General features: G+C 63.8%; 51 protein-coding genes and 3 pseudogenes (1 of these 54 only partly in view). 23 read left to right on the top strand and 31 right to left on the bottom strand.

The window, feature by feature from the left end; all coding sequences use genetic code 11:
* The coding region (locus tag QCE48_RS19195) for a transposase domain-containing protein (protein WP_309794305.1) at nucleotides 1-126 on the top strand (126 nt) is incomplete at its 5' end.
* A 44-nt stretch (nucleotides 127-170) separates the two neighbouring features.
* A pseudogene (gene tnpC / locus QCE48_RS19190) lies at nucleotides 171-1,001 on the top strand (IS66 family transposase); the annotation flags it as partial.
* Nucleotides 1,002-1,012: 11 nt separating this feature from the next.
* On the opposite strand, the gene QCE48_RS19185 reads toward tnpC, so the two are convergent.
* From QCE48_RS19185 to QCE48_RS19140, 10 genes are all read right to left on the bottom strand, one after another.
* Nucleotides 1,013-1,360, bottom strand: coding sequence for a hypothetical protein (locus tag QCE48_RS19185; RefSeq protein ID WP_309784501.1), 348 nt, complete (start codon nucleotides 1,358-1,360; stop codon nucleotides 1,013-1,015).
* Nucleotides 1,361-1,487: 127 nt separating this feature from the next.
* Nucleotides 1,488-2,615, bottom strand: a complete 1,128-nt coding sequence (locus tag QCE48_RS19180; RefSeq protein ID WP_309784500.1) for an aminotransferase class V-fold PLP-dependent enzyme — start codon at nucleotides 2,613-2,615, stop codon at nucleotides 1,488-1,490.
* 231 nt (nucleotides 2,616-2,846) lie between these two features.
* On the bottom strand, nucleotides 2,847-3,581 hold the full coding sequence (locus tag QCE48_RS19175) for a Crp/Fnr family transcriptional regulator (protein WP_309784499.1): 735 nt from the start codon (nucleotides 3,579-3,581) through the stop codon (nucleotides 2,847-2,849).
* A 219-nt stretch (nucleotides 3,582-3,800) separates the two neighbouring features.
* A complete protein-coding gene (locus QCE48_RS19170) occupies nucleotides 3,801-3,938 on the bottom strand; it encodes a hypothetical protein (protein WP_309784497.1) in 138 nt (45 codons plus the stop codon).
* 406 nt (nucleotides 3,939-4,344) lie between these two features.
* On the bottom strand, nucleotides 4,345-4,815 hold the full coding sequence (locus QCE48_RS19165; RefSeq protein ID WP_309784496.1) for a ribonuclease domain-containing protein: 471 nt from the start codon (nucleotides 4,813-4,815) through the stop codon (nucleotides 4,345-4,347).
* Between the two features lie 132 nt (nucleotides 4,816-4,947).
* Nucleotides 4,948-5,799 carry a carbohydrate ABC transporter permease gene (locus tag QCE48_RS19160; protein WP_309784495.1) on the bottom strand — a complete coding sequence of 284 codons (852 nt, stop codon included), beginning with the start codon at nucleotides 5,797-5,799 and terminating at the stop codon, nucleotides 4,948-4,950.
* A 10-nt stretch (nucleotides 5,800-5,809) separates the two neighbouring features.
* Nucleotides 5,810-6,706 (bottom strand): sugar ABC transporter permease, encoded by an 897-nt coding sequence (locus tag QCE48_RS19155; protein WP_309785066.1) that lies wholly within the window; start codon nucleotides 6,704-6,706, stop codon nucleotides 5,810-5,812.
* A 77-nt stretch (nucleotides 6,707-6,783) separates the two neighbouring features.
* Nucleotides 6,784-8,022 carry an extracellular solute-binding protein gene (locus QCE48_RS19150; protein ID WP_309784494.1) on the bottom strand — a complete coding sequence of 413 codons (1,239 nt, stop codon included), beginning with the start codon at nucleotides 8,020-8,022 and terminating at the stop codon, nucleotides 6,784-6,786.
* Nucleotides 8,023-8,055: 33 nt separating this feature from the next.
* Nucleotides 8,056-9,987 (bottom strand): beta-galactosidase, encoded by a 1,932-nt coding sequence (locus tag QCE48_RS19145; protein ID WP_309784493.1) that lies wholly within the window; start codon nucleotides 9,985-9,987, stop codon nucleotides 8,056-8,058.
* A gap of 8 nt (nucleotides 9,988-9,995) precedes the next feature.
* Nucleotides 9,996-11,135 carry a sn-glycerol-3-phosphate ABC transporter ATP-binding protein UgpC gene (locus tag QCE48_RS19140; protein WP_309784492.1) on the bottom strand — a complete coding sequence of 380 codons (1,140 nt, stop codon included), beginning with the start codon at nucleotides 11,133-11,135 and terminating at the stop codon, nucleotides 9,996-9,998.
* Nucleotides 11,136-11,410: 275 nt separating this feature from the next.
* Between QCE48_RS19140 and QCE48_RS19135 the strand changes: the two genes are divergently transcribed.
* Nucleotides 11,411-12,433 (top strand): LacI family DNA-binding transcriptional regulator, encoded by a 1,023-nt coding sequence (locus QCE48_RS19135; protein WP_309784490.1) that lies wholly within the window; start codon nucleotides 11,411-11,413, stop codon nucleotides 12,431-12,433.
* A gap of 254 nt (nucleotides 12,434-12,687) precedes the next feature.
* On the opposite strand, the gene QCE48_RS19130 is transcribed toward QCE48_RS19135, so the two are convergent.
* Nucleotides 12,688-13,182 carry a response regulator gene (locus QCE48_RS19130; RefSeq protein ID WP_309784489.1) on the bottom strand — a complete coding sequence of 165 codons (495 nt, stop codon included), beginning with the start codon at nucleotides 13,180-13,182 and terminating at the stop codon, nucleotides 12,688-12,690.
* A gap of 212 nt (nucleotides 13,183-13,394) precedes the next feature.
* On the opposite strand from QCE48_RS19130, the gene QCE48_RS19125 reads away from it, so the two are divergent.
* Nucleotides 13,395-13,931: a DsbC family protein gene (locus QCE48_RS19125; RefSeq protein ID WP_309784488.1), complete on the top strand. Its 537-nt coding sequence runs from the start codon at nucleotides 13,395-13,397 to the stop codon at nucleotides 13,929-13,931.
* A gap of 31 nt (nucleotides 13,932-13,962) precedes the next feature.
* Here the strand turns inward: QCE48_RS19125 and QCE48_RS19120 are convergent, their stop codons facing one another.
* The 10 genes from QCE48_RS19120 to QCE48_RS19075 all read right to left on the bottom strand — a co-directional run bounded on the left by QCE48_RS19120 (nucleotide 13,963) and on the right by QCE48_RS19075 (nucleotide 22,637).
* The gene (locus QCE48_RS19120) at nucleotides 13,963-14,229 is read right to left on the bottom strand and encodes a DUF1488 domain-containing protein (protein ID WP_309784487.1); all 267 of its coding nucleotides are present in this window, start codon (nucleotides 14,227-14,229) and stop codon (nucleotides 13,963-13,965) included.
* The gene (locus tag QCE48_RS19115) at nucleotides 14,226-14,414 is read right to left on the bottom strand and encodes a hypothetical protein (RefSeq protein ID WP_309784486.1); all 189 of its coding nucleotides are present in this window, start codon (nucleotides 14,412-14,414) and stop codon (nucleotides 14,226-14,228) included. Before QCE48_RS19115 ends, QCE48_RS19120 begins: the two co-directional genes overlap by 4 nt.
* A 457-nt stretch (nucleotides 14,415-14,871) precedes the next feature.
* Nucleotides 14,872-15,255, bottom strand: coding sequence for a hypothetical protein (locus QCE48_RS19110; protein WP_309785065.1), 384 nt, complete (start codon nucleotides 15,253-15,255; stop codon nucleotides 14,872-14,874).
* Nucleotides 15,256-15,265: 10 nt separating this feature from the next.
* Nucleotides 15,266-16,744 (bottom strand): M81 family metallopeptidase, encoded by a 1,479-nt coding sequence (locus tag QCE48_RS19105; RefSeq protein WP_309784485.1) that lies wholly within the window; start codon nucleotides 16,742-16,744, stop codon nucleotides 15,266-15,268.
* Nucleotides 16,741-18,000 carry a Zn-dependent hydrolase gene (locus tag QCE48_RS19100; RefSeq protein WP_309784484.1) on the bottom strand — a complete coding sequence of 420 codons (1,260 nt, stop codon included), beginning with the start codon at nucleotides 17,998-18,000 and terminating at the stop codon, nucleotides 16,741-16,743. The genes QCE48_RS19105 and QCE48_RS19100 overlap by 4 nt, the downstream gene beginning before the upstream one ends.
* A gap of 37 nt (nucleotides 18,001-18,037) precedes the next feature.
* The gene (locus QCE48_RS19095) at nucleotides 18,038-18,739 is read right to left on the bottom strand and encodes an ABC transporter ATP-binding protein (protein ID WP_309784482.1); all 702 of its coding nucleotides are present in this window, start codon (nucleotides 18,737-18,739) and stop codon (nucleotides 18,038-18,040) included.
* Nucleotides 18,736-19,503, bottom strand: coding sequence for an ABC transporter ATP-binding protein (locus QCE48_RS19090; RefSeq protein WP_309784480.1), 768 nt, complete (start codon nucleotides 19,501-19,503; stop codon nucleotides 18,736-18,738). Before QCE48_RS19090 ends, QCE48_RS19095 begins: the two co-directional genes overlap by 4 nt.
* Nucleotides 19,500-20,507 carry a branched-chain amino acid ABC transporter permease gene (locus QCE48_RS19085; protein ID WP_309784479.1) on the bottom strand — a complete coding sequence of 336 codons (1,008 nt, stop codon included), beginning with the start codon at nucleotides 20,505-20,507 and terminating at the stop codon, nucleotides 19,500-19,502. The genes QCE48_RS19090 and QCE48_RS19085 overlap by 4 nt, the downstream gene beginning before the upstream one ends.
* Nucleotides 20,504-21,364 carry a branched-chain amino acid ABC transporter permease gene (locus QCE48_RS19080; protein ID WP_309784478.1) on the bottom strand — a complete coding sequence of 287 codons (861 nt, stop codon included), beginning with the start codon at nucleotides 21,362-21,364 and terminating at the stop codon, nucleotides 20,504-20,506. Before QCE48_RS19080 ends, QCE48_RS19085 begins: the two co-directional genes overlap by 4 nt.
* 64 nt (nucleotides 21,365-21,428) lie before the next feature.
* Complete coding sequence (locus tag QCE48_RS19075) at nucleotides 21,429-22,637, bottom strand: ABC transporter substrate-binding protein (RefSeq protein ID WP_309784474.1); 1,209 nt, start codon at nucleotides 22,635-22,637, stop codon at nucleotides 21,429-21,431.
* A gap of 257 nt (nucleotides 22,638-22,894) precedes the next feature.
* Between QCE48_RS19075 and QCE48_RS19070 the strand changes: the two genes are divergently transcribed.
* The 5 genes from QCE48_RS19070 (at nucleotide 22,895) to QCE48_RS19050 (ending at nucleotide 28,992) form a co-directional block, all read left to right on the top strand.
* The gene (locus QCE48_RS19070; RefSeq protein ID WP_309784472.1) at nucleotides 22,895-23,722 is read left to right on the top strand and encodes an FCD domain-containing protein; all 828 of its coding nucleotides are present in this window, start codon (nucleotides 22,895-22,897) and stop codon (nucleotides 23,720-23,722) included.
* Nucleotides 23,723-23,920: 198 nt separating this feature from the next.
* On the top strand, nucleotides 23,921-25,519 hold the full coding sequence (locus tag QCE48_RS19065) for a sugar ABC transporter ATP-binding protein (protein WP_309784470.1): 1,599 nt from the start codon (nucleotides 23,921-23,923) through the stop codon (nucleotides 25,517-25,519).
* Entirely contained in the window at nucleotides 25,516-26,514 is a 999-nt protein-coding gene (locus tag QCE48_RS19060) for an ABC transporter permease (protein ID WP_309784468.1), read from the top strand. Before QCE48_RS19065 ends, QCE48_RS19060 begins: the two co-directional genes overlap by 4 nt.
* Nucleotides 26,515-26,591: 77 nt before the next feature.
* Nucleotides 26,592-27,734, top strand: coding sequence for a substrate-binding domain-containing protein (locus QCE48_RS19055; protein ID WP_309784467.1), 1,143 nt, complete (start codon nucleotides 26,592-26,594; stop codon nucleotides 27,732-27,734).
* A 145-nt stretch (nucleotides 27,735-27,879) separates the two neighbouring features.
* Nucleotides 27,880-28,992 (top strand): nucleoside hydrolase, encoded by a 1,113-nt coding sequence (locus tag QCE48_RS19050; protein WP_309784465.1) that lies wholly within the window; start codon nucleotides 27,880-27,882, stop codon nucleotides 28,990-28,992.
* 33 nt (nucleotides 28,993-29,025) lie between these two features.
* Here QCE48_RS19050 and QCE48_RS19045 read toward each other — a convergent pair whose 3' ends face one another.
* On the bottom strand, nucleotides 29,026-29,670 hold the full coding sequence (locus tag QCE48_RS19045; protein ID WP_309784464.1) for a hypothetical protein: 645 nt from the start codon (nucleotides 29,668-29,670) through the stop codon (nucleotides 29,026-29,028).
* A gap of 210 nt (nucleotides 29,671-29,880) precedes the next feature.
* Between QCE48_RS19045 and ltaE the strand changes: the two genes are divergently transcribed.
* Nucleotides 29,881-30,885: a low-specificity L-threonine aldolase gene (ltaE, locus tag QCE48_RS19040; RefSeq protein WP_309785064.1), complete on the top strand. Its 1,005-nt coding sequence runs from the start codon at nucleotides 29,881-29,883 to the stop codon at nucleotides 30,883-30,885.
* Between the two features lie 46 nt (nucleotides 30,886-30,931).
* Here the strand turns inward: ltaE and QCE48_RS19035 are convergent, their stop codons facing one another.
* Nucleotides 30,932-31,387: a lipoprotein gene (locus QCE48_RS19035; protein WP_309784463.1), complete on the bottom strand. Its 456-nt coding sequence runs from the start codon at nucleotides 31,385-31,387 to the stop codon at nucleotides 30,932-30,934.
* 193 nt (nucleotides 31,388-31,580) lie between these two features.
* On the opposite strand from QCE48_RS19035, the pseudogene QCE48_RS19030 reads away from it, so the two are divergent.
* The 7 genes and pseudogenes from QCE48_RS19030 to QCE48_RS19000 all read left to right on the top strand — a co-directional run bounded on the left by QCE48_RS19030 (nucleotide 31,581) and on the right by QCE48_RS19000 (nucleotide 39,853).
* Nucleotides 31,581-33,106: pseudogene (locus tag QCE48_RS19030) on the top strand (amidase).
* Nucleotides 33,107-33,496: 390 nt separating this feature from the next.
* The gene (locus QCE48_RS19025) at nucleotides 33,497-34,333 is read left to right on the top strand and encodes a DNA-binding response regulator (RefSeq protein ID WP_309784461.1); all 837 of its coding nucleotides are present in this window, start codon (nucleotides 33,497-33,499) and stop codon (nucleotides 34,331-34,333) included.
* A 186-nt stretch (nucleotides 34,334-34,519) separates the two neighbouring features.
* On the top strand, nucleotides 34,520-35,290 hold the full coding sequence (locus QCE48_RS19020; RefSeq protein WP_309784460.1) for a peptidoglycan-binding domain-containing protein: 771 nt from the start codon (nucleotides 34,520-34,522) through the stop codon (nucleotides 35,288-35,290).
* 114 nt (nucleotides 35,291-35,404) lie between these two features.
* Nucleotides 35,405-37,225 carry a hypothetical protein gene (locus tag QCE48_RS19015; protein WP_309784458.1) on the top strand — a complete coding sequence of 607 codons (1,821 nt, stop codon included), beginning with the start codon at nucleotides 35,405-35,407 and terminating at the stop codon, nucleotides 37,223-37,225.
* Entirely contained in the window at nucleotides 37,222-37,920 is a 699-nt protein-coding gene (locus QCE48_RS19010) for a hypothetical protein (protein ID WP_309784456.1), read from the top strand. Before QCE48_RS19015 ends, QCE48_RS19010 begins: the two co-directional genes overlap by 4 nt.
* Entirely contained in the window at nucleotides 37,917-38,870 is a 954-nt protein-coding gene (locus QCE48_RS19005; RefSeq protein ID WP_309784454.1) for a transglycosylase SLT domain-containing protein, read from the top strand. Before QCE48_RS19010 ends, QCE48_RS19005 begins: the two co-directional genes overlap by 4 nt.
* A 5-nt stretch (nucleotides 38,871-38,875) precedes the next feature.
* On the top strand, nucleotides 38,876-39,853 hold the full coding sequence (locus QCE48_RS19000; RefSeq protein WP_309784451.1) for a DUF4231 domain-containing protein: 978 nt from the start codon (nucleotides 38,876-38,878) through the stop codon (nucleotides 39,851-39,853).
* A gap of 31 nt (nucleotides 39,854-39,884) precedes the next feature.
* Here the strand turns inward: QCE48_RS19000 and QCE48_RS18995 are convergent, their stop codons facing one another.
* On the bottom strand, nucleotides 39,885-40,811 hold the full coding sequence (locus tag QCE48_RS18995) for a LysR family transcriptional regulator (protein ID WP_309784449.1): 927 nt from the start codon (nucleotides 40,809-40,811) through the stop codon (nucleotides 39,885-39,887).
* Nucleotides 40,812-40,926: 115 nt separating this feature from the next.
* Between QCE48_RS18995 and QCE48_RS18990 the strand changes: the two genes are divergently transcribed.
* Nucleotides 40,927-42,093, top strand: a complete 1,167-nt coding sequence (locus tag QCE48_RS18990; protein ID WP_309784447.1) for a mandelate racemase/muconate lactonizing enzyme family protein — start codon at nucleotides 40,927-40,929, stop codon at nucleotides 42,091-42,093.
* A gap of 12 nt (nucleotides 42,094-42,105) precedes the next feature.
* Here the strand turns inward: QCE48_RS18990 and QCE48_RS18985 are convergent, their stop codons facing one another.
* Nucleotides 42,106-43,254 carry a DSD1 family PLP-dependent enzyme gene (locus QCE48_RS18985; RefSeq protein ID WP_309784444.1) on the bottom strand — a complete coding sequence of 383 codons (1,149 nt, stop codon included), beginning with the start codon at nucleotides 43,252-43,254 and terminating at the stop codon, nucleotides 42,106-42,108.
* A gap of 203 nt (nucleotides 43,255-43,457) precedes the next feature.
* On the opposite strand from QCE48_RS18985, the gene QCE48_RS18980 reads away from it, so the two are divergent.
* Nucleotides 43,458-44,153: a mobilization protein gene (locus tag QCE48_RS18980; protein WP_309784442.1), complete on the top strand. Its 696-nt coding sequence runs from the start codon at nucleotides 43,458-43,460 to the stop codon at nucleotides 44,151-44,153.
* A gap of 96 nt (nucleotides 44,154-44,249) precedes the next feature.
* Here QCE48_RS18980 and katG read toward each other — a convergent pair whose 3' ends face one another.
* The 5 genes and pseudogenes from katG to QCE48_RS18955 form a co-directional block, all read right to left on the bottom strand.
* Complete coding sequence (gene katG, locus QCE48_RS18975) at nucleotides 44,250-46,505, bottom strand: catalase/peroxidase HPI (RefSeq protein WP_309784441.1); 2,256 nt, start codon at nucleotides 46,503-46,505, stop codon at nucleotides 44,250-44,252.
* A 246-nt stretch (nucleotides 46,506-46,751) separates the two neighbouring features.
* Nucleotides 46,752-47,145, bottom strand: a pseudogene (locus QCE48_RS18970) (DUF1801 domain-containing protein).
* A 66-nt stretch (nucleotides 47,146-47,211) separates the two neighbouring features.
* Nucleotides 47,212-48,732: a DUF2252 domain-containing protein gene (locus tag QCE48_RS18965; RefSeq protein WP_309784440.1), complete on the bottom strand. Its 1,521-nt coding sequence runs from the start codon at nucleotides 48,730-48,732 to the stop codon at nucleotides 47,212-47,214.
* Nucleotides 48,733-48,834: 102 nt separating this feature from the next.
* Complete coding sequence (locus QCE48_RS18960) at nucleotides 48,835-49,707, bottom strand: CBS domain-containing protein (RefSeq protein WP_309784439.1); 873 nt, start codon at nucleotides 49,705-49,707, stop codon at nucleotides 48,835-48,837.
* 78 nt (nucleotides 49,708-49,785) lie between these two features.
* Nucleotides 49,786-50,067: a hypothetical protein gene (locus tag QCE48_RS18955; RefSeq protein ID WP_309784438.1), complete on the bottom strand. Its 282-nt coding sequence runs from the start codon at nucleotides 50,065-50,067 to the stop codon at nucleotides 49,786-49,788.
* Between the two features lie 225 nt (nucleotides 50,068-50,292).
* Between QCE48_RS18955 and cynR the strand changes: the two genes are divergently transcribed.
* The 4 genes from cynR (at nucleotide 50,293) to QCE48_RS18935 (ending at nucleotide 54,300) form a co-directional block, all read left to right on the top strand.
* On the top strand, nucleotides 50,293-51,225 hold the full coding sequence (gene cynR / locus QCE48_RS18950) for a transcriptional regulator CynR (protein WP_309784436.1): 933 nt from the start codon (nucleotides 50,293-50,295) through the stop codon (nucleotides 51,223-51,225).
* A gap of 237 nt (nucleotides 51,226-51,462) precedes the next feature.
* Nucleotides 51,463-51,840 (top strand): hypothetical protein, encoded by a 378-nt coding sequence (locus tag QCE48_RS18945; protein WP_309784433.1) that lies wholly within the window; start codon nucleotides 51,463-51,465, stop codon nucleotides 51,838-51,840.
* 76 nt (nucleotides 51,841-51,916) lie between these two features.
* Entirely contained in the window at nucleotides 51,917-52,897 is a 981-nt protein-coding gene (locus tag QCE48_RS18940; protein ID WP_309785063.1) for a Dyp-type peroxidase, read from the top strand.
* A gap of 179 nt (nucleotides 52,898-53,076) precedes the next feature.
* Complete coding sequence (locus tag QCE48_RS18935; protein WP_309784430.1) at nucleotides 53,077-54,300, top strand: PepSY-associated TM helix domain-containing protein; 1,224 nt, start codon at nucleotides 53,077-53,079, stop codon at nucleotides 54,298-54,300.
* A gap of 20 nt (nucleotides 54,301-54,320) precedes the next feature.
* On the opposite strand, the gene QCE48_RS18930 is transcribed toward QCE48_RS18935, so the two are convergent.
* Nucleotides 54,321-55,085: the 3' portion of a LysR substrate-binding domain-containing protein gene (locus tag QCE48_RS18930; RefSeq protein WP_309784428.1), read on the bottom strand. Its footprint extends 162 nt past the window's final position; only the last 765 of its 927 coding nucleotides appear in the window; its start codon lies beyond the right edge, outside the window — the gene reads right to left on this strand; its stop codon occupies nucleotides 54,321-54,323.

Below are 55,085 nucleotides of genomic sequence, written 5' to 3'. Positions count from 1 at the left end.
GTCAAGCTTAATGGGCACGATCCCTATGCCTATCTGAAAGACATCATGACGCGGCTCCCTACACAGCCCGCCAGCCGGCTTGACGAGTTGCTGCCGCACCTCTGGCAGCCTCAGCTCCAACAGTAGGCTGACGTCGGCTGCCGAACCCCTGGGATCACCGGGCGCTTACCCTTCATCGAGAGATCTTGCAGCAAGGCGTGTTGCACGCAGATGAAACCCCGGTGCAAATGCTCAGTCCCGGCAAAGGGAAAACACATCGGGCTTATCTATGGGCGTATACACCCACGCAATCCAGCAACCTTCGCGCGGTGGTGTACGACTTCGCCGGCAGCCGAGCTGGAGAGCATGCCCGTACGTTCTTAGAGGGCTGGCACGGCAAGCTGGTGCGTGATGACTACGGCGATTACAAGGCCTCATTCCTTCAGGGCATCACCGAAATCGGATGCGCAGCGCACGCGAGGCGCACGTTCTTCGAACTGCACGCCAATCACAGTAGCCAGCTCGTTGAGCAGGCGCTGCCGTTCTTCGCTGAGCTCTACAACATCGAGCGCGATGCCACCACTTTGAATGTCGACGCCCGACACCGGCTTCGACAGAGCCGGGCCAAGCCAGTATGCGATGCCCTTTACGAGTGGCTAGTTACACAGCGCAAGCTCGTTTCCGACAGCTCCGCCATTGCCAAGGCCCTGGACTACAGCCTGAAGCGCTGGGAAGCGCTGACGCGTTATCTCGACGACGCGAACGTACCCATCGACAATAACTGGGTAGAAAACCAGATACGCCCGTGGGCAATTGGCCGCTCCAATTGGCTCTTCGCCGGGTCGCTGCGCGCGGGTCAACGTGCGGCTGCGATCATGAGCCTCATCCGCTCAGCGCAAATCAACGGCCACGAACCCCGTTCGTATCTGAAAGACATCCTGACACGCCTGCCGACCCACAGGGCAAACGACATTGCAGCATTGCCGCCTCACAACTGGCAGCCTCTCACATCTGTCGCCTAGCTCATCGGCCGTCAAGGCGGGTTTGCCGGCCCCTTACATTTGTAGTACCGGAGCTCCTGATCGTCGCCGTGGGCATTCGCTCTGGCGTTGGTTTCCCAGCGCGCGGCTATTTTCGCGGCCGCCACGATCCAGATCAGAAGCGAGAGAAAGAATGTCGCAGCGAAAAGCCAGAAGAGCACTCGCTTGTTAGGGTCGGCGTGCGTCAACAACTGGTATCCGATCATGGCAATCGGACTCGTAATCACCATGGCCACGGAAAACCGGACCCAGTTGGTCACCACCGCTTCGCTTTCCGTTTCAGCATGCATGGCAATGTCCACCGGAATGACCGAATCTGGACCAACCGATATGAAGGTCACGCTAAAAGTGGAATCCTTTCGACGTGACATTCAAGGTAGCGTTCTGGTGAGCCCGATAGAAGGTCAAACGTGCGCAAAACACCTGAGCGCGCCAATCGCACATGGGGCGGGCATTTGACGAAAAGGCCTAAACAATACTCTCCAACGCCTTGGCGAACCTGCCAACGGCGCCTTCGACGTCATGCAGTTTGTCCAGTCCGAATAACCCGATGCGGAAGGTCTTGAAATCTTCAGGCTCGTCACATTGCAGGGGAACGCCGGGCGCGATCTGCAAACCGGCGTCTGCGAACTTCTTCCCGGATCGTATGCCGTCATCGTCCGTGTAGCAAACCACGACGCCCGGAGCCTCAAAACCTTCGGCCGCCACGCTTTTGAAACCTGCGCCAGCCAAGAGCGAGCGAATGCGCTTGCCGAGTTCAAGCTGCTCCGCTCTCACTTTGTCGAAGCCGTATGACTCGGTTTCCTTTATGACGTCACGCAGCGTCGCGAGGCTGTCCGTGGGCATCGTGGCGTGGTATGCGAACCCGCCGTTCTCGTAAGCTTCTATGATTTGCAGCCATTTTCGAAGATCGCAGGAGAAACTGGTGCTAGTGGTCAGTTCGATCCTTTCGCGGGCGAGAGGACTGAGCATGACCAGCGCGCAGCAGGGTGACGCGCTCCATCCCTTTTGCGGCGCGCTGATGAGGACATCGACGCCGCTCGCCTGCATATCCACCCAGACCGTACCGGAGGCGATGCAATCCAGTACAAACATGCCACCGACGGCATGAACGGCGTCGGACACCGCGCGCAAATAGGCGTCAGGCAACATCATCCCGGATGCCGTTTCGACATGCGGCGCAAAGACCAGATCCGGCTTGTTTTCCTTAATCGCAGCGACCACTTCTTCGATCGGAGGCGGTGCATAAGCGGCCTGCCTGCCTTGTTCGACCGGTCGCGCCTTCAACACCGACGATTCAGACGGAATGCCGCCCATGTCGAAAATCTGTGACCAGCGGAAGCTGAACCAGCCATTGCGGATGACCAGACACTTCCTGTTCGTCGCGAACTGCCGGGCAACGGCTTCCATGCCGAAGGTCCCGCTGCCCGGGACGACGACCGCCGACTTCGCGTTATAGACTTTTTTCAGCGACGCGGAAATATCGCGCATGACGCCCTGAAAGAGCGCCGACATGTGATTGATCGATCGGTCGGTGTACACGACTGAGTATTCGAGGAGCCCCTCGCGGTCGACATGGGGAAGTAATCCTGGCACGGTCGTCTCCGGTGATAGACGAATAAATGAATCGAATACAGATTCTATCGAAAGCCACCGGCAACGGCACTCGGCCGAGAAAAAGGGGGTGTCAACCCCTTCTCGGCCGCCAGGAATTCGTCCTTCAACGTTGAGCTACTGCAATGAGCCCGTCGACGCGGAATTTGTCGAGAGACTGAAAACGCGCCGTACCCTCTCCCGCGCCGGCATAGCGCGGCCACTGTGGCAGACCTACGCAACGGCTTCGGCCTGACGCGTACGCGGCAGCATCCGTTCGAATTCACGCTTGACGATGCCGTAGCATTCACACGCGCGCGCCTCAAGCGCGGCGCGATCGAGCACCTTGATGCAGCCGCGGCTGTGCTGGATCAGCCCGGCGTCATGGAGCTTGCCCGCCGCTTCCGTGACGCCCTCGCGACGCACGCCCAGCATGTCGGCGATCATCTGCTGCGTCACGCGAAACTGGTCCGACGCAGTGCGATCTGCCTGGATCAGGAGCCAGCGGCACAACTGCTTGGCGAGCGCATGATGACGATTGCACGCGGCCGTCTGCGCCACTTGTGTCAGCAGCGCTTGCATATACAGAAGCATCACGCGACGCAGAAAATCGGAGCGGCCGAAGTGTTCGCGCAACGCACTTGCGCTCATCCGATAAGCGAAACCCGCGGCCTGAACCTGAACGCGAGTGGGCATCGTATCGCCGCCGGTCAGCACGGGGACGCCCGTCATTCCTTCGCGGCCCACTGCCGCCACTTCGACCGAACCGCCGTCTTCCATCGTGTGCAGAAGCGAGACGATGGCCGTGGTCGGAAAATACACGTGATGAATGCGCTGACCCGAATCGCACAGCAATTGCTCGGTGCGCAATTGAACGAGTTCGAGATGAGGTGCGATGGCTTGCCATTCATGCGCCGGAAGCGCGCCCAACAAATGATTGCCGTGCAGGTCGGACTGAAGGGTCAACATGATTTTCTTTCGCCTGGTCTGTGCGCGATGCGCTGTACTTTTTCCGGTCTGCCTCCGTTTCTTGAACGCATCCGCGGCGTTTATCGAAACTTGACATGACCAGCCCCGTAGCACTGTTATTGCCGCTCGTTCAAAGCGGGTTGGCGGCTGTTGTTGTGCTTTGTCGTACATAAGCGAGAGCCGTGCCAGCAACGCCGAATCGCCTACCAGTAAGCAGGCTCACGGAATGTCCCGCAGCGTACGGTCGGCGTTCCGGCGGATTTGATTCAGTTTTGAACAGACGAAACGAATAGGCCGGTCGTCGATGGCGGCTTCATGGCCGCTTTGGAAACGGGTGTAGCGTTTGCGCGCTTTCATGGACGGGATTCGTTGGACACGGCGCTCGAATCCAACGCTGACCCAAACACGTGCTTCAGAAATGTTGCAAAGCTGGTCGCCGCGATGTCAGGAAGCGTGCACCACGAAGACGCCCGCCACCTCGGCGCCCGCCGCAGCAGGCCATCGGTTCGTTCACGGTGTTCGCTTGAGCCGCTCGGGCGGACATCACGCAAGCCAAATGAAAACGTTGCATTTGCGAGAGTGGCGCAGACTGCGCTGGCGAGCCGACTTTCCGGATCACGTGCGCCAGCGCGCTCTTCCAGATTGAAATCGCGCGGCGTTACTCAACCTCGCCGGATTGCGCAGCTGTCAGGATGTCCGCCAGAACGTTCTGGAACGCAGTCCCACGTGAATAGGCGGCCCGCGCATGTCTCATCGGCTCACGTTATCCTGCGATGCGTTTGAAACTGACGTAGTAATCGTCGGTGTAATAGCAGTCGGTGGTCTGCTTGCGCGGTCCGCCACATACGATGCGACGCTGCCCGCGATCCGTCGAGCCAGGCGTGCGCACTGTATAGGCGTGGTAGTAGCCGCGCGGATGCTCCGGCAGCAATGCCGCGCTGTTGCGGAACAGGACACCGTCCTCGCCAAAGGGGAAAGGGCCGCCCGCTTTGATGAGACGCAGTGTGTCGGCTGCTTCCGCCGGCAACTGCGCCTTCGCGACGGAGGCCGGCGCGCTGCGCTCCTGCGCGCCCGATGCGCCGGGTGTGCCGCTCGCGGCCTGCCCAGGCTGAACCGGCGCCTGACTCGCGGATGCGCCTGATTCCTGAGCCGCGTTTTGCTTCGGATCCTTGCCGCATCCGCCAAGGATCGTGCTCAAGGCGAGAATGCAGGAGAACGCCCATGCTCGCTTCATGAATCGGTTGTCTCCGGGTTGACCAGCATTCGACGACCACGAACGATTTAAGGGTATCGCTAATGGTACAGCGAATCAACGTTGCGCCGGGGATGCCGATTTCTTAGCTCGATCGTTGCCGACGAAGCCCTCCTATCCTTTGGTCGCACCAAACGTCAACCCCGCCACGAAGTGACGCTGCATCGCGAAGAACATCATCACGGAAGGCAGCGCTGCGAGTATCGACCCTGCGGAGACAAGGTTCCAGGCCGTCACCCATTGTCCCTTCAATGCGGCAACGCCTACAGTGATTGGCGCGGCTTCGTCGCCTTGAGTGAGACACAGCGCCCAGAAGTAATCGTTCCACACGAACGTGAAGACGAGGATGGCGAGCGCGGCGAGTGCCGGACGAATCAGCGGCAGAATGATCCTGAAGAACACAGTCCACTCGTTCGCCCCTTCGATGCGCGCGGCTTCGATCAGTTCGAACGGCAACTGCTTGATGAAGTTGCGCAGAAAGAGCGCGCAGAATCCGGTCTGAAACGACACGTGAAAGAGAATCAGCGCGCCCACCGTGTTGAACAGACCGAGTTCCAGCGAGAGGTCGCGCACCGGGATCATCAGGATCTGAATCGGCACGAAGTTGCCCGCGACGAACGTCGCAAAGAGCACCGAGTTGCCACGAAAGCTGTAGACGGCCAGAGCAAAACCGGCCATTGCCGCAAGCACGATCGAACCGACGACAGCGGGCACCGTGATCAACACGCTGTTCCAGAAGTAATGAAGCATCGGCGACGCGGTCAGCGCCTCTCGATAGTTCGCGATTAGCGAGACATGCTCGGGCCAGCCCCAGTAATTGCCTTGCACGAGTTCGTCGGAGGACCGGATCGACGTCACCATTACGGCGATCAGCGGCAATAGCCAGATGATGAGTGCAAGCGGCAACGACAGCTTGTAGAGCACGCGATTCGCGGGCTTCCATTTGGCGATGGGGGTCGGAAACACGGCGCTCTCCTTACCGCTCGGCGCGCAGCATTCTGCGCAGGTGATAGACGATGTACACCATCATGATCGCAAACAGCACCACGGCAATGGCCGCCGAATAACCGATGCGGTAATACTTGATCGCCTGGTCGTACATGTAATAAGCGAGCACGGTCGAACTTTCGAATGGACCTCCGCCGCTCATCACGGCGATCAGATCGAAGCTGCGCAGCGCGCCGATGATCGTGACCACGATTGCCATGAAGGTCGTCGGTCGCAGTTGCGGAAGGATCACGTGCCAGAGCATCGTCCAGCCCTTTGCGCCCTCCATGCGCGCCGCCTCGATCTGCTCGGAGTTCAGCGACGTCAGCCCGGTCAGATACAGAATCATGCAGTAGGCCGTTTGCGGCCAGAGCGCCGCAAAGATAATCCCGAAGGTTACGTAGCGCGCATCGCCGAGCACGGGCACGCCGTGTCCGAGTATCAGCTTGAGCAAGCCGAACGTTGGGTCGTAGAACCAGCTGAACATCAGGCCGACCACCACGCCTGACAGCACGAAGGGCGCGAAGAACAGCGACTTGACCACGCGAATGCCGGCGACCGCCTGATTCAGATACAGCGCGACGGCAAGCCCCATCGGCGGCGCGAGCAGAAACAGCACGAGCCACAGGACATTGTTCTTCAACGCGGTGTAAAACGTCGGCGCCTGAAACAACTCGACGTAGTTCGCGAGACCGACAAACGACTTCTCCGACATCCCGTCCCAGTTATAGAAACTGAGCCCGATGCTGGCGAGGATCGGCCATATCACGTAGACGCCGACCATCACACACGCCGGCGCGAGAAAGAGGAATGCGGCGAGCCGCTGCTGGCGCGCCGTCGTCGAGCCGCGGCGACGGCGCTCGCGCTTCTTTGCAGGCAAAGCCATCGTGTCGGTAGGCTGCATGGTCGTGTTCCCTTGCAAGCGAAGCGTCGCGCCATCGACGCGCCGCTTCGCTGTGTCTCTCACTTCTTGTAGATGCGCTTGCGCGTCGCTTCGAGTTGCGCCAGGATCGAATCGAGCTTGCCCGGATCGGAGATGAACTGCTGCATCCCTTTCATGCCTTCGTCGGCCATTTCCTTCGTCATGTCGCGATCGTAAAACTGCGCGATGCCGCCCTTCGTGTTCGAAAGAATCTGGAAGCCGATTTTCGAAATCGGCTCATCCGGCTCCGGCGACTTGCTGTTCGCCGAGAGCGATCCCAGTCCCTTAGCCAGTTGCGCGCCGATCTCGGGCGTTTCCATATACGCGAGGAACGTATGCGCGTCAGCCTTGTTCTTCGCCTTGGTGGGAATGTGCATCGACTCGACCGGTCCGTCTTCGGCAGTCGGCACCTTGTCGTCGATGATAGGGAACTGGAAGTAACCCATCTCCGGCTTGATGTTCTGCGGGAAACCCGCCGCGATGAACGTGCCCATGAGCATCATCGCAGCCTTGCCCTGGAACAGGAACGGCTGAACCGAATCGAGATCGTAGGACAGCGAGTTGTCGATGAACACCTTGTCGTCGATCAGTTCCTTCCATGTCGTGTACACCTTCTTCACGCGCGGATCGGTGTAGGGCACCTCGCCTGACATGAGCTTCTGATGAAACGCGTTGCCGTTGATGCGCAAGTCGAGATAGTCGAACCAGCCGGCGAGCGTCCACGCATCGCGACCCGCCACCGCCACGGGCGCGATGCCTGCGGCCTTGAGCTTCTTGCACGCGTCGAGGAATTCAGGCCACGTCTTCGGCTCGCCCGCGATGCCCGCCTTCTGGAACAGGTCCTTGCGATAGAACATGCCCCACGAGTAATAGACCGTCGGCGCGGCATACTGCTTGCCGTTGTATGACGAAGCCTCCTTCGTCGATGCATACATCGAGTTCCAGTCGTTCTTGTTCCAGTCGTTCGTGAGATCCTCGAACAGGCCCCGCTTCGCGTAGTACGCCATGCGCTCGCCGTTGTGCCAGGTCACCACATCGGGCGACACGGTGGAGAGCCAGCCCGGCAACTGCACCTTGTAGGCTTCTTCATCGACGAAGGCCACCTTCAGGTCGATCTCGGGATGCGCCTTCTTGAACTGGTCGAAGATCTGTTGCCAGACCACGCGTTGCCCCGCTCCCTTGAACGCGACGTTCACCGCCAGCGTGCCCGCCTGCGCCGTGCCCGCGAGCGCCGCGGCGAGCGCAGCGCCCGTCAGTGCCTTGCGAATCGTGTTTCTCATGCGTGTCTCCTCAGTGATGAGTGTTTTCTGCTGTTATTGCGCGCGATAGATCGAAACGCCCTGCGGCGGCACGTCCTGCTGTCCCGCGACGAAGCGCGCGGCTTCGTCGATTCGATACGGCTCTCGGCCATAGTTGAAGACGTAAGTCAGCGAGCCGCGACGACTCACGCGAACGCCTTCGGGCAACCGGCGCGGCGCGAGCCCCGCTTGGCCCGCAATTCTTTCGAAGACCTGCTGCGTGTAGGCATCATCGAAGAGACTCGCGAGGTAGGTCATCGATCCGTGCGACACGATGGCCGGATGCCCGTCGGCGAACCGCGCGTCTACCTGCACGCCTTCGCCGCATTCGATGAAGTCACGCCAATGGCGCGACTCGCCGCCGCCGTCGACCGGTTCAATCACGTTCGGCCGCATCGACTCGACGCGCCACACGCGGATCGGCAGCACGTCGCCGGGAGGAAGGGTCTCGGGAATCGTGAGGCTCGACGTCTTCGATCCCGTGCGCGGGCCCAGCACGACCCGAGCCTTCGACGCCGCGAGCCGCGCCGCCAGCGTTGCCGGAAGCACCGGCAGCGGCGGCACGACAATCATGCTGTAGCCGTCGAGCGGCGCGTCAGCCGGTATCACATCGACATCGAGTCCGAGGCTGCGCAACGCGCTGTAGTACTCGAACGCGAAGCGCGGATAGTGGAAGTCCGCGCCCTGCGGGTGAATGTCGAAGAGCCACTTCGCCTCGTAGTCCCAGATCAGCGCGACTTTCGCGGCAACCTTCGATTCGCCCCCGGCCTTCAACACTTCCTCGATCTCGCGCGCGACGCTTTGCGCTTCCACGCCGCCCACGTCGAGCCGATTGTCGGGCGTGTTCAGCCCCGCGTGCATCTGCTCCTGCGCAAACGGCACCTGTCGCCAGCGGAAGTACGACACGCACCCCGCGCCATGCGCGAACGCCTCCCAGCTCCACAGACGCACCATGCCCGGCAGCGGTGCCGGATTCCACATTGCCCAGTTCACCGGGCCGGGTTGCTGCTCCATCACCCACAACGGCCCCTTCGACATGCCCCGATACACGTCGTGATTGAACGACGCAAAATCCGGGTGCCCGGTGCGCAGCCATTTCGCCTTGACCGTGGGATCGAACCACTGCTCTTCGAGCGCGCCGAGCGGATAGCTGTCCCAGGTGGCGATGTCGAGATCGGCGGCGACCTTGTAGTGATCGAACTCGGTGAACAACTGCATGAAGTTGTGCGCGACGGGCCGTCCGGGCGAATGCGCGCGGATGATGTCGACCTGCATGCGGTTATAGCGCACGACTTCGTCGGAAGCGAAGCGGCGGTAGTCCAGCCGGTGCGACGGATGCGCCTCGGTCACGGTCGCGACGGGCGGATCGATTTCATCGAAGCTGCGGTATTCCATGCTCCAGAACACGGTGCCCCACGCTGCATTGAGCGCGTCGATGTTCTCGTAGCGCGCCCGCAGCCACGCTCGAAAGCGCGTAGCGGCTGCATCCGAATAGCTGACCACGGTATGGTGGCAACCGAATTCGTTATCGGTCTGCCAGAAAGCGACAGCGGGATGCCGGCCATACCGTTGCGCGACCGCCGTGCAGATTTTCGACGATGCATCGAAATACGACGGCGACGAAAAATCGTAATGCCTCCGTGAACCGAAATTGCGCGCGCGGCCGTCGGCGCCCACGGGAAGGATGTCGGGATGAAGGTCGATCAGCCACTTCGGCGGTGTCGCGGTCGGCGTGCACATCACGACCTTCAGGCCCGCTTGCGCGAGCGTGTCGATCGCACGATCGAGCCAGTCCCAGTGATATTCACCCGGCGTGGGCTCGATCCGGCTCCATGCGAATTCGCCGATCCGCACACGGTCGATGCCGAGCGCTTTCATGCGCGCTGCGTCGTCCTTCCACATCGATTCGGGCCAGTGTTCGGGGTAATAGCAGACTCCAAGACGCATGTGCGCTCCTACGCAAATTGAGCTACGGCAGCCGAAGCGACGGCGAATCCGTCTTCGGTGAAGAGATGACACGAGGCGCGCGGCACGTTGAACGCGACCGAATCGCCCGGACACGGCGTGCAGTCGCCCGGCGCCTTCGCGATCAGCACGGCGCCGCCCGCCTGGTCGAGATGAAGATAGCTGTGCTCGCCCAGTTGCTCGACGAGCGACACCGTGCGCGTGATGTGTTGCGCACCCGGCGCGACGAGCGGATCGAGATGTTCGGGACGGATGCCCAGCGTGACGGGCTGGCCGGATTGCAGACCGGTGCCGTCGATGTCGGTGTCGATCGGCTCGCCGGTACTGTCGAGCGCGATGCGCACGCCGTCGCGGGCCGCCGACACCACGCGCGCGGGCATGAAGTTCATCCGCGGCGAGCCGATGAAGCCCGCGACGAAAAGACTTCTGGGCCGGTGGTACAACTCGAGCGGCGTGCCCACCTGCGCGATGCTGCCGTGCTTCGCGGTGTCCGCGCCTGAATGCAGGAGCACGATCTTGTCGGCGAGGGTCATCGCTTCGATCTGGTCGTGCGTCACATACACGACGCTCGCCTTCTCGAACTGCTTGTGCAACCTCGCGATTTCGACGCGCGTCTGGCCGCGCAAGGTGGCGTCGAGATTGGAAAGCGGTTCGTCGAAGAGAAAGACGCCCGGGCTGCGCACGATCGCGCGGCCGATCGCCACGCGCTGCCGCTGGCCGCCCGACAGCGCCTTGGGCCGCCGCTCAAGCAACGCTTCGAGTTGCAGCACGCGCGCGGCCTCGCGCACCTTGCGATCGATTTCGTCTTTTGGAGTCTTGGCGAGCGTCAGGCCAAAGGCCATGTTCTCGTAGACGGTCATGTGCGGAAAGAGCGCGTAGCTCTGGAAGACCATCGCGACACCGCGCCTGGCGGCGGGGATATCGTTCACGAGTGTCGCGCCGATATACAGATCGCCGTCGGTAATGTCCTCCAGGCCCGCGATCATGCGCAAGAGCGTCGACTTGCCACAACCGGATGGTCCGAGAAACACGCAAAACTCGTGTTCGCCAATGTCGAGATCGACATCGCGGATTACGGGCGCGTGATCGCCATAGGCCTTCTGGACCGAACGCAACGAGATGCTCGCCATGCCGTCGTCTCCGTGTTTACACGCGGAGACTGCCAAAGGTTAAGCGTTTAACCTTTTGCCCGTCAAAAAGCGATCTTGTTCAAGGATCGCTTGGGGCAAAGTCTCCGTCTGTATTTATAGAACTGCTTTGCCAGCGAATTTAGCGCCGTCGGCGCGCGGATGCAAATGTCGGGATGTCATCCCAAATCGTGACTTGCAGCTTAAAAGATGTACATGAATCTTTCGCAACGGCACAGTGCGCTCGATAACGACAAGCACGAGCCATCCCCCGACCGATGACCACTCTGACCGAAGTCGCCAAGCTCGCCGGCGTGACGGCGGCGACCGTCTCCAATGTGCTGCGCCATCGCGGCAAGGTCGGCGACGCGACGCGCCAGCGGGTGCTCGAAGCCGTCGATGCCCTCGGCTACCGCCCGCATCTGACGGCGCGCGCGCTCGCCGAAGGCAGCGCGCCCACCCTTGCGCTGATGGTGTCGAGCATCGCTAATCCGTTCTATCCTGAGTTCGCGCTGGCGGCCGAGCGCGCGGCGCGACAAAGCGGGCGCTTTCTGATCGTATGCAACACCAACGAAGATCCGGCAATCGGCCGCGCCTACCTAGAACAAATTGCGGGTACGTTGTCCGAAGGCGTGCTCGTGATGAATGCGAATCTCGATTTCGACGATCTTCGCAAGACGCAGGCGCGTGGCACGGCGGTGGTTCTATGCATGTGGGAGCGGCCCGGCGAGTCGCCGGGAATGCCATGTATCGCGGTGGACTTCTTCGCCGCAGGGACGCTCGCGGCGCGGCATCTCCTCAACCTGGGGCACGTGCGGATCGGCGCGATCATAGGCAGCCAGCGCGATGGCGTGCATGCGGCACGCTACGAGGGCTTTTGCGCGACATTGCGCGACGCAGGGATCACGCATGTTCCGGCCGAGGCCCGCTTCACGCGCGATTCCATACAAGGCGGCTACGAAGCTGCGACGGCGTTGCTAACGGCATCGTCTGACCTGACCGCGATTTTTGCGACCAACGATCTTCCCGCGCTCGGCGCGATGCATGCGGCAGCGGACCTCGGCTTGAACATACCGCGCGACGTCTCGGTGATCGGCATTACGGATATTCAACTCGCGCGCGAGTCGCGGCCCGCACTCTCGACGGTGGCAGTGCCCACGGAAGTCGCCGCAACGATGGCGGTGAAGCTGCTGCACGCATTGATCGACGGCTCGGCGGTGGGCGCGCTAATGCAGGTCGCACCGGCACCCGATCTGGTCGTGCGTGCCTCGACGGGTGCGGTGCGCAAGCGCTATCCGTGAAGCGCCTCAATACACGTAGCGCCTCAAGGGCGACGATGCACCCAGTCCTTCATTGGATGCGTGTCGAGCCACCGAAGCTGCCGGTTTCGGCGATGCTCCTGTCGGTAGTGCTCCATTACGAGGATTCCTGCAAGCGCAAGAACGACAAGCCCTAAGAGCACGACGGTCATCGACTCGGTCATGACAGACTCCTCAGGTTCACGAAGTGATTCGATTGTACTGCTAGCGGTGCCGCACGATGACAACGCGGACACTCAATCGCCAACGGGGCCGACGAAATAGCGAAGAAGCGGGCCTAGCTTCATCGCATCAGTCGGTTTTGCACAAAATGCGTCGAAGCCGGACTCCTTTGCGCGCGCCAGATCGGCCTCCGAAGCCAGTGCCGAATGCGCGATCAGCACCGTCTCCGACGTGCTCTCCGTCGCTCGAAGTCTCGCTGCCACTTCCAGGCCGGACATGTCCGGCATACAGATATCGAGCAACACGGCCTGCGGCTGCCAGCGCGCGGCGGCGTCGACCGCCGCGTTCCCGCGGTAGGCGACTTGCGCATCGAAACCGTCAAGTGCCAATACCATGCTGATCGCGTCAGCGGTGTCCGCGTAATCATCGACGACAAGCACGCGCGGAACGCGGCGCCCGCTTTGTTTGCGCGCAGTCCATATCGTGCACTTCAAGGGTATACCGGACTTGTCGGCGGTCATATCGGAATCCCAAGCGGTCTCGGAGTGATCGAACGCATCGAAGGTCATTCATCTGTCCAATGCCAGTATAGGCGCAGACGAATGCAGCGGCGTCGGAGAAAAAGCTTTGGAGACTCGGCGGTCAGCCGGGTTGATAGCGCCGCTCGCTTTCGGGCGCCCGGCCTTGGGTGTAGTCTGAATTGCCGCGCGACCCGCCGCGGTGACGACCCCTTGTGATGAACATGCGCTAAGGCGCGGCAGACTCGATGAAACCTTGGTCCATGATTGGCGTGCGCAATCTGCTTGCCGCATTCGTCATCGGTTCGACACTGGTGTTCCTAAGCCCGACCGCAACAGGCGAAGAAGAAGCGAGCGCGACGCAAATGCAAGGCAGGCGTATCGATTTCGCCAGCTTGCCGCTCGGCGATGCGATCAAGACGGTTCAAGGCAATGGAATGCGCAAGGTGGCGGTATTCGCCGACCCCTATTGCCCTTATTGCAGGACGCTTGAGCGAAGGCTAAGCGAGGTGCCCGACGTCACGATTTATACGTTTCTCTTTCCGATCCTCACACCCGATTCGAAGCGAATGGCCGCTGTCATCTGGTGCGCATCCGACCGCGAAGCAACTTGGCATGCGTGGATGCTCGACGGCCGCACTCCGGTCCGACGCGTGTGCCCCGGCGCGCCGCTTGAACGCAATCTCTCGCTGGCGAAAGGGTTGGGGGTAAAAATCACGCCCACGATCATCTTTGCAAACGGCGAGCTGGTCACGGGCGCCATTCCGCTCGACGACCTGAAGAGCTTGCTCGCGCCTTAGCCGTCTCATTCGCAAAGCTATCCGGAATCGCTCACGAGATCGTGTATCGGTTCTGCGAGCCGCCGGTGTAAAGGTTCTGGGCAAGTCCAAGAATGCGGTCGCGGTTGCGGTCGAATGCAGCCAGTAGCGCGGGTTCGCCAGTGCCGATATCCGGATTCATCTTCTTGAGCATCGCATCGTCGACGAGAAAGGAAATCTCGCGCGCGTTGTCGTAGCCCCAGAAGCACACACAGTGTCGTGCCGGGTCGTAGCTGCGGCTCGGATTGGGAAAGCTGAGCGCCACGGACTTTTCTCTCATTGTGTCGACGTGCTCACATAGCGCCACTTGCTCGCATTGACATCGATGCGCGCGTAATTGATGCGCCGCTGTTGAGCGCGGTCGGCGTCTGCGCGCTCCAGGGCCGAGGCGCGCGACTTCTGCGCGAGGGCGTGTTCGCTTTGCTTGGCCGGTATGGATGCGTTCGTTTTAATGGGCGATGACATGGCTGTTCCAATCAAGAGTGTGAAGTAGAGAGATTACGGTCCGGAAGATGCGTCCTCCAGGTGTAAGGCACGCAAGTCGTGCGTCACCGTTCACGCAGTGCCTTCGTGTCGGTGTCTGAACCAGTTCGGATAAGGCCTTAGCCTTCGAGAAAGGGGCCGTCGATGGAGAGAGATTGACCCGCTTTCGCGCGTGACTGCTATTTCTTCTTGGTGGGCGCGCTGGCTGCAGTGCTCTTGGAAGTCGTCGTCCAGGACACGGCTTCCGCGGGAGAAGCTAGCTTTTTCGGCTGTTTGGGCTTCTTTACCTCTCGATTACTACGTGCTTGACCCTTTGCCATCATGTTGCTCCCGCTTCGACGAGCGCGAAGGCGCTCGTCACGACTCACAGTGTGGGCGCATTCGATGAGATTGTCGCGATCTATTTGCAAACGGACGGCACGCAGGAACGCCCCATTCCTTACGACTCTGGCGGCGAAGCCTTCTTGCCGCGTCGGCGTGGCTTCGGCTCGACGCCCACGCGCCAGTCGCGCGCAAGCACGAGCGAGGTCATCCTTTGCGCGATGTCTTCAAACGCGGGATCGGCTTGCGGCACGAATAGCCATTTTCCCAGCACGGGATGCGGCCGCAAAGCGGGCATCTCCTCGATGAGAGCCGCGTGGCGCTCTTGCGACGTGCAAACCAGCAAGCCATTCCACGGCTCGTCGCGATCGGCTGCGACCAGACACAACAGGCCGTCGATATACGCGGCGTCGCAGCCGAACATCCGTTTGCGAATGTAGGTTGCATCGCGCTCGAATGCTTCGAAGATCCAGACGAGCGAATTGCGTATGGTCGACGGTATGGAGTGTCCCCTACCACGAAGCATCCACATCGAGCGGATACACCGGCCGTTTCAACTTCCTGAACTCGAACAGCCCGAAATCCGAACTCGTGACACCGCGGCTGTCGCATTCGACGAGACCCTGTGCGATCGGCACGAACACCGGCCGGCAATACATCCGCGACTTGAGGATCAGAAAGCGCGCGCCGCGCGGATCGATGCCGACGCTCTCGAACACGCCCAGATCCCACGGCTCGTGCGTGCGCTCGGTCACGAGGACGCGCGCCGAGCCCGTATCGAGCACCGCCGCGCGGCCCATATACGCGCGCTGTCCCGTGTAGGTCGGGCCGCTGATCACGTATTCGCCATCGGTCACCGCGCTCACGACGCCCGTCAGCGCGAGCGGCGGACGCGGCTTCGCCGCGTTGCCTGCAAGCTTGTTGCCGACTTCGAGCGTGACCGTCGCGCCGACGCCCGCCGCCGTCAGCGTCGCCACTGCTTGCAGATCGCACAACGGCCCGGTCACGATGCCGTCGAGGCCCTGCTTCAGCGCTTCCTCGAAGACGTCCATCGTGTCGCAGGTTCCGCCCGACATGCAGTTGTCGCCGTGATCGAGCAGCAGCACGGGCTTCCCGCCGTCGCGCCCGAGCGCCGCGCCCTCGGCCACCGATTCGGCCAGCGGCGCGCTGCGGTAGAAGAACTCATCGCGCGCGTCCCAGATCTGCCGCGCAATGCGCTCGGCGACGCGCGCCGCCGCCTCGCGATCCCCATCGCCGACGACGACCACGCTGATGCACGGCGCCTCGATATCCGCGAGCGAAAACCCCGACAGCACCGACACGGCGAGCATGCCCTCGCGTTCGGCGGCGCGGGCCGCCTCGACCGCGCGTTTCATCGCGCCCGCCGCCGTCGTGCTGCGCAGCGTGTGCGTGAGAAGCGGCGGCTGCGCCCACGCGATAGCCGGCTGCGCGCGGCCATGCACGCGATCGAACATGAGCCGCGCGGCATGCGCGCCGGACTCGTACATGTCGACGTGCGGATAGGTCTTGAAGCTGACGATCACGTCCGCGTTGTCGATCATCTTCTGCGTGACGTTGGCGTGCAGGTCGAGCGAGACGGCGATCGGCGCATCGGGCAGCATGGCGCGCACCCGTTCGAGCAGATCGCCCTCGCCGTCGTTCGAGTTTTCCGCGACCATCGCGCCGTGCAGATCGAGCATCACGGCATCGCAGCCGCGCGCGGCCTCGACGATGGCGTTGCAGATCGCGTTGTAGGCGGCGGCATGAACCGGCCCGCTCGGATTCGCCGACGCCGACGCCGGCGTGACGATCTGCGCGCCCTCGCGCTCGGCTGCGTCGATGAACGCGGCCATCGCGGTCTGCATGCCCTTGTTCTCGCGATACGCGTCCTCGCCATACGCCGGACCGTTGCGGCCGAACGCCGAAAGCGGCGTCGCGACCGGCGAGAACGTGTTGGTCTCGTGATTCATCCGTGCGATCAGGATTTTCATGCGGACTCCGTTTGCGTCGAACCGGCGGCGCGCAGCATCGCGTGCAGCAGCACGTTGCAGCCGGCTTCGAGATGATCGGCGCGCGCGTCTTCGATTTCGTTGTGGCTGATGCCGTCCTTGCACGGCACGAAGATCATCGCGGCGGGCGCGACGCGGGCGAGATACACGGCATCGTGACCGGCGCCGCTCACGACCTCCATCGACGAGAGACCGAGTGCGTTCGCGCCTTCGCGCACCGACTCGACCAGCGCGGCATCGAACGGCTGCGGCGCAAAGTATACGACCTCCTTCACGTCGACCGGCAGCGGCGCGTTCGCGCACAAGGCGCGCAATGCGGCGTCCATCGCGAGGAGCGAGGCGTCGTCGGCGGCGCGCAGGTCGACGGTCAGCGCGACGCGGCCCGGTATCACGTTGCGCGAATTCGGATGCACATCGGCGCAGCCGACCGTCCCGCGACCGTGCGGCGCGTGATCGAGCGCAATGCGGTTGACCGCGCGAATCAGGTCGGCGGCGACGAGCAGCGCATCGCGGCGCAGTTCCATCGGCGTGGGGCCGGCGTGCGCTTCCATGCCGTGGATCGTGAGGTCGTACCAGCGCTGGCCGAGCGCGCCCGTCACGACGCCGATGGTCTTGTCGTTGGCTTCGAGGACCGGTCCCTGTTCGATGTGTGCTTCGAAGTACGCGCCGACGGCATGCGGTGCGAGCGCCGCGCCGCCGTAACCGATGGCAGAAAGCGCGTCGCGCACCGAGACGCCTTCGCGGTCGCATTGCGCGAGCGCGTGGTCGAGTGTGAAAGCGCCTGCGAACACGCCGGAGCCCATCATGACCGGCACGAAGCGCGATCCTTCTTCGTTGGTCCACACCGCGACTTCGAGCGGCGCGTCCGTCTGCACGTTCGCATCCGCGAGCGTGCGCAGGACTTCAAGCCCGGCGAGCACGCCGTAGTTGCCATCGAACTTGCCGCCGGTCGGCTGGGTATCGATATGGCTGCCGGTGGTCACGGGCGGCAGGTTGTCGCGGCGTCCCGCGCGACGCGCGAAGATGTTACCGATCGCATCGACGCGCACCGTGCAGCCCGCTTCCTTCGCCCACTCGACGAAGCGATCGCGCGCGTCGCGGTCGAGTTCGGTCAGGGCGAGACGGCACACGCCGCCTTTCGCGGTCGCGCCGATCTGCGCGAGGTCCATCAGGCTTTTCCAGAGGCGCGCTCCGTCGACGCGCAAGCCGGCCAGCGCCGGCAAATCGTGAACCTGCATCGCGTTTCCTTGCAATTGATGAATGATGGGACGGGCCTCAGACCACGCCGACGCCGAGATAGCGATCCTTGATGGTGTCGTCGGCGGCGAACGCGGCGTTGCTGCCCTCGTAGACGATCCTTCCCTGCTCGATGATCGTGTGCCGGTCTGCCAGCTGCGTGCACACTTCGAGATTCTGCTCGACGAGCAGGATCGCGACGCCCGCCTGCTTGATGAGCTTCAGTTGCGCGACGATCTCCTCGACGATCACCGGCGCGAGTCCTTCGACCGGTTCGTCGAGCATCAGGAGACGCGGATGGTTCATCAGCGCGCGGCCGATCGCGAGCATCTGCTGCTCGCCGCCGGATAACTGGCCGCCGCCGTTCGCGCGGCGTTCCTTGAGGCGCGGGAAGATCCGGTAGATATCGGCGAGCTGCCATGGCGAATCCTTGCGCGCGCCGAGGCGCAGGTTCTCCTCGACGGTGAGCAGCCGGAAGATGCCGCGATGCTCCGGCACGAAGCACACGCCGCGCGCGGCGATCCGGTGCGCCGCGAGTTTCGCCGTCGGCTCGCCCTTGAAGACGATCGTGCCGCGCGTGGCAGGCACGACGCCCGCGATGCTCTTGAGCGTCGTCGACTTGCCCGCGCCGTTGCGCCCGAGCAGCGTGACGGTCTCGCCCTCGCCCACCGTCAGCGAGACGCCCTGAAGGATGTGGCTCTTGCCATAGAACGCGTGAATGTCCCGCACGTCGAGCATCATGCGCGGCCTCCGGTGATCATGTTGCCGAGATAGGCACTGCGCACGCGCTCGTCGCCGCGAATGTCGTCGGGACGGCCTTCGACCAGCACGCGTCCCTGCTGCATCACGGTGATCGTGTCCGAGATGTCCATCACGATCCCCATGTTGTGTTCGATCAGCACCACGGTGTAGTCGTCGCGCAGGCCGCGGATCAGGCGCTTCATGTCGTCGAGGTCGTCGATGCCCATGCCGGATGTCGGCTCGTCGAGAAAGATCGCCTTCGGCTTGGCGGCGAGCGCCATGCCCACTTCCAGCCGCCGCTGCTGGCCGTGCGACAGCACGCCCGCGGACGACGCCGCGAAGCGCTGCAACGCGAGGCGTTCGAGGATCGCGTCGACCGTTTCCGCGTGTTCGAGCGCGCCGCGCGGCGGCTTCCACGCGTTGAGCGCGCGTTTCGAATCGACGCCTTGCGCCGCGAGCCGCAGGTTCTCACGCACGCTGAGGTTCGCGAACAGGCTCGTCACCTGGAACGACCGCGCGATGCCGCGCTTCACGCGGCGGTGATCGGGTTCGTGCGTGACATCGTGGCCGTCGAAGACGATGTTGCCCGCCGTGATCGGCACGGTGCCGGTCAGCACGTGAAAGAGCGTCGTCTTGCCCGCGCCGTTCGGACCGATCACGGAGTGGACCGTGCGCGGCCTGATCCGCAAATCGACTTCTGCGAGCGCGGTGAACTTGCCGTAGCGCTTCACCACGTCCTTCGCCTGAAGTATTGCTTCGCTCATGCGGCCTCCCTGTTTCGGCGCACCGCCTGCCAGATTCGTTCGCCAAGACCCCAGAGGCCGCGCTGCATGAAGAGGCTGACCGCGATCAGCACGAGGCCGAGCAGCAGCAGCCAGCGCGGCCACAGCGTCGAGAGCCAGTCGGCGAAAAGCACATAGAACGCCGCGCCCAGCACCGATGAAAAGAGATTGCCCGTGCCGCCGATCACCGTCATCACGAGGATCATCTCGCTCGTGTGATAGTCGATGTTCGAGAGCGGCGCGATGCCGGTCATCATCGCGTGGAGCGCGCCCGCGAAACCCGTCACCGCGCCCGACACCACGAACGCCGCCAGCTTGAAGCGCTTCACGTCGTAACCGACGGCCGCCGCGCGCGCTTCGTTTTCGCGGATCGCGAGCAGCGTGCGACCAAAAACCGAATGCGAGACGCGCATCATCAGCCAGAACGCGATCAGGAACAGCACGGCCACGAACGCGTAGTACTGCCACGGCGATGCGATCGGAACGAGCGCGCGGCCGAAGAGCGAGAGCGCGGGACGCGGGATGTCGAGCAGGCCGTTGTCGCCGCCCGTGAGGTTGGGCGTCGTGTAAGCGAGGAAGTAGAACATCTGCCCGAACGCGAGCGTCAGCATCACGAAGTACGCGCCGCGCTGCCGGATCGAGAACCAGCCGACGAGCGCGGCGGCCGCCGCGCCGACGACGATCGCCGCCAGGAGCGCGGACGGCGCCTGCAAGCCCGTCTTCGTCAGCACGAGGCCCGCGCTGTAGCTGCCGAGCCCGAAGAAAATGCCCTGGCCGAACGACAGCAGGCCGGTATGCCCCAGCAGCAGATTGCACCCGAGCGCCGCGAGCGCGAACACCAGCACTTCGGTCGCGAGCGAGCCGGAGCGCAGCGTCATCGGCAGGATGCAGACGACCAGCACCGCGAGCAGCATGAACCGGTAGCGATAGAGCGTTGCCCTGAGCGAACGCGGCGGCGCGCCCGCATCGAGTGTCTTGGCGTTCATGCGGCTCTCCCGAGCAGTCCGTTGGGACGAAGCAGCAGCACGGCCGCCATCGCGACGTAAATCATGAGGCGCGCGCCTTCGGGCCAGAGCGTGCTCATGACGCTCTGCACAATGCCCACCAGCAGCCCGCCGACGAGCGCGCCGAGAAAGTTGCCCATCCCGCCGACCACGACGACGACAAATGCCACGCCCAGCGCCTCGATCCCCATGAACGGATCGACGCCGCGAATCGGCGCCGCCAGCACGCCCGCCAGCGCCGCCGTGCCCGCGCCGAGCGCGAACACGAGACTGAAGATGCGCGTCACGTTGATGCCGAGCAGCGACACCATCTCGCTCGACTCGCTGCCCGCGCGCACGGCGCTGCCGAGCCGCGTGCCTTCCAGGATCCACCATAGCAGCACCGCGAGCACCGCCGTGAAGCCGATCACGAAGAGACGGTACTTCGGGTAAATGAAGCTGCCCCTCATCACGACGCCGTTCAGCACGTCGGGCACCGGAACGTTGTCGCCGAGCGGCCCCCAGATCAGGATCGCGCATTCCTGCAGCACGAGTGCAAGACCCACGGTCGCGAGGATATGGAACTCGTGCTGTTGCGCGTAGACGTGCCGCAGGATCGCCTTTTCCACGACCCACGCGAGCGCGCCCGTCACGACTGGCACGACGGCGAGCGCGACCCAGAAGCTCATCGACCACTGCATCGCCTGATAGCAGAAGTAGGCGCCAAGCAGATAGAACGCGCCGTGCGCGAAGTTCACGAAGCGCAAGAGCCCGAAGACGATCGACAGCCCCACCGCGAGCAGGAAGTACAGCATCCCGACGCCGATGCCGTTCACGACCTGCAATAGATAAACGTTCATGAGCTTTCGTCCGAAGAGGATCGACGCAGACGGCCGCGCGGGGCGGCCGTCTGCCAGCAGGCGATCACGCCAGCTTGCATTGCGTCTGGTCGAGCGGCAGGAAGGACTGGCCCGAACTGACGATATCGGCGTAGTCGTCGGCGTTTTTCATCTTGCTCTTCGCCTTGCCCTTGAGCAGATAGTAGTTCTTCAGCACCTGATGGTCGCCCGCGCGGATTTCCTCGGCGCCGGTCAGCCCGTCGTACTTCATGCCCTGCAACGTCGCGATCACTTTCTTCGGATCGGCGCTGCCGGCCTTCTGAATGCCGTCGAGCAGGATCTTCGTGCAGATGTACGAGCCGGCGAGGCTGTAGTTCGGGTTCGACTTGTAGGCGGCGCTCACGCGCTTGACGAGATCCTTGTTGAGCGGCGAATCGATCGCGTGCCAGTACTGCGCGCCGAAGTACACGCCGTCGCACAGGTCCGCGCCCAGCGCCTCGAACTGCTCCAGTCCGGATGCCCACGCGAGCAGGATCGTGCAGTTGTTCTTCATGCCGAAGCTGACCGCCTGGCGCAGCGTGTCCGACGACTGCGAGCCGAAGTTGAGGATCAGCAGCACGTCCGGTTTCGCCGCCACCGCGTTGGTCAGATAGCCGCTGAATTCCTTTTCGTTGAGCGAGTGGTAGCTGTTGCCCACGTGCTCGATACCCTTCTCCTTGAAGATCGCTTTGGCGGCCGAGAGCAGCCCTTCACCGAACACGTATTGCGGCGTGATCGTGTACCAGCGCTTCGCCTTCGGCATCGACTGGATCAGCGGACGCACCGTCTGCTCGATCGCGCCAAAGGTCGGCACCGACCAGCGGAAGGTCGCGCTGTTGCAGTCTTTGCCGGTGATTTCATCGGCGCCCGCTGTCGTGATGAAAATGCCGCCGGCCTTCTCGACTTCCTTGCCCATCGCGAGCGATTCCGACGAAAGAATGCCGCCTGCGAAGAAGCGCGCGTTCTTCTGCTGCGCGAGTTCCTGCACGCGGCGTACCGCCGTGGCGGGCTTGCCTTCCGTATCGAGCACGGTATAGGCGAGCGGGTCGCCGAGCACCTTGCCATATTGTTCGATGGCGAGCTTCATGCCGAGATCGGCATACTTGCCGTTGGCCGCGAACGGTCCCGACATCGGCACCGGGCAGGCGAACTGGATTGGCGCGCCCTGCGCGAATGCGCTCTTCGAAAGCAGCATCTGGGCAGACCCGGGAACGGCCGACAACGCGGCCAGCTTCAACATGTTTCGGCGATTCAAATTGGTGCTCCTGGTAAGAAAACCGCTTGTGTCCGACTGCTGCATCGTTGGCTGAACCGCGTTTGCGACGCGACTATTTTGCCCGCTCGCCTCGCTCTATTTATCATGATAAATAGAATGAACCTGATGCTAGGTACATTAAATTCGACTGTCAATCAGGCAATATTCGCGGTCGCCGCTTGTCTCTACGTCTGTCACGCTGCATGACGCAACAGGTCGTTCACAGGCACGCGCGGGCGTCCATGAGGAGCATCGAGATGACGATGGATCGAACGAAGGCCGGCGCTTCGATCGAGATCAAGCAGCAGAAGCGGCCTGATCTCGTGGCAGAAGAAATCAAGCGGCTGATCACGGAAAAAGACTTGAAGCCCGGCGACCGGCTGCCGCGCGAAGTCGAGTTGCAGCAGATGTTCTCGGTAAGCAAGAGCACGATTCGCGAGGCGCTCAAGTCGCTGGAGGTGCAAGGCCTCATCAAGGTGACGACCGGGCCGAGCGGCGGCGGCACGATCGTCGAGGTGCCGCTCGATCGCACATTGCAACTGCTGCAAAACTATCTGTTCTTCAAGGACGTCACCATCGACGACATTTATACCGTGCGCCAGTTGCTCGAGCCCGAGCTTGCGGCGGGCGCGGTGCCGCATCTGACCGAGCGGGACTTCGCGGCACTCGATGAGAGCATTGCGTGCTGCGACGGCCCCGGGTCCGGCCACGGCGACACGGACATCGTGCGCAAGCGTCAGGAAGACGTGAACTTCCACGACATCCTCGCCGCCGCGAATCCGAATCCGTTCCTGCGCTTCAGTTGCGAGTTGATCAATGAAATGATCCGGCAACTGATCGAGTTTCGAAATGACACGCCGCAGGCCGAGCATGAACGATTCGGCCAGGCGAACGTGCGGATCCACAAGGCGATCGTCAAGGCCGCACGGGAACGCGACGCGCAGAAAGTGCGCGAACTGATGGTCGTCCATATGACGGAAGCGCCGCGCTACGTGAAGCGGATGAAGGGCAAGCTGCGCGGCCGTCTGATCCTCGATTCCGAGATCCGGCGGCGCATGAAGATCGAGCCCGCGCCGGGGTCGTGACCGTCGTCGCCGAAATATTGTCATCACACTGTGATCGCCCCAAGACGATAGGATCATCACACTCACCGCGATTTTTGTTGCGATCCTCACGGCAATTCACAGCCAGATAGGGAATAAATGTTATTGACGCATCATTTGTAGCGCGCGACCCGATCGCGCAACATAAGAATTCGTCATATCGACGAAGGAGACATCCGGATGAGTGAGCCGGTTGCGGTCGCGGCCGTTTCATCGCCCCGATCGCCATTGATTCGCGTAACAGGCGTCACCAAGAAATTCGGTGGCGTGCAGGCGCTGCGCGGCGTGAATCTGGAGGTTCTGCCGGGTGAAGTGCATGCACTGCTCGGCGAAAACGGCGCGGGCAAATCCACCCTCATCAAGATACTGAGCGGCGTCCACGCATACGACGAAGGATCGATCGAAATCGACGGCCGCAAGGTCGCGTTCGGATCGCCGGCGAAGTCGCGCGAGGCAGGCGTCGCTGTCGTCTATCAGGACCTGAGTCTCGTCGAGTCGCTCTCGGTCGGCGCGAACCTGATGCTCGGACGCGAGCCGCGCACGCGGCTCGGCTTCGTGCGGCAACGCGAACTGATGGCACAGGTCAGCGCGTTTCTGCGCGCACACAACATTCCGCTCGATCCGCGCGTGCCCGTCGATTCGCTGCCGTTCGCGTACCGGCAGATGACGGAGATCTGCAAGGCGCTGATGGGCGACGTGCGCGTCCTGATCCTCGACGAACCGACGTCCGCGCTGACGGGCGGCGAAGAACAAATTCTCTTCGACGCGATTCGCACGGTGACGGCACGCGGCGTCGGCGTGATCTACGTGACGCACCGGCTGAACGAGGTGTTTCGCATCTCGCAGCGCGTGACCGTGTTCCGCGACGGCGCCAACGCCGGCCAGTTCGCGACCGCCGAGACCGACATGAAGCAGCTCGTCGCGGCGATCGTCGGTCCGCGTCATGCCGCGATGCAGGCCAGACAGGAAACGTCGACGGGCACGGCCACGCAAACATCGCGGAACGCACAAGCGCATGCGATTGCCCGCGACGCGCCCGTGCTGACGCTGTCGAAGGTGAGCAACGCACGTCTTGCCAGCGTGGATTTCTCGGTGCACCGCGGCGAAGTGCATGGCCTCGCGGGACTGATCGGCAGCGGGCGCACGGAAATCCTGCAGACGATCTTCGGTCTCTTGCCGATTCACGAAGGCACCATCGAACTCGACGGCCAGCCGCTCGCCCCGCGCCGCCCCGCCGACGCGATCGCGCGCGGCGTCGCGCTCGTGCCCGAAGACCGGCATCTGCAAGGGCTCGTGCTCGATCATTCGATCGAACGCAATCTGACACTGCCGCGCCTGCCGCAGTTTTCGCGCGGCGGCTGGCTACGCGCGCAAGCCGCCGCCCATCAGGCGCGCATCGCGATGAAGCAGCTTTCCGTGAAGGCGCCCGATGCGTCGACGCCTGCGAAGTTTCTTTCCGGCGGCAACCAGCAGAAAGTGGTGTTCGCCAAGTGGAATCATCCGCGGCCGAAGCTCTTGCTGCTCGATGAGCCGACGGTCGGCGTCGATGTCGGCGCGCGGGAAGAAATCTACGGCGTCGTGCATGACGCAGCGCTTGCGGGCACGGGCGTCGTCGTCGTGTCGTCGGATCTGGACGAACTGTTGCGACTGTGCGACCGCATTTCCATCGTCGTGGACGGCTCGATCGAACGAACCGTCGAGCGCGCGCAGATTCGTCATGCGGAAGAACTGCACCATCTCATCCAGCTTCCCCGTCCTACCGAAGAGCTTGCCACATGAACGAGTCCGTTTCGCCCTTGCCCGCCGGGCAACAGACCGCCGAGCGCCACGGACGCGCGCGGCGCCTCGCGCGGCTTCTGTTGCAGGGCGACCGCCCGTACATGCTGTATATCGCGTTCGCGATCCTGCTTGTGGTGTTCAGCTTTGCATCGCCGTGGTTCCTCTCGATCGACAACTTCCTCAATATCGGACGGCAAACGGCGCTTGTGTCGATCATCGCGATCGGCATGACGTTCGTGATCATCGCGCGGCAGATCGATCTTTCGGTGGGATCGGCGCTGGCGCTGTCGGGCATGGCGGCGGCGCTCGCGATGTCGCACATCAGCGATAGCTGGATCGTCGGCGCGATAGCCGGCATCGGGACGGGCGCGATCGTCGGCGCGATCAACGGCTTCGTCACGACGCGGCTGAACATCCCGTCGTTTCTCGTCACGCTCGGCACCTTGAGCGCCGCGCGCGGCCTTGCGCTGATGGTCACGACGACGCGCCCCGAGATCATTACCAACGACCGGTTCATCGCGATCTTCGGCGAAGGAAACATCGCGGGCGTGCCCGTCCCGATCCTGTGGACATTGCTCGCGGTGATCGGCGGCATTCTGCTTCTGCACTACAGCGTGTTCGGCCGGCAGATTTATGCGGCGGGCGGCAACCCGACGGCCGCGCTGTACTCGGGCATCAACATTCGCCGCGTGACGACACTCGCGTTCGTGCTGACGGGCATGCTTGCCGGTCTCGCCGCGCTGGTGCTGTCCGCGCGTTCGCATGCGGCGCGGCCGGACGTCGTGCAGGGCATGGAACTCGACGTGATTGCCTCCGTCACGCTCGGCGGCTGCTCTCTCTTCGGCGGACGCGGCTTCATTCTCGGCACGCTGCTCGGCAGTCTCATCATCGGCACGCTGAATAACGGCCTCGTGCTGCTCGGCGTGAGTTCGTCGCTGCAACTCGTCATCAAGGGCGTCATCATCGTCGCGGCTGTCGCGTTCACCCGCAAGTGACGACGCGTAGCGGGTCGTAAAGGGCAATTCGAAAAACGGCAGGAGACGCAGTACATCACGACCAACGGAGGAAAATCATGAACTATCGTCGTGGATCAGGAGTGAGGCTGGCGAGTGTCGCGGCGGCGACCGCGATGGCCCTGTGCTGCTCGCAGGCATTTGCACAGGCATGCGAGAAGCTCGCCGCAGGGTCGATCGGACCCTCGGGTATCGTCGGGCAGGGACCGAACGGCGAAAAGGCGGCGGCGGTCGATGCCGTCAAGCTGACGGACGCCGAGGCCACGAAGGTCAAGGCGGGCAAGTTCAAGGTCGGCATTTCGATGCAGACCATGAACCTCGACTGGTCGCAACTACAGGTGCAGGGCATCACCGACACGTTGAAGAAATACGGCGTGGAAGTGATCGGCACCGCGTCGGCCGAGTATCAGGTCGACAAGCAGATCGCCGACATCGAGAACACGATCCAGCGTCATCCGGACGGCATCATCTCGATTCCCGTCGACGGCACGGCGACGGCTGCGACCTACAAGAAAGTCTCGCAGGCGGGCATCAAGCTCGTGTTCATGGATAACGTGCCAACGGGCCTGAAGCATCCGGAGCAGTATGCCGCGATGGTCTCGGCGGACAGCGAGGGCAACGGCCAGATCGCGGCGAAGGTACTTGCCTCGTGCGTGCCGACGGGCGGCACGGTCGGGCTCGTGAACTTCGGCGTCGATTACTTCAGCACGACGGAACGCACGAAGGCCGTCAACGACTGGATGAAGAAGAATCGCCCCGACATCAAGATCAAGCAGGTCGCGTTCACGGACCCGTCGAAGGTCGGGCAGATCGCGGGTGACTTCCTCACCGCCAATCCGGACGTCAAGGGTGTGTTCGCCGTGTGGGACCAACCCGCGCTCGACACGCTGACGTCGATGCGCGCACAGGGCCTCAATACGCCGATGACGACGGTCGACCTCGGGCTCGAATCGGCCATCGAAATTGCAAAGGGCGGGCCGCTCAAGGCGACGGGTTCGCAGCGTCCGTATGATCAGGGCGTGGCTGAAGCGATGGCGATGATGAAAGCGCTGATCGGTCAGACGCCGCCCGCGTGGATCGGCGTGCAATCGCTGCCGGTCTTGCAGTCGAACGTGCTCGAATCGTACAAGACCGTGTTCAAGAAAGATCCGCCGCCTCAACTGGCGGATGCCTGCAAGAAGGCAGCGCCCGCTTGCGGTTGATGAAGAAAACGCTTTAGCACGTCAGTTCCAGAGCGAAGCCTTCGGGCTTCGCGCACGGCCGGACGCTTTTAGCAAATGATCGTAGAATGGCTCACGCCCTCGTCGAAGGCGCGATCATCGACATAACCGTTCGGGAGACGGCATCATGCGGCGTCGCCATGCAGCAGGACTGATCTTGACTCTTTGTGTTGCCGGCTCGCTTGTTGGATGCGGCGGCTCCGACCATCACGATGCTTACACGGACGCGCCCAAGATCGTCATCGATTCCGACTTCAACACGATGGGCGACGACGGCCAACTCTTCGCGATGACGACGCAACTCATGGCGCAAGGCAAGGTGAACCTGCTGGGCCTGTGCGTGGTGACCGGCAACGACTGGTTGCTGCAAGAAGAGGCGGACGCGCTCAAGGCCGTCGAACGCATGGGCGTGCAGGACAAGGTCGGCGTCTACGCGGGTGCGAATTATCCGCTGCAATACGATGTCGCGAGCATCCGCGCGCAGCAGGCCGCCAACCCCAACGGATATTTCGGTGCGTGGATGCGTCCGGAGCCGACGCAGCAATCGCAACTCACGCCGCCGCCGGATGGTTTCGCGACATCGACGCAATTGAAGAGCGAAGCCGCCGCCGACTTCATGATCGATACGATCAAGCGCTATCCGAACCAGGTGACGATCATCGAAGTCGGGCCGCCGACGAATCTCGCGACGGCGGTGAAGAAGGCACCGGAAATCGTGCCGCTCATCAAGCAGATCGTCTATATGGGCGGCGCGATGAAGGTTCCGGGCAACGCGAACGCCGTCGGAGAACTGAACTGGTGGTTCGATCCGCTCGCCGTGCGCACGCTGTTGCAGACGTCGATCCCGCAGGCCGTCATTCCGCTCGACGTGACCAATACCGTGCCGCTAACCGAGACCGTCTACAACCAGATCGTCAATCCGCCGACGGGGCAGACGGCTGTGACGAAGGCCTATGCCAGTGCGAACGCGGGCGCGTTTGCGTCGAATACCGATCTCTACGATACGCTCACCATCGCTTACTTCACCGACCCTAGCTACGCGACGCAAACGCAGAGCGCGTACCTCGATATCGACACGACAGCCGGCGAGAATCAAGGTCATGTGTCGGTGTATCCGGATGCGCCGCCTGCGGGCGCTTCACCGCAGAAAATCACCTACGTGACGCAGTTCGATAACGACCGGTTCTTCAATCTCTATGTGGACTTGCTGACGCGGCCGGTGCCGGTCAAGTTTCAGTGAACGCGCCCCGGCAACACGAGCGACAAACGCCGCTTAGTTTTGAATGTTCTGTTCGCAATCGTCCCAGTATCGCAGCGGGTCGCGGTGATGCGGAAAATGCGAGCCGAGCCACGCCGAAAGCTTGGCCCATTCCGGATGGTTGGTCCCCGTTTGAGCGGACCAGTTCGACGACCTCGCGAGGATTTGACCGTTCGCGCGATCGCGGACGACCAGGCTGCCGAGTCCGCTTGAACTGTTCGCCTGCGACTCCACCAGATAGCGCGGCAGGATCCTGAGTTCGGCATCTTCGGCCCACCCATATACGGCGCGAACGACGCCCGTCGAATCCCGCACCTCGATGGGGCCGCTTGCAGGGCGGACGGCTTTCCATCCTTCGGGAAACTCGGTGACGACCTCCTTCTTTTCCTCCCTCACCCACCTCACGCGCCATGCCCGCACCATCGCGTCGCGCATGCGGGACACCGACTCGTAGCCAGCAGGCAACTCGATCGCCATCGGAAGCGTAATGAGATTGTCTTTCCAGAGTCTGGATTCGTCGTCGATGCGCTCGACCACGTCGAACGCTCCGGCTTCGAATGGGTTCTCGGGCCGGCTCGATGCTTTCACGGTCCCGCCGGGCAGGCCTTCGAAAAGGCGCTCGGCATCCTGACGGGTCAGCTTGGTCTTTCCTTTCTTCATGAGTCTCTCTGCAGCACGGTTGTTCGCTAAAGCCAAGGCGTCAATTCTTCAAACGCGTGTTTGAAGTCCCTCACGATCCTATTCTGCGCTATTTGCCTGATGATGCAACCGCATATCGCGACGACGAGGCCTCGCATGGCAAGAGTCGATACGGCTGGCTATACTTTGCTGCTCTCCGCATCCGGCCAACGCACGCAGGAACACTCGAACATGATCGATCTACGCAGCGATACCGTCACCCGCCCGACCCCTGCCATGCTCGCCTCGATGACATCCGCGCCCACGGGCGACGACGTCTGGGGCGATGATCCAACCGTCTTGCGGCTGCAAGCCGCGATGGCCGAGCGCACCGGCAAGGAAGCCGCCCTCTTCTTCCCGAGCGGCACGCAAAGCAACCTTGCCGCGCTGATGGCCCATTGCGGACGCGGCGATGAATACATCGTCGGCCAGCAAGCGCACACGTATAAGTACGAAGGCGGTGGCGCGGCGGTGCTCGGCAGCATCCAGCCGCAGCCGATCGAAAACGCCCCCGACGGTTCGCTGCCGCTCGCGAAGATCGAATCGGCGATCAAGCCGATCGACGATCATTTCGCCCGCACGCGCCTGCTTGCGCTGGAGAACACCATAGGAGGCAAGGTGCTCCCGGCGGGATACGTGTCGGAGGCGGTTGGACTTGCGCGAAGCCGCGGCCTTGCCACTCACCTCGACGGCGCTCGCGCGTTCAACGCGGCGGTTGCGTCCGGGCAACCGATCGCAGCGCTGTGCGCGCCATTCGATTCGATCTCGATCTGCTTTTCCAAGGGACTGGGCGCGCCGGTCGGGTCGGTACTGGTCGGCAGCAAGGCGTTGATCGACAGCGCGCATCGGTGGCGCAAGGTACTGGGCGGCGGCATGCGGCAGTCCGGCGTGCTCGCCGCGGCGTGCCTGTATGCGCTCGCAAACAATGTCGAGCGTCTCGCCGACGATCACGCGAACGCTGCGCATCTTGCGCAAGCGCTCGCACAGATCGAACAGGTCAAGGTGACTTCGCAGGCGACCAACATGGTCTTCGCCGAATTTCCGGCCGAACAGTGCGCACCGCTCGAAGCGTGGCTCAAGGAGCGCGGGATTCTCACGCAAATGCTCTATGCATCGCGTTTCGTGACCCACCTCGACCTCACGCGCGCGGACATCGACATCTTCGTGGCATCAGTGAAGCAATACTTCGCGCGCTGAGCCTGCTCGGCCGCGCGACGGGTTCCTCACGTCGCGCGGTCGTTGCTTACTGGCCCGCTACGTGCGCGTTGAGAAACGTCACGTAGCCATTCTGCGTCTTGAGGATTTTCTCGGCGCACTCGTTATAGTCCGAGCCTTTCTCGTTGTCCGGCTTGTACATGCCGCGACACTGCGCAAAGAGCGTGAGCGTCGCGCCCGCGCCCTTGGCGACACGCGTCGCCGAGAAGGCGGCCTTGCCGGAACCGGAGGGCACGTCGGTGTCGATAGCAACTGCGTCCGCGCGGGTGACCGGCGTGTCGGAATGCTCCTGAATATAGCGCCTGGTCAGCGCCCAGGCGGCATCGCAATTCGCCGGGTTGCAGTCGACCGCCGCATTGCGTTGGGCCGCGACAAGGCTGGATTCGTTATGGAGGTATTCCTGAGCTTGTTGATTCTGCTTCTCGGTGGACGAGCAGCCCGCGAGTGCGAGCGCAACGAGTGTAAAGGCGGTGATCCGTTTCACGAGTAGAACTTTCCTGGTCACGTTTGAGCGCGATTATAGCCGTGCGCCCGAAGCGTTCGCAGATTCGCACAGGGCTCACGAAGCGCGCGCAGGCCGACCGCGTCGATTGTCCGTTTCCGCCGCATACTGTCGCTAGCGGTACATCCGCCATGCACGCTGCCCGGCGCGCATCCGGCAAGGAGGACACCCACTCATGAATGAAAACGCCGATCTGGTCAGCCGCTGTGCTGCCGAATTGCGTCGCATGATCGGGGCGAAGGAGATCTCGCCGGTGGAGCTGCTCGACGCCTGCATCGCGCGCATCGAGGCCATCAACCCCGCCGTGAACGCCGTGACGGCCACCTGTTTCGATGAGGCTCGCCAAGCTGCGAAGGCCGCCGAGCGCGCGGTATCAGACGGCAAGCCGCTTGGCCTGCTGCACGGGCTACCGCTCGGCGTAAAGGATCTCGAAGACACGGCTGGCCTTCTGACCACTTACGGAACGCCGATGTTGCGGGGCAACGTGCCTTCCCGCGATGTCGTGCTGGTCGAGCGCCTGCGCGCGGCCGGCGCGATCCTCGTGGCGAAGACGAACGTGCCCGAATTCGGCGCCGGCGCCAATACGCGCAACGTGGTGTGGGGCGCGACCGGCAATCCGTTCAATCCGGAACTGAACGCGGGCGGCTCGTCGGGCGGCTCGGCGGCGGCGCTTGCCTGCGACATGCTGCCCGTCTGCACCGGCTCGGACACGGGCGGGTCGCTGCGCATTCCGGCATCGAAATGCGGCGTGGTGGGCTTCCGGCCGTCGGCGGGACTCGTGCCGAATTCGGGGCGCCTGCTCGGATGGTCGCCGCTCTCGGTCGTCGGTCCGATGGGACGCACGGTTGCCGAAACCGCGTTGCAACTCGCCGCGACCGCCGGCCTCTCGACGGCCGATCCGCTCTCCTACGAAGTCGATCCCCTTTCGGTCGCGCTACCCGCGCCGCTCGATCTGTCGTCGCTGCGCGTGGGCTACACCGAAGACTTCGGCAGTTGCGACGTCGACGACGCGATCCGCGCGACCTTCCGTGCGCGCATCGCCGCGATTGGACCGATGGTCCCACATGCGAGGAAGCGGCGTTCGATCTCGGCGACGTGCATCGCTGCTTCGACGTGATCCGCGCGGAGAGTTTCGTCGCCGGCCTGCGCGATGCCTACGCGCGCGACCCCAACGCGCTTGGCCCGAACACGCGCGCCAACTACGAGATGGGCGCGAAGATGTCGCTCGCGGACAGCGCCTGGGCGCAAGCGGAGCAGACGCGCATTTTCCGGCGCTTCCAGAGCGCGTTCGAACGCTACGACGTGATTCTCTCGCCGACCACACCGGTCTCGCCGTTCCCGTGGCAGCAACTCTACGCGGCACAGATCAACGGCCGCCCGCAGGAGAACTATTACCGCTGGCTCGCGCTCACCTATGTCGTCACGCTGACGACGCATCCCGCGCTCTCGCTGCCCTGCGGCGTCGATGATGCGGGCATGCCGTTCGGCTTGCAGATCGTCGGGCCGTTTCATGGCGACCGCAAGACGCTCGCGGTCGCGCACGCGTTCGAGCAGGCATTCGACGCCGTGCCCGCGCTGCGCCGCCCGCGCCCCGACCTCTCGACGCTCACGCAGCCGACGCCATCGCTCAAGTCGATCGTCACTGCGCCGCCCATCCTTGATGCCACCGGCGAAAGTCAGGCCGGGACATCGGCGGTTTGAGCGGGGCCGCAATAAAAGCGCTGATCGGGTCAGCGCGGTCGTTATCCCCGCAATCGGGTGGCTCTCCTGTCCGCCCGCTCCCGCCGATGGCGGGATAGCGATCCTCCCAAGCGCGGGTTTCCTCGCGCGCGATTTCCGGCCACAGTACACCTCATGCAGCGCGCGGCCGCTTTCGCACCGCGCACCTCAACAAGAAGCTGTGCTGCCAGCCGAATCCCCTTCCTCGCTTTCGGTCAGCGTCGACCTCATCGGTGACGACGCGTCGTCCCTCTTCCGCGAAGCGAACGCAAGCGCCCGACTCGCCACGTCCATGCATCGGCGAAAGCCGCTTCAACCCGCGCAGCCACGATGACGCCGCCACCCCGCGGCCAGCCAGGAGGAGCAGGAGTCATGTCGGACAGAACAGTGCATCACGCATCGCGCAATCGCGCTTTCCTATGGGTGGATCTCACGCGGCAGCCGAGCGCGTCACTCAGCGATTCCCTCGACGGTGCCTTCGAACTGCGCCGCGTCCGTGAACCTCTGCACATCGTCAGCGCGATCAGCCTCCACGCGCCGCCGTTCGTCTGCTTCGAGTTCGAAGCGTCCGGGGAATCCAGCGAGTCCGAGACACGCGGCATCGAATCGCTGACGCGCGTGCGTCGTGAACATCCCACGCTGCCCGTGCTCGTCATCGCGGGGCCCGGTTCGATGATCGTCGCGTTGTGGGCGCTGCGCCTGCGGGTGTGGGACCTGCTCATCAAGCCGGTGGCGCACGAAGAACTGAGCCAGAGAATTTTCACGCTCGCCTCGATGATTCCCGCCGGTCAGAACGCCATCGGGGATGTCGTCGAAGCGGCGTCCCATCCGCTCGTCCAGGGCATCGCCCGGCGCACGTCGCCCGCGGTCGCCTACGTCGCCGCACATTTCGATCGCAAGATTGCGCTCGAAGACGTCGCCGAACTGTGCCAACTCAGCTCGTGGCAGTTTTGCCGCGCGTTCAGAAAGGAGCACGCGGTGAGCTTCGGCCAATACCTGCTGCGCTTCAGGATGGAGCGCGCGTGCGAGCGGCTCGCCATGCCGAACGCGCTCGTCAAACAGGTGGCCTACGCGGTGGGCTTTAACGACGTCTCGTACTTCACCCGTTCGTTCCGGCGCGAGTTCGGCGTGTGTCCGAGCGCCTATCAGATGACCGCGCGGCCCCAGTTCGAATCTCGCGCCGAGGCATGCGAAGCGAGCGTCGGATGATGCGCGGCGCTAAAGCGCGACGTAGCGCGAGCCGGCGTGGGCGGGATACGACTCATGCGTGGCGGATTTTCATGACATGTCGCCCTTTCAAAACGGATGCGGACAACTAAACTGGTTTCATCCGGTTCCAGGTGACGCCACTTCTCCGCGCGCCGCCGCCACAGCAAGACCGCTGGAGACACCTCGATGAACCCCTCCCAGTACTCCGATTCCATCCGCGCCGAACTCGATTTATTAGACATGCTATCGGTCGGAAGCAAGGGGCCCGGTGTCAAGCGAGTCCAGGAATGGCTATCGCTGCATGGAATCGGCACGACCATCGACGGTGACTTCGGCACCGCCACCGCGCATGCCGTGAGCGGCTTCCAGACGACGAAGGGCCTTGCCCCAAGCGGCGTCGTCGATGCGGCGACATGGGCCGCTCTCACGGCCCCGATGAGCGCCGCCCTGCAGAACGGCACGGCGCTCGACATGCCGCAGCGCGTGAAGGAAATCGCGAGCCGGCATCTGGGCGCGAAAGCGCGCGAAGTGGGCGGCGACAACTGCGGACCCTGGGTGCGTCTCTATACGGGCGGCCGCGAAGGCACGGAATGGAAATGGTGCGGCGGCTTCGTGAGCTTCGTCCTGAAGCAGGCGACGACCGAACTGCAGAAGGCGATGCCGGTGTCCGGCTCGCTGTCGTGCGACAGCCTCGCCGCGCAGGGCGACAAGGCCAACCGGCTGGTCAGCGGCGCGGACCTCGCTCGCGGCGACTGGACGAGCCTCGGCCCTGCGTTCATCTTCCTCGTCAAGCGCACGAGCAGCGACTGGTCGCACACGGGCCTCGGCTTCGGCGGATCGCCGGATCATTTCGACACGATCGAAGGCAACACCAACGACGACGGCAGCGCCAACGGCTACGAGGTCGCAGCGCGCGTGCGCTCGGCGAAGGACAAGGATTTCATCGTCATCCAGTAGTGGCGCGGCGAGGCTGCCGCAGCCATCGTGCTGTCGCGCTGATGGCATTCCCGTTCGACGCACCGCACGCTTCGATTTCGCAAGACTCCTCGTTCAAATCATCGGAGTTGCGCCATGTCATGCATTCGACGAGGGTTTTACCTGCTGTTCGCGTCCCTGATGCTGCTAATGGCCGGGACGTGCCTCGCGCAGGGCGCGAACGCGCCGCAAGCGGCGTCCGGTCCGCCGATCGTGATCGATCAGTCCGTGCTGAACGCCATGGTCAAGGCGCAAAGCGTGGAAGGTCACGCCGATCAGGTGCAGTTATCGCGCGATCAAATGCTGCACCTCCTGGGCGCCACTTCCGATGCCGAACGAAGCAGCGTGATGCGCTCGCTCATCATCGCGAGCTTCTCGTTCGTCGCTCTGAGCATCATCATCATGATGCTCGTGGTCGCGCTCGTGCGCTGGTCGTTCTGGAAAAACGCCGCGCAAGCCGGACCGCAACGTTGGCGAACCTATCTGCTGCAATTACCGCTCGGCGCGCCCGAGGGCAGCATCCGTGCGCTGCTCTCGCTGTTCGTGGTCGTATTCGGCTTTCTCGTCATCGCCATGCAGGGTTATCTCGGACTCGGCAATACCGAAGCGATCGCGGGCTTCGTCGGCTCGGTCATCACGTTCTACTTCACGTCGCGCAACAGCGAGCAGGCGCGCAAGGCGATCGTCCAGGCCCAGAGCGCGGCCGACACCACGGCGACCACCGTGGCCGGCGTCATCCAGAAGGCCACCGAAGCCGCGGCGACCACGCAGCGCGAGAACACCGACCGCATGACCACGCTGACGCAATCCGTAGTCGACAATTCGAAGGAAAGCGCCGCGATGGCGCTGCGCACGATTGCCGGCACGGCCACGGGCGGTGTCGGTACGGCAGCCGCCGCCGATGCGACGAACGCGCAGTCGCGACTCGCCACGGTACGCGATCAGCTCACCGCGATCCAGCAGGTGGCGCACGGCGTGAGCGCCCTCGGCGTAGGCGGCGAGACGCTGCCGGCGGCGGCCGCCACCATTGCGGCCGTCGGCGACCTGCTCGGCAAGGTTCAGCCGCTCCTGAGCGGGAAGCCCGACGCGGCGAGCGTCGAGAGCGTCCTGCGGGACGTCGGCGCGAAGCTGCCCGCGCTGCAGGCGGCGGGACTGCCCGGGGCGGTGGCGGAATCGGTCGAAGTGCTGCGTTCGGTCGCGTCGCCGATTCTCGCCGGCTTGCCCGGCGGACCGATCGGCATCGCGGGCGGCGTGCTGGTCGCGGCCATCCGGCTCGCGGGCCGCCAGCGCGACCTGAACAACTTCAAGGCCGCGCTGCTGAGCAAACCGTTCGATGCGACGCTGCTGCCCGACGCGCCCGACGAAGCCACCGCCGCCGCGGCCTTCGCCATCTCCCCGATGATGCAGGCGCATTTCCCCGACGCGGACCCCGCGCTCAAGCTCAACCTGATGGCGCTCGCCGTGCGCAAGAACGACGACGGCTCGCGCCGCAACGCCGCCGACATCGCCGCGACGTGCAGCGACGACATCCGCAACAAGACGGCTGCCGTGCTGCCCGCGCGCAAGCCCGATGCGGAGTTCACCTCGGTCGAGGAACTGACCCACACCTTCGACGAGTATCTCGGCTCGCTCGTGCACCTCGCGGCGCTGCCCACGCTTCCCGCCGATGTCGCGCTGCCGCGGGTGGCCGGCGTGGCCGAGACCGCGCAGGCGAGCCTGAAGACCCTCGCCGATGCCGCGCGGCAACTTCTGCCCGACCCGAAGGCGTCGGCACAGCTGGAACGGCTCATCTATCTGGGCGAAGCGCTCGGCAAGCTGCCGATCGACAAGGAGCAGGCGGTGGGTCTCGTCACGGACGCGCTGGCCGTCGTCGCACGGACCGCGCTCGTCCAGACCAAACCGGAAGAATCGGAATGAGCGCGAAAACATTCGCTTGTGGCGCGGCGCTCGTCTGGCTCGCGGCGTGTTCCGGCGGCAGCCCGCCGTTCGTCCAGAACCCGTCCGTCACGCAACTCGACAGGATGGAGAACGCGAACCAGAGCGCCAGGCAAACAGGCGAGCGCGCGCCGCTCAGGTCGATGGCGGCGGAACAGATCGACTGCACCTCGCGCGCGGACGCGGTCTGCGAGCGCCTGTTCGGATTGCGCGCCAGCGCCTGCGCGCAACTGACGAACACCGGCGACGCGCCGAAGGACGCGGCAGCCCGCCAGTGTGCGGTGTCCGACTACGAGCAGGCGATCCGGCTCCTGCCCGATCCGCCGAAGGACACGGACCGCACGGCGCTCCTCTCCGGTCTCGCCGATGCGCTGAAGACCATGCGTCCCTACGCGAGTCCCGCGAACGCCGCCGCGCTGCAGTCGCGCTTCGACGATACGCTCGGCAAGCTCCAGGCCCAGCCCGACGGCCAGCCGTATGCCGCATACTTCCGCGCCGACGCGGACGCCACGCGCGCGATGAACGGCCTCGTCGCGCCGGCGCAGGTCTGCCCGACGCTGACCGGCGCGCGCAGCCAGCTCGCGACGACCCGCACCGCGAGTGCGGAGCTGTCGGCGCGCATCGAGCGGCTCTCGAAGTCGATCGACACGTTCTCTGCCGCAAAAGGATGCACATGATGCCGACCTTCACGAGAAATCTCTGGCTGACTTCGCCGATGATGCGCGGCGCCGACGTAGCGCAGGCGCAGACCCAACTGATCAGGCTCGGCTACAAGCTCACGAGCGACGGCATGTTCGGACGCGCCACGAGCGACGCCGTGGTCGACTTCCAGACGCACAACCCGGCGCTCATCGCCGACGGCGTGCTGGGCCGTCAGAGCTGGGCGCTCCTTTTCGGCGAAACCACGCCGGTGCTGCCGGACCGCGCCGCCAGCGACATCCTGACGCCCGAGCAGATCGGCAGGCTGACCCAGCAGCATCGGCAGTTTTCGTCGAGCGATCCGTGGCGGATCGGCCGCGACGGCGTGTTCGTGCACGACGACGCGGCCGCCGTCTGCACCCCCGCCGCCGAGGCTCAGGTCCGCACCGTGTTCAACGCCCAGAAGGCCGCGCTTGCGACGATCCTGAGCAAGGTGCCCGTGCCGATCGAGTTGATCATCGCGTGCATCTGCGCCGAAAGCGGCGGCAAGGTCCGCGCCGAGCGCCGCGAGCCGGGCTGCAGCAAGATCGATCCGGCACTCACGCCGGGGCGCGTGTCGGTGGGCCTGATGCAGACGCTGCTCAGCACCGCGCGCGATTCGCTGCGCCGTCCGCAGTTGAGTCTCGACGACCTGCGCGACCCGCTCGTTTCGATCGAAGCCGGTGCGACCTATATCTGGCGCCAGGCGCGTCTCACGGGCTTCGACCCGCCGCTCGTCGCGGCCGCGTACAACGCCGGCGGCGTGCGCTTCAACGACAATCGCGCCAACCGCTGGCGACTCGTCCAGTATCCGATCGGGACGTCGGCGCATGTCGACCGCTTCGTCGGGGCGTTCAATGCCGCCATGCGCCTCGACGACATCGCGACGCTGAACGCCTCGCTCAATAATCGCCTGCCCAGCTTCAGACACTTTCTTTCCGCGGCTTGAGCCGCGTGGCGCAGCATCGCCAGACGGTTTCACTGCTTGCAGCCTTGGGGGAAACGATGGACGCAGCGCTTGATTTGATGTGGAGCAAGTACCGCGGATGGTCCGCGCGCGCCCGGACCATCCGGAGCGATCTCGATCGCTGGCGGCTTCGCACGCTGGCGTTGACCGTGATCGGCGCCGTCCTGGCGACGTTGGCCTCGCAGTTGCCCGGGAGGCTTCCCAACCTGCAAGTGGTCGCGCAGTTCCTGAGCGCCGCGAGTGCCGTCGCGATGGCGCTCGCGGCCTGGGCCGCAAGCTCGATGCTCGACTCGAAAGTCGAGAAGGACTGGATTCGCGCTCGCGCGCTCGCGGAGCGGGCGAAGTCCGAGGCGTATCGTTATGCCACGCGCGTGCCGCCCTACGACGGTGCCGACGCCAGTCAGAAATTGTTCGACAAGGTGAAAGAGCTGATGGCGGAAGGCGAGGATTTACCCGCGATCGAGCCCGAGGGCGCGGATGCCAGCAAAGGCCGGCCCGGCAGTCCGCTTTCCGTGCAGGATTACATCGCCATCCGCCTGGAGGAACAGATCAACTGGTTTGCGCCGAAGGCCACCATGAACGAGCGCAACGCGGCCCGTTGCACACGGGCGGTTCAGGTCTTGAGCGCCATCGCGGCAGGGCTGGGCGCGTTGGGTGCGGTATTCGCGGGCGCCGGCATTGAGGTCTGGGTTGCCACACTCAGCACGATCACGACGGCGATCGGCACCTACGCCCTGGCCGAGCGTTATCAGCGCCTGGCAGCGACCTACCGCCTTGCCGCCGACCGCCTCAAGTTGCGCCTGACAGAATGGCAGATCCTCACGCAAGGACAACCCGCCAATGCGGCAGCGGACCACGCCCTGATTCTGGATAGCGAGGGACTCATGAACGGCGAGAACGACGCCTGGGTCGCCGACTTCCTGAAGCGCACGGCCACGCCCGCAGGCGCAAACGCGGTCCCATGAACCGGACTTCGCCGCCACAGCGCCGGTGACGTCACATCGACGCAGCGTGCGAAACGGATATCGCCGGACTGTCGAAGCGTTCGATCAGAAAGTCGATGAACGCCCTCGCCCGCGCGGACTGATTCCGCCGGTTGGCGTAATAGACGAACAGGTCCGCCGAGGGCAGGACGAATTCCGGCAGCACGATTCGCAAGCGGCCGCTCTCCACATACTTCGCGAGATCCCATTCGGACCGAACCAGGATGCCGTGCCCGTCGAGCGCCCAGCCGAGGACAATATCGCCGTCGTTGCTCGACAGCATGCCGCGCACCTTCACCGCCTCGCTGCGGCCGTCGCGCGTGAAACGCCAGATGCCGTGGGCGTCATCGTTTTGACGGTGAATGATGCACTGATGCCCCGCGAGGTCGGCGAGACTCGTCGGCGCGCCATGCTGTTCGAGATATCGCGGCGACGCGCACAGGAACCGGCGGTTCGTCATCACGCGCCGTGCATTGAGCCGCTTGTCCGGCAGCGAGCCGAAACGAATCGCCAGATCGACGCCGCTCTCGACGAGATCGACGGGCCGATCCGTGACATCGAGCTGCACCTCCACATGGGGATTGCGCCTGGCGAATTCCGACACCAGCGGCGCGATCGTGGTCCGCCCGAACCCGAGCGTGGCGTTCACCCGCAGCAGCCCTCTCGGCACGGACCGGCTGGACGAAACGGCGTCCTCCATCTCCCGGACCTCGGCGAGAATGCGCGTCGCGTAGTGCAGGTAGGTCTCGCCTTCCGTGGTCAGGCTGATACTGCGCGTCGTCCGGTTCACGAGCCTCGCGCCCAGCCGCGCCTCCAGTTGAGCGAGGCGTTTGGTGGCGGCGGGCGGCGTCAGGTCGAGTTCTCGGGCCGCGGCGGCGAGGTTGCCGTGCCGCGCCAGCAGCACGAAAAACTCGAGATGGGAGGCAAGATCAGTCTTCACCGAAAGTTAATAAAGAAGTGATTTCCGGTGAATCATAGCGCCGCCTTTCGCGAATAACCTAGCGACTCCTACAGCCCGTTGCATCGGCCACCCGCGATGCCACCAGAAGACATCCATGAAAATCGTCGAAATCCGCGAAAAGACCATTCCGATCAGTTCCCCGATCCGCAACGCCTATATCGACTTCAGCAAGATGACGCTGAGTCTCGTCGCGGTCGTGACGGACGTGATCCGCGACGGCAAGCCGGTGGTCGGCTATGGCTTCAATTCGAACGGCCGCTACGGCCAGGGCAAGCTGATGCGCGAGCGCTTCATCCCGCGCATTCTCGAAGCCGACCCGGCCGCGCTCGTCAATGATGCCGGGGACAACCTCGACCCGCACAAGATCTGGGCGACGATGTTCACCAACGAAAAGCCCGGCGGCCACGGCGAGCGCTCCGTGGCGATCGGCACGATCGACATGGCCGTGTGGGATGTGGTCGCGAAGATCGAAGGCAAGCCGCTCTTCCAGTTGCTGGCCGACCGATACGGCAATGGCATGCCCGATCGCAAGATTTTCGTGTACGCCGCGGGCGGTTACTACTACCCGGGCCAAGACCACGAAAAGCTCAAGGACGAGATGCGCAGCTATATCGACCGGGGCTATACCGTGGTGAAGAAGAAGATCGGCGGCGCCTCGCTCGATGAAGACCTGCGCCGTATCGATTCGATCCTGAGCGTGCTGCAGGACGGCCAGAAGCTGGCGGTCGATGCGAACGGCCGCTTCGATCTCGACACCGCGATCCAGTACGCGAAGGCGCTCTCGCAATACGACCTGTTCTGGTACGAAGAGCCGGGCGATCCGCTCGACTATGAATTGCAGGCCACGCTGCGCAACTACTACGGCAAGCCGATGGCGACCGGCGAAAACCTCTTTTCGATGCAGGACGCCCGCAATCTGATTCGCTACGGCGGCATGCGTGCCGACCGCGACTGGCTGCAATTCGATTGCGCGCTGAGTTACGGCCTTGTCGAATATCTGCGCACGCTCGACATGCTGCGTGAACACGGCTGGTCGCCGAAGCGCTGCATCCCGCACGGCGGACACCAGATGTCGCTCAATATCGCGGCGGGCCTCGGGCTGGGCGGCAACGAATCGTATCCCGATCTGTTCCAGCCGTTCGGCGGATTCCCCGACGGCGTCAAGGTCGATAACGGCTACATCACGATGCCGGACCTGCCCGGCATCGGCTTCGAAGGCAAGGCCGATCTCTTCGCCGAGATGCAAAAGCTGTCCGCTTGAGGCGTCGCGTGCTCACCGCGACAAGCCGCGCGCGTCGACCTTCCACAACGCCTCGACTTGCGCGGCTCGGACGCAAACGAATTCGTCGTAGAGATTCACCGTGGGGTCGCAATGCCCGGGAACGATCAGCACGCGTTGCCCGACGAGCGACTCCGTTCCTCGTTCGAGACCGCCCGCAACGTCCAGCATGCCGTGCTCGTCGTTCGCGCCGACATAGGCCAGTTCGGGCGTCTCGACACGGGAAAGCGCAGTCACCTCGCGCGGCAGTCCGGAATCGACGGCCAGTCCCTTCAATCCGACGTCGCAGACCGCCATGCCGGGCCGCGTCGCGCTCATGATGGTCGACAGAATGAAGAGACTCTGCCGCGGCCGGTCTAAAGCCGTCCATTCGATGCTGCCGTAGTCACCATCTCCGAACACATAGGAACCGGGCTGAACTTCGGTGTAGACGCCGCTTCGCGCGTCGAATTCCACCGTGCCCGTGCCCCCGCCGGTGACGACGGGCACATCGACGCCCCGCGCGCGAAGCACGCTCACGAACTCCGACGCGCGCTGCGCCGCGAGCTTCGCCGCCTCCCCGCGCGCCTGCCACGACGCGATATGCTGCGCGCCGCCGTGGTACGCCTGAATCCCGCCGAACCGCAAGGCGGCATGCTGCGCGATGGCGTCGACAAGACGCAGCAGGTCGTCGGGCCGCGTGACGCCGCAGCGCCGCTGCCCGACGTCGATTTCGGGCAGAACGTCGATCCTGACGCCCGCCTCGGCGGCCGCGAGGCCCAGCACGGCCACCTGCGGCAACGAATCGACGCACACGCTAAGGCGCGTGTGCGCGGCCAGCTCGACGGCCATCGCGACCTTGTCCGCGCCGACGAACTCGTTGCTCACGTGAATGCTTTCGATGCCCGCCGCCGCGAACGGATACGCTTCGCTCAGCTTCTGGCAGCACACGCCGACCGCGCCCGCCGCGACCTGCCGGCGCGCGATGTCGACCGACTTGTGCGCTTTCGCGTGTGGCCGCAGCGCCACGCCGCATGAAGCAGTGAATTCGGCCATGCCGCGCACGTTCGCCTCGAACGCATCGAGTTCGATCAGCAACGAAGGCGTGCCGATTTCGGCGAGTGTCGCGCCGAGGCGTGCAGCGGGAGGAGCAACCAAAGTCATGTCGTTCTCGTCGGTTCGGGGTGGAGGATGGACCGCAGGCGGCGTCGTCACCTTATCTGTATTGCAGCCGTTCGTCACGAATCCACGAACCGCGTATCACGAAAAAAGCCCGCCCGCGCGAATATTGCCCGTGTAGCCTGTAGCGCGGCCGCATCGGCTGCGAAGCATGGCCGCCCCACTCAGGACAACAAGGATTCGAACACATGAGTTTCGTGCACTTCATCGGCGGGGAAAAAGGCGGGGTCGGCAAATCGCTCGTCGCCCGCGTGCTGGCGCAGTATTTCATCGACCGCAATCTGCCGTTCCTCGGCTTCGACACCGACCGCTCGCACGGCGCGCTGCTGCGCTACTACGCCGATTTTGCCGCGCCCGCGGTGCTGGACGACCACGACAGTCTCGACCCGGTGATCGAACACGCGCTGGAACAGCCCGAGCGCCGCATCGTGGTCGATCTCGCGGCGCAGACGCAGCAGTCGATCTCGCAGTGGTTCGACGACGCCGACGTGCTCGGCATCGCGCAGGAAAACGGGATCGCGCTCACGTGGTGGCACGTGATGGACGCCGGCCGCGATTCGGTCGATCTGCTGCGGCAATGGCTCGACCGGTTCGGCGGGAAGTTGCGTCTTGTGATCGTGCTGAACGAGATCCGCGGCGATCGCTTCGAACTGCTGGAAGCGTCGGGCGAACGCCAGCGGGCGGAAGCGCTTGGCGCGAGCATCGTGTCGCTGCGCCATCTCCCCGACACGACGATGCAGAAGATCGATCAGAGAAATGCCAGCTTCTGGGCGGCGGCGCATCATCCGGATCGCGCGAGCACCGGGCTTGGCATGCTCGAGCGACAGCGCGTGAAGGTCTGGCTCAACCGTGCTTACGAAGAAATCGACAAGATCGCGCCGTAGCGGCCATAACGCTGCCGGCGGGTCAGTCGGCTTGTGAACCGAAGCCATTCGCGTCGCCCCGCCAGTTTGAGAATACTGACGGGGCGACGCGGCGTTTCAGGCGAGATCGAAACGGTCCAGGTTCATCACCTTGACCCAGGCTGCGACAAAATCGCGGACGAATTTTTCCTGCGCGTCCTCGCTCGCATAAACTTCCGAGCAAGCGCGAAGCTGGGCGTGCGAACCGAAGACCAGATCGACACGCGTGCCGGTCCACTTCACCTCGCCCGTCTTGCGGTCACGCCCCTCGAACACACTGCGCGAGAGCGGCTTCCACTCCGTGCGCATGTCGAGCAGGTTGCGGAAGTAGTCGTTCGTGAGCGTTTCCGGCCGATCCGTCAAGACGCCGTGCGACTCTTGCCCGCTGTGAACGTTCAGGACTCGCAATCCGCCGACGAGCGCCGTCATCTCGGGCGCGGTCAGCGTCAGCAATTGCGCCTTGTCGATCAGCAACGTCTCCGCCGGGACGCCTACCCTAGGGTTCACGTAGTTGCGGAAGCCGTCGGCGGAAGGTTCGAGCGCGCCGACCGATTGCACGTCGGTCTGTTCCTGCGAGGCGTCCATGCGCCCCGGCGTGAACGGCACCGTCACCTTTTGGCCGCCCTTCTCCGCCGCCTGCTCGATGGCAGCGCTCCCGGCGAGCACGATCAGGTCGGCGATCGACACCTTCTTGCCGCCGGAACCCGCACCGTTGAACTCGCCCTGAATGCCTTCGAGAACCTTCAGTACGTTCGCCAGTTGCTCGGGCTGATTGACTTCCCAGTCCTTCTGCGGCGCGAGGCGAATACGTGCGCCATTGGCGCCGCCGCGCTTGTCCGAACCGCGGAACGTGGACGCCGACGCCCACGCGGTCGCCACCAGTTGCGATACCGGCAGCCCCGACGACAGGATTTTCTGCTTGAGCGACGCGATGTCCTGTGCATCGATCAGCGGATGGTCGACTGCCGGGATGGGATCCTGCCAGAGCAACGCTTCGGCCGGCACTTCCGGGCCCAGATAGCGGGCGCGCGGTCCCATGTCGCGGTGCGTCAGCTTGAACCACGCGCGCGCGAAGGCATCGGCGAGTTCGTCGGGATGCTCCCAGAAACGCCGCGAAATCTTTTCGTACTCGGGGTCGAAGCGCAGCGCCAGGTCGGTGGTGAGCATCGTCGGCCGCAGCTTTTTGGACGGATCGTGAGCGTGCGGGACCGTTTCGCCGCCGTCCTTGGCGACCCATTGATTGGCACCGGCGGGACTCTTCGTCAGTTCCCATTCATGGCCGAACAGGCTCTCGAAGAAACCGCTGCCCCATTTTGTCGGCGTCGTGGTCCAGGTGACTTCCAGGCCGCTTGTGATCGTATCGGCGCCCTTGCCGCTGCCGAAACTGTTCTTCCACCCGAGGCCCTGGTCCTCCAGATCAGCGGAGCCCGGTTCGGCACCGACGTTGTCGGCAGGACCGGCGCCATGCGTCTTGCCGAAAGTATGGCCGCCGGCGATCAGCGCGACGGTTTCCTCGTCGTTCATCGCCATGCGCGCGAACGTCTCGCGGATGTCGTGTGCCGAGGCGACCGGGTCCGGATTGCCGTCCGGGCCTTCCGGATTCACATAGATCAGGCCCATCTGCACGGCGCCCAGCGGATTCTCCAGATTGCGCCCGTTGTCGGTCCGGCTCGCCTCGGCGCCATGCAGCTCCGCGTCGGCGACGATCACGCCTTCGTCATCGTCGTCGCCGGCGGCGCCCTTGCCGTAGCGGACGTCGCCGCCGAGCCAGGTCTTTTCGTTGCCCCAGTAGACGTCCTGATCCGGCTCCCACGTGTCTTCGCGGCCGCCGGCGAAACCGAACGTCTTGAAACCCATTGTTTCCAGCGCGACGTTGCCGGTCAAAATCAGTAAATCCGCCCAAGAAAGCTTCTGACCATACTTCTGCTTGATCGGCCAGAGCAGGCGGCGGGCTTTATCGAGGCTGACATTATCCGGCCAACTGTTGAGCGGGGCGAAACGCTGCTGGCCGCGCCCTGCGCCGCCGCGGCCATCGCCGATCCGGTACGTGCCGGCGCTATGCCACGCCATGCGGATGAAGAGCGGTCCATAGTGGCCGAAGTCCGCCGGCCACCACTCCTGGGAATCGGTCATCAACGCGGCGAGGTCCTTTTTGACCGCGGCGAGGTCGAGACCCTTGAAGGCTTCGGCGTAGTTGAAGCTGTCGTCCATCGGGTTGGATTTACGGGAGTGCTGGCTGAGTAAATCCACGCGTAGTTCTTTCGGCCACCAGTCCCGGTTCGTCGTGCCGCCGCCGGCGGCATGCTGGAACGGGCACTTCGCTTCGCTTGACATGCGTAATCTCCTTGAGAGGACTTACCCACTATTTGTTGTGTCAGGACGCCACGCCTTCGCGGGCAATTCATTCGGGGAGTCCCCGGGCGCTTGCGACTTTTGTCGGCGAGGGTACTCCAATTAAATATAAGCGTGTGTGACCCACAACAGAAGTCGATTCCTGCAATGCCGCTGATAGGTGCGGCCTATAGCGCGGCGGGTGCTGGCGCCAGCCGTGTCAGGCTTGGCTTTTATCTTTCTGACCTTTTACGCGGGCTCCGCTGGCGCCTTTTTCTTCTGCTTGAGTTGATTGAATTCGATCGCTGCACCGACGAGGTTTTGCAGCGCGCGCCCATCGATCTTATCGCCCTCGAAAAAATCGATGGCCCGCCGCGCGTTGCCTTCCAGACCCGCGTTGAAAAGCTTGTCGGGATCCGGGATGCTCGCGCCGTGCGCGAAGGTCAGCTTGAACCTTTCCCTTGTGGGCATTGGCGACCGCGATGATGCCATCGCGATACCACACCGGGCTTCCCATGTACTTCCATTCCTCGACGATCTCGCCGTCCGCCTCGAGGATATGCTTTCGAATGGCGGCGAATGTCTGGCCGCGCCAGTCGGTGAGTGTCGCGATCAGCTGGTCTATGTGTTCCGATGGATTCATGGAATGCGTATGCCTCGATTTCAAGTCCGGTCGCCTGCGGCCACGATACATGCGTCGACCTGAGCGCTACGGACGAAACGCGGTCTTCCCGCCCGCCTGCTCGACATATTCGACCGGCAGAAGGCCGCGAGCCACCGCCTTGACGAGCACTGCGTGGTCGGCCTCCGTCTGGTCCGCGTAGGCACGCGCGAATCGGCAGAGCGCCTTGTCCAGCTTGTCGGACGACCCCGCGTAGCCGGCGATCATCGACGCGCCGCTCGTGCGCGCGTGGCCCTTCGCGAGCAGATGGCCGACGATCCCGGCGTAGTCGGTGAGCGCGGCGGCGTCGAGCGCGTCGAGAGGAATCGTGCCTTTCATGTTGCGAAACTGGCGGACGTAGTATTGCCGGCCGTCGATGGACGTCCAGCCGAGCAGCGGATCGCTCACCGTCTGCAGCGCCTGCTGATACTCGACGACACGCTGTCCCTGATGCGCGTGCCATGCCGAATCGCCGTGAACGAACCGGGCCAGCACCGAACGGCGCGCCTGCTTGAGCTGGAGAAAGACGACGTCGTCGGCGCTGCTGCCTTCGAGCAACGCAACGTAGGCGCGCAAGCCCACGCTGCCCACGCCGACCACCTTGTGCGCGATGTCGACCAGCGTGTAGCCGCCGAGCACGCGGCGCCAGTGCGGCGCCAGCGTGTCGAGGTATGCGTCCAGCGACGCGGCGATGCTTTCCGCCTCCGCATCGGGAACCCGCGTGATCAACGGCGGTTCGTCGACGATACAGCGCCGGCCGTCGCGTTCGGTCGTAAAGCGCGGCAAGGCGCGGTCGCTCGTGCGTGACCGCGCACGTTTGGCCGCGCGCGCGATCTCGCCGCGCAGCGCGGCATCGGTTGCCGTCTCGTGCAGGCGGTCGACGTCGATGCGCTGATACGAGCGCGACAGCAGCGGTTCATTAGCGAGAAAACGCACTTCCTCGCGATAAGCGGCGACGCACGACGCGACCGAATCATGGCACTGACTTTCACTCGCGCCCGTATGCCGGCCCGCCACCCAGATGCTCGCGACCAGCCGCCGCAGATCCCACTCCCAGGCGCCGGGATGCGCTTCGTCGAAGTCGTTCAGGTCGATCACCAGATCCCGTTCGGGTGAAGCGTAGAAGCCGAAGTTGCCCAAATGAGAATCGCCGCAGACGACGGGCGTGATGCCGGTCGCGGGAAGATGGGCGACGTCCTCGGCCATCACGACGGCCGTGCCGCGCAGGAACCCATAGGGCGATGCGATCATGCGGCCGACCCGGATTGGAATCAGCCGGTCAAGCCGTCCCTCGTGCGAACGCATGATCTGCTCGACGGGGTCCGGCCGCGTCGCAGGAGCTTTCCAGTCGCCGAGCGTGTTGCGCGGAACCCGGTCGCGAAGGCTCCGGCCGAGTTCGAAGCGCTCCGCGCGCGACATGGGCCGACGCCGCAGCGAGCGATAACTGTCGCTGTCGGCGTCGGCGAGAACGACGTGGCCGGCCGGCGCTTGATTGGCTGCCGTGACAGGTTCTTCGCCGGACGGGGGACCGGGTTGATCGGGGAGCACGCTTGTTCGCGTCTTGTTCATGTTCGATCGATTCATCTGTCGATGGATGAACGGATCGTAACGCGTACGACGCGGCCGCGCGATGGCAATCTTCGCGCGTAGCCTGGGCGGTGCCGCTGCGCTTTAGCCGCGCCGCGAATTCTCGGCGACCGGAAGCCAGCCGAAGCGTTCGGCGAGATCCGACGTCGTCACGATCCCGACGATCCTGCGTTGCGCATCGACGACCGGGATGTGATGATGGCCTTTCTTCACGTAAAGCCCGAGCAGCGTTTCAAGCGACGACGTCGCGTCGATCGCATCCACTTGGCGCGTCATCAGGCCAGCCACCGTTTGCGACGCCGGTCGTGGACGGCCGACGCGCATGCCATCTGATACGACGAGCGAAGGCCGCCCGAGCTTCTCCAGATCCCCGCGCGTCACGATGCCTGCCAGCCGGCCATCGGCATGAACCGCGGGCAATGCACGAATCCGGTGGCGCTCCAGTATTTTTTCGACGACGCGTCGCCGTGTATCGAGCGAAACCGTGACGACGTTGCGCGTCATGATCTGCTCGCAGGTGCATTCGCGCAGCATGCGCGCGCTCGCGACAGCACGCGTTGCCGCCATGATCGACTCCAGGTCTTTCGTCGTGCTTTCGATGGTTCGCGAATGGCTTCGGATCATGTTCATCGATACGACGTTGGACGGCTTGTCGTCGCTGCGATTGTCGATGCCTGTGCGTTCTTGGCGCGCGCCAGGGTTCCTGCAAACGCGGGCAAGCATCCAGTAAGCCGACGCGGCCGCCAGCATCAGCTTCAGCCCGTTCTCGTCGCGCAAGGTGAACGGACGAACTTCCCCCACGTCGATATGGAACGCCGGGCCGATTGCATGAAGCACAAGCAGCACCGCCACGCAGACGACAAGCATAACGGCCGCGCCCGCAATGCCCGCAACGCTCAGGCGCCCGGCAAGTCGCCGGTGCGCGCGATGCGGATTCGTGTTCGATAGTGTCGTCACGCACACCTCCGGCTGGTCACGCGCTCCGATCCGGCCTCATGCAGCCTTCCCCGTCATGCGCTTATCCGCGCGAGCCGTTCACCTTGCAAGACGCCGCAGCGCACGCCTGCCAGGCGCATCGCTGCGGGAGAGCGTGCGAACCTGGCGACGCTGTCGTGTCCTGTCGCGACGCGCCGATGCTCCGCCGACGAGCGCGACCGATGGAGACGGCTCCTGCGCGCTCTCGCTTGCGAGGCCGGCGAAACGGCCGTGTTCTTCCGCTTTCGCCGCGACATCCGGGGGAAGCAGATCTGCAATCGTAAAGGTGGCGAACGCTCCGAGCGCCACGACGACGATTGCCGCCACGATCACGATTTCCATTTCGCATCTCCCGTCAGTTCGCGCATACGCGCGGACGCGTTCCACCGGGCAGGCCGCCCGCCGGAGCATGCCGTTGGCATACAATCAGCGCCAAATGAAGACGCCCCGTTCCTCGATACCGACGACGAACATCCGCGCCGGTCGTATCGATTGTGCCGAACGAGCATCGCGCCGTCCAAGACTGGATTCGGATCAGGGCAATAACAACAGCTTATGGAGACCCAAGTGTTGCTTCGACACATCCGGTATCTCATCGCAGTAGCCGAACAGGGCAATTTCACCCGCGCAGCCGAGACGCTCAGCGTGTCGCAACCCGCGCTGTCGCAGCAGATCAGGCAACTCGAAAGCGAGCTTGGCGGGCAATTGTTCGATCGCAGCGGGCGGGTCGTCCGGCTGACCGATTTCGGTCTTGCCTACATCGAATTCGCGCGGCGCGCGGTGCTGGATCTCGAAGCCGGACGCCGCGCATTGCACGACGTGCGCGATCTGTCGCGCGGCCACGTGCGCGTCGCCGTCACGCCGACCTTCACCGAATATCTGGTGGGACCGCTGGTCGCCGAATTCCACGCGCTCCATCCCGCGATCACGATCGAGGTTTCGGAGATGTCGCTCGAAGCGATCGAAGCCGCGCTGGGCGACGATCAGGTCGATGTCGCGATCGGCTTTACGGACATCCGCTCCGACGACATCGACATCGAACCGCTCTTCGTCGAGCGACTGACGCTCGTCGCGGGAGGCTCGCATCCGCTCACACGCGGCGCGGCGGCCGTGTCGCCGGCCCAGCTTGCAGAGCTTCCGCTTGCGCTCCTGACCGGCAACTTCGTGTCCCGCCGCTATATCGACGACTACTTTCACGGGCATGGCATCAAGCCGAACATCGCACTGCAGGCCAATTCGATCAGCGCGGTGCTGAAGATCGTGCGCCGCGGCGATGTTGCGGCGATTTTGCCGAGCGCGATGCAACGCGAGCACGGCGACCTCGCGTATGTGCCGCTCGACCCGCCGTTTCCGACGCGGACGGTCGCACTCCTCAAGCGTCGTCGGGCCTATCGAACGGCGGCATCGGTCAGGTTCTGCACGTTGCTAAAGGAGATGCTGCGCGAGGGCGAACTGTCAGCACTACAGGATTTCGCGGCTACCGATAGCGGTGCGCCTTGAACATCACGTCGCTCAGAAAGTTCGAACGTTCGATTCTTTAGCAATGCGCTTTTACCATCACATCGGTAAATGATTGCGATGTTTAAATCCGAATTTGAAATAGCACAAGCTGCCCCTGGAAGTACCGCAAAAACATCTAATCATTTAAACATTCCGCAGCCCTATATCTTCTTCTTGTCACCGCTTTAGCGAGCGTTTAACATGCGCTACACGTAAACCCGCACCGAGAAGGTTGCCATGCCTGTTGCAGCACTGACCTCTCAGAGGCAAGGAAGCGTCCGCGTATATGCGGGCGTCGTTGCAAAGCCGATCATCGCCATCTCGGTCACTTATTGCGTGCTATCCAATATCAGCTTTCAGTCGTCATCCGACGGATCGCTCGCCATGCATCGCGCAGCACAGATGGGCCTGGTTTCCGAGGAATATGCGGAACAACACACAGCGGACCGGGTACTCTTCAAACATGTCGGTCCCGAACTTTACGAATACCGCGTCAAACGTGCTGTCGTGAGTTATGCGGGTATCCCGTGGCTGGTCGCACGTCGCACGAATATCGATCTCTTGGGCCGATGCGAAACGTTCGGTCAAGAGGGATGCAGTCTGAGGGCAGACTAGATCTGCTTTTCGTTCTCCGGCGTCAAATCCCGTTCTCGATTGCCGTCGTTTTCAACGAGTGGAGCGCATGCGTCCGATGCCCGATGACATCCCCGAGCCGCAAGCCGTCTGCAATCCCATCACTCGCAGCGCCATTTTCCTTGTCGCCACACTGAAACCCGGCGTCGAAAGCGCGGACACCGTGCGCGCGTTGTGCGCCGACATCGCCGCGCTGGTTCGCGCTGTCGGCACGCGCGCGCCCACGGGCGAGTTGTCGTGCGTGTGCGGCTTCGGCTCCGATGCCTGGAACACGCTCTTCGGCGCGCCGCGCCCCGCGAACCTGCACCCGTTTCGCGAGGTCGGCGACCACGCGCGACGCGCCATCGGCACGCCGGGCGACATCCTCCTGCATATCCGCGCCGACCACATGGATCTCTGCTTCGAACTCGCCGCGCAGTTGATGGCGCGGCTGGGCATTGCGGTATCGGTGGTTGACGAGGTGCACGGCTTTCGCTATTTCGACCTGCGGGACATGGTCGGTTTCGTCGACGGCACGGAAAACCCGAGAGGCCGCGAGGCGGTCGATTTCGCCGTCATTGGCGAAGAGGATCGCGAGTTCGCGGGCGGCAGTTACGTGATCGTGCAGAAGTATCTGCACGACATGACCGCCTGGGAATCGCTCCCGGTCGAAGCACAGGAACGCATCATCGGCCGCAGAAAGCTCTCCGACGTCGAACTTCCCGAAGGGATCAAGCCATCGTCCTCGCACAGTTCGCTGACGACCATCGAAAAAGACGGTCAGGAAGTCAAGATCCTGCGCCACAACATGGCCTTCGGCCGGCCGGGCGCCGGCGAGTTCGGGACCTACTTCATTGGCTATGCTGCCTCGCCCGAACCGATCGAACAGATGCTCGAGAACATGTTCGTCGGACGGCCGCCCGGTAACTACGACCGGCTGCTCGACTACAGCCGCGCGGTCACCGGCGGGCTGTTCTTCGTCCCGTCGGCGCCGCTGCTCGAAGCGCTCGCGGATCGCCGCCCGAAGTCTCCCGCCGATCAGTCTCCCTCAGCTGCATGATTGGCGAAGGCGTTCGCAGGTCGGGTCTGCGATCCCGATGCGTTCCCGTTGTCAAACGATTACATTCGGCTTGCTCTCGTGTCGCGCCACCGCTAGAATGCGAACAATTCCTATTTACGTAGCGGTGGATTTATGATTCTCGTGGTCGCGCAGCGATCCTTCGTCAGAGCGCGGCAACGATGAGGCCGTGGTTCGTTCGTCTGCATCGATGGCTCGGCGTCGCGACGGCGCTGTTCCTTTTCGTCTCGGGACTGACCGGCGCGATCATCGCGTGGGATCACGAACTCGACGCGGCGCTCAATCCCTCGTTCTTCTACGCGCGCACGGACGGTCCGGCGCTATCGTCGCTCGAACTGGCGCGGCGCGTCGAAGCCGCCGATCCGCGGATCGAGGTGACGTATCTGCCGCTCGGCGTCGAGCCGGGCCACACGCAGCAGATGATGGTGCTGCCGCGCACCGATCCCGCCACCGGCCAGGCGTACAAGGTCGACTTCAACCAGCTTGCCGTCGATCCCGCGACCGGCGAGGTGCAAGGCCGGCGCGAGTGGGGTGCGGTGTCGCTCGCGCGCATCGACCTGCTGCCGTTCATCTACAAGCTTCACTACACGCTGCACCTGCCGTTCGTCGGCGGGCTGGACGTGGGGACGTGGCTGCTCGGCATCGTCGGCATTCTGTGGTTTTTCGACAGCGGCATCGCGCTGATCCTGTCCTTCCCGAGCGTGAAGGCGTGGCGCAAGTCCTTCGCGTTCCGTTTCGGGCGCGGCGGTTACGCGCTGACCTTCGACCTGCATCGCTCGGGCGGCGTCTGGATCTGGGGTCTGTTGCTCATGATGGCGCTCACTTCGGTATCGATGAATCTTGCCGATCCGATTATGCGACCCATCGTCTCCGTTTTTTCGCCGCTCGCGCCGACGATCCTGAACAACCCCGAACTCGCCCGCCCGTCAAGCCCGGGCGCGACGCCGCTCACTCGTGAGGCGGTGCTTGCGCGGGCGATCGAGGACGGGCGCGAGCGCGGTCTCGCGGCGCCGCCGGGCGCGCTCTACTACGCGTCCGCGCTGCATGCGTATGCCGTCGGCTTTTTCGCGCCGGGACACGATCACGGCGATGTCGGCCTCGGCAATCCCTGGCTGCACTACAACGCGAGCACGGGCAAGCTCGTCGGATCGTCGATTCCGGGCAAGGGTTCGGCGGGCGACATCTTCATGCAAGCCCAGTTTCCGCTGCATTCCGGGCGAATCGCCGGCATTCCGGGACGCATTCTGGTCAGCGCCGTGGGCATCGCCGTCGCGATGTTGAGCGCAACTGGCCTGATGATCTGGATCAGAAAGCGTTCCGCCCGGCGACAATCGGCGGTAGCCAAGGAAACCCGCGCCGTGCGCGGCAACTCCGTCTCTTCCTGACCCGCCCGCGAGCGCGCGGACTACGCGCGTTCGCCCGTCTCGCCGCTCAGTTCGAGCGCGAGAAAGTCGACGAACGCACGAATGCGATTCGACATCTGATGCCGCTGCGAATAGACGGCGAAGATGTCCGCGTTCGGCGTCTCGTGATCCGGAAGCACGCGCACCAGCGAACCGTCGGCCAGATACTGCTTGATGTCCCATTCGGCCCGCATCAGGATGCCGTGTCCCTCCAGCGCCCACTTGACGGCGATTTCGCCGTCGTTCGTCGTCAGCGTGCCATTGATCCGTACCGCCTCCGTCTTGCGCGCCGCGCCCCTGCCCGCACTCAGGCGCCACACGCCGTAGGCTTCGTCGCCCTGGCGGATACCGATGCAGTTGTGCCGCGTGAGGTCGTGCGCGGTCAACGGCATGCCGCGCGACGCAATATACGCGGGCGCCGCGCACAACAGCCGCCGGTTCGCCGCGAGGCGCTTCGCGACGACCCGCGTATCGGGCGGCTCGCCGAAGCGGATGCAGACGTCGAATGCGTCGTCGGTGAGAGGCGGCGGCGTCACCGACAACTGAAGCTGCACGGCCACCTGCGGATATCGCGCGACAAACCGGGAAATCGCCGGAGCGACGTGGCTTCGCCCGAAGCCGAGCGTCGCGTTGACGCGCAGCAGACCCTTCGGGCTCTTCTTCGCGGACCCGAGCAGTTCCGACAACTCGTCGATTTCGTCGAGAATCCGGCGCGCATGCTCCAAGTACAGCTCGCCCTCGGGCGTGAGCATCATCCGGCGCGTGGT

The sequence above is a fragment of the Caballeronia sp. LZ024 genome (assembly GCF_031451455.1).
GTDB lineage: Bacteria > Pseudomonadota > Gammaproteobacteria > Burkholderiales > Burkholderiaceae > Caballeronia > Caballeronia telluris.
The sequence above is the reverse complement of the archived record's forward strand: the minus strand, read 5'-3'. Positions and strand labels throughout refer to the sequence as shown.

What these genes read in the sequence shown, in the direction of transcription:
- QCE48_RS19175 (WP_309784499.1), bottom strand. Translation starts at nt 3,581, where the DNA reads ATGTTGACCCTTCAGTCCGACCTGCACGGCAATCATTTGTTGGGCGCG.
- QCE48_RS19170 (WP_309784497.1), bottom strand. Translation starts at nt 3,938, where the DNA reads ATGAAAGCGCGCAAACGCTACACCCGTTTCCAAAGCGGCCATGAAGCC.
- QCE48_RS19165 (WP_309784496.1), bottom strand. Translation starts at nt 4,815, where the DNA reads ATGAAGCGAGCATGGGCGTTCTCCTGCATTCTCGCCTTGAGCACGATC.
- QCE48_RS19155 (WP_309785066.1), bottom strand. Translation starts at nt 6,706, where the DNA reads ATGGCTTTGCCTGCAAAGAAGCGCGAGCGCCGTCGCCGCGGCTCGACG.
- QCE48_RS19150 (WP_309784494.1), bottom strand. Translation starts at nt 8,022, where the DNA reads ATGAGAAACACGATTCGCAAGGCACTGACGGGCGCTGCGCTCGCCGCG.
- QCE48_RS19145 (WP_309784493.1), bottom strand. Translation starts at nt 9,987, where the DNA reads ATGCGTCTTGGAGTCTGCTATTACCCCGAACACTGGCCCGAATCGATG.
- QCE48_RS19140 (WP_309784492.1), bottom strand. Translation starts at nt 11,135, where the DNA reads ATGGCGAGCATCTCGTTGCGTTCGGTCCAGAAGGCCTATGGCGATCAC.
- QCE48_RS19135 (WP_309784490.1), top strand. Translation starts at nt 11,411, where the DNA reads ATGACCACTCTGACCGAAGTCGCCAAGCTCGCCGGCGTGACGGCGGCG.
- QCE48_RS19130 (WP_309784489.1), bottom strand. Translation starts at nt 13,182, where the DNA reads ATGACCTTCGATGCGTTCGATCACTCCGAGACCGCTTGGGATTCCGAT.
- QCE48_RS19125 (WP_309784488.1), top strand. Translation starts at nt 13,395, where the DNA reads ATGATTGGCGTGCGCAATCTGCTTGCCGCATTCGTCATCGGTTCGACA.
- QCE48_RS19120 (WP_309784487.1), bottom strand. Translation starts at nt 14,229, where the DNA reads ATGAGAGAAAAGTCCGTGGCGCTCAGCTTTCCCAATCCGAGCCGCAGC.
- QCE48_RS19115 (WP_309784486.1), bottom strand. Translation starts at nt 14,414, where the DNA reads ATGTCATCGCCCATTAAAACGAACGCATCCATACCGGCCAAGCAAAGC.
- QCE48_RS19105 (WP_309784485.1), bottom strand. Translation starts at nt 16,744, where the DNA reads ATGAAAATCCTGATCGCACGGATGAATCACGAGACCAACACGTTCTCG.
- QCE48_RS19100 (WP_309784484.1), bottom strand. Translation starts at nt 18,000, where the DNA reads ATGCAGGTTCACGATTTGCCGGCGCTGGCCGGCTTGCGCGTCGACGGA.
- QCE48_RS19095 (WP_309784482.1), bottom strand. Translation starts at nt 18,739, where the DNA reads ATGATGCTCGACGTGCGGGACATTCACGCGTTCTATGGCAAGAGCCAC.
- QCE48_RS19090 (WP_309784480.1), bottom strand. Translation starts at nt 19,503, where the DNA reads ATGAGCGAAGCAATACTTCAGGCGAAGGACGTGGTGAAGCGCTACGGC.
- QCE48_RS19085 (WP_309784479.1), bottom strand. Translation starts at nt 20,507, where the DNA reads ATGAACGCCAAGACACTCGATGCGGGCGCGCCGCCGCGTTCGCTCAGG.
- QCE48_RS19080 (WP_309784478.1), bottom strand. Translation starts at nt 21,364, where the DNA reads ATGAACGTTTATCTATTGCAGGTCGTGAACGGCATCGGCGTCGGGATG.
- QCE48_RS19070 (WP_309784472.1), top strand. Translation starts at nt 22,895, where the DNA reads ATGACGATGGATCGAACGAAGGCCGGCGCTTCGATCGAGATCAAGCAG.
- QCE48_RS19065 (WP_309784470.1), top strand. Translation starts at nt 23,921, where the DNA reads ATGAGTGAGCCGGTTGCGGTCGCGGCCGTTTCATCGCCCCGATCGCCA.
- QCE48_RS19060 (WP_309784468.1), top strand. Translation starts at nt 25,516, where the DNA reads ATGAACGAGTCCGTTTCGCCCTTGCCCGCCGGGCAACAGACCGCCGAG.
- QCE48_RS19055 (WP_309784467.1), top strand. Translation starts at nt 26,592, where the DNA reads ATGAACTATCGTCGTGGATCAGGAGTGAGGCTGGCGAGTGTCGCGGCG.
- QCE48_RS19050 (WP_309784465.1), top strand. Translation starts at nt 27,880, where the DNA reads ATGCGGCGTCGCCATGCAGCAGGACTGATCTTGACTCTTTGTGTTGCC.
- QCE48_RS19045 (WP_309784464.1), bottom strand. Translation starts at nt 29,670, where the DNA reads ATGAAGAAAGGAAAGACCAAGCTGACCCGTCAGGATGCCGAGCGCCTT.
- ltaE (WP_309785064.1), top strand. Translation starts at nt 29,881, where the DNA reads ATGATCGATCTACGCAGCGATACCGTCACCCGCCCGACCCCTGCCATG.
- QCE48_RS19025 (WP_309784461.1), top strand. Translation starts at nt 33,497, where the DNA reads ATGTCGGACAGAACAGTGCATCACGCATCGCGCAATCGCGCTTTCCTA.
- QCE48_RS19020 (WP_309784460.1), top strand. Translation starts at nt 34,520, where the DNA reads ATGAACCCCTCCCAGTACTCCGATTCCATCCGCGCCGAACTCGATTTA.
- QCE48_RS19015 (WP_309784458.1), top strand. Translation starts at nt 35,405, where the DNA reads ATGTCATGCATTCGACGAGGGTTTTACCTGCTGTTCGCGTCCCTGATG.
- QCE48_RS19010 (WP_309784456.1), top strand. Translation starts at nt 37,222, where the DNA reads ATGAGCGCGAAAACATTCGCTTGTGGCGCGGCGCTCGTCTGGCTCGCG.
- QCE48_RS19005 (WP_309784454.1), top strand. Translation starts at nt 37,917, where the DNA reads ATGATGCCGACCTTCACGAGAAATCTCTGGCTGACTTCGCCGATGATG.
- QCE48_RS18990 (WP_309784447.1), top strand. Translation starts at nt 40,927, where the DNA reads ATGAAAATCGTCGAAATCCGCGAAAAGACCATTCCGATCAGTTCCCCG.
- QCE48_RS18985 (WP_309784444.1), bottom strand. Translation starts at nt 43,254, where the DNA reads ATGACTTTGGTTGCTCCTCCCGCTGCACGCCTCGGCGCGACACTCGCC.
- QCE48_RS18980 (WP_309784442.1), top strand. Translation starts at nt 43,458, where the DNA reads ATGAGTTTCGTGCACTTCATCGGCGGGGAAAAAGGCGGGGTCGGCAAA.
- katG (WP_309784441.1), bottom strand. Translation starts at nt 46,505, where the DNA reads ATGTCAAGCGAAGCGAAGTGCCCGTTCCAGCATGCCGCCGGCGGCGGC.
- QCE48_RS18965 (WP_309784440.1), bottom strand. Translation starts at nt 48,732, where the DNA reads ATGAACAAGACGCGAACAAGCGTGCTCCCCGATCAACCCGGTCCCCCG.
- QCE48_RS18955 (WP_309784438.1), bottom strand. Translation starts at nt 50,067, where the DNA reads ATGGAAATCGTGATCGTGGCGGCAATCGTCGTCGTGGCGCTCGGAGCG.
- QCE48_RS18945 (WP_309784433.1), top strand. Translation starts at nt 51,463, where the DNA reads ATGCCTGTTGCAGCACTGACCTCTCAGAGGCAAGGAAGCGTCCGCGTA.
- QCE48_RS18940 (WP_309785063.1), top strand. Translation starts at nt 51,917, where the DNA reads ATGCCCGATGACATCCCCGAGCCGCAAGCCGTCTGCAATCCCATCACT.
- QCE48_RS18935 (WP_309784430.1), top strand. Translation starts at nt 53,077, where the DNA reads ATGAGGCCGTGGTTCGTTCGTCTGCATCGATGGCTCGGCGTCGCGACG.